Annotated in this window: 44 protein-coding genes (1 of these 44 running past the window's edge); 17 read left to right on the plus strand and 27 right to left on the minus strand. The window is 61.6% G+C overall.

Annotated features, from left to right (window positions below; all coding sequences use genetic code 11):
- Positions 1 to 655: the 5' portion of a CPBP family intramembrane glutamic endopeptidase gene (locus AC1DX3_RS06410; RefSeq protein ID WP_476988418.1), read on the minus strand. 266 nt of this gene lie to the left of the window's left edge; the window shows 655 of its 921 coding nt (coding positions 1-655); its start codon is at positions 653 to 655; the stop codon falls past the left edge of the window.
- A gap of 240 nt (positions 656 to 895) precedes the next feature.
- Between AC1DX3_RS06410 and AC1DX3_RS06415 the strand changes: the two genes are divergently transcribed.
- A complete protein-coding gene (locus AC1DX3_RS06415; RefSeq protein WP_476988419.1) occupies positions 896 to 2,383 on the plus strand; it encodes a glycoside hydrolase family 28 protein in 1,488 nt (495 codons plus the stop codon).
- Between the two features lie 158 nt (positions 2,384 to 2,541).
- On the plus strand, positions 2,542 to 3,402 hold the full coding sequence (locus AC1DX3_RS06420) for an SDR family NAD(P)-dependent oxidoreductase (protein WP_476988420.1): 861 nt from the start codon (positions 2,542 to 2,544) through the stop codon (positions 3,400 to 3,402).
- 120 nt (positions 3,403 to 3,522) lie between these two features.
- Here the strand turns inward: AC1DX3_RS06420 and kdsA are convergent, their stop codons facing one another.
- From kdsA to AC1DX3_RS06455, 7 genes are all read right to left on the minus strand, one after another.
- The gene (kdsA, locus tag AC1DX3_RS06425) at positions 3,523 to 4,368 is read right to left on the minus strand and encodes a 3-deoxy-8-phosphooctulonate synthase (protein ID WP_476988421.1); all 846 of its coding nucleotides are present in this window, start codon (positions 4,366 to 4,368) and stop codon (positions 3,523 to 3,525) included.
- On the minus strand, positions 4,365 to 5,147 hold the full coding sequence (locus tag AC1DX3_RS06430) for a 3-deoxy-manno-octulosonate cytidylyltransferase (RefSeq protein WP_476988422.1): 783 nt from the start codon (positions 5,145 to 5,147) through the stop codon (positions 4,365 to 4,367). Before AC1DX3_RS06430 ends, kdsA begins: the two co-directional genes overlap by 4 nt.
- Position 5,148: 1 nt before the next feature.
- Positions 5,149 to 6,138 carry a KpsF/GutQ family sugar-phosphate isomerase gene (locus AC1DX3_RS06435; RefSeq protein WP_476988423.1) on the minus strand — a complete coding sequence of 330 codons (990 nt, stop codon included), beginning with the start codon at positions 6,136 to 6,138 and terminating at the stop codon, positions 5,149 to 5,151.
- 124 nt (positions 6,139 to 6,262) lie between these two features.
- On the minus strand, positions 6,263 to 7,468 hold the full coding sequence (locus AC1DX3_RS06440) for a calcium-binding protein (protein ID WP_476988424.1): 1,206 nt from the start codon (positions 7,466 to 7,468) through the stop codon (positions 6,263 to 6,265).
- Positions 7,469 to 7,624: 156 nt separating this feature from the next.
- A complete protein-coding gene (locus tag AC1DX3_RS06445; RefSeq protein ID WP_476988425.1) occupies positions 7,625 to 9,127 on the minus strand; it encodes a S41 family peptidase in 1,503 nt (500 codons plus the stop codon).
- A gap of 81 nt (positions 9,128 to 9,208) precedes the next feature.
- Entirely contained in the window at positions 9,209 to 9,964 is a 756-nt protein-coding gene (locus AC1DX3_RS06450) for a helix-turn-helix domain-containing protein (RefSeq protein ID WP_476988426.1), read from the minus strand.
- A 19-nt stretch (positions 9,965 to 9,983) separates the two neighbouring features.
- Positions 9,984 to 10,925, minus strand: a complete 942-nt coding sequence (locus AC1DX3_RS06455) for a GNAT family N-acetyltransferase (protein WP_476988427.1) — start codon at positions 10,923 to 10,925, stop codon at positions 9,984 to 9,986.
- 118 nt (positions 10,926 to 11,043) lie between these two features.
- Here AC1DX3_RS06455 and AC1DX3_RS06460 point away from each other — a divergent pair, with 118 nt between their 5' ends.
- On the plus strand, positions 11,044 to 11,466 hold the full coding sequence (locus AC1DX3_RS06460) for a hypothetical protein (protein WP_476988428.1): 423 nt from the start codon (positions 11,044 to 11,046) through the stop codon (positions 11,464 to 11,466).
- Positions 11,463 to 12,383: a DUF817 domain-containing protein gene (locus AC1DX3_RS06465; RefSeq protein ID WP_476988429.1), complete on the plus strand. Its 921-nt coding sequence runs from the start codon at positions 11,463 to 11,465 to the stop codon at positions 12,381 to 12,383. The genes AC1DX3_RS06460 and AC1DX3_RS06465 overlap by 4 nt, the downstream gene beginning before the upstream one ends.
- Here AC1DX3_RS06465 and AC1DX3_RS06470 read toward each other — a convergent pair.
- Genes AC1DX3_RS06470 through AC1DX3_RS06480 form a run of 3 tightly spaced genes read right to left on the minus strand, consistent with a single transcriptional unit; the run spans position 12,344 to position 14,511 of the window.
- Positions 12,344 to 12,643, minus strand: a complete 300-nt coding sequence (locus AC1DX3_RS06470; protein WP_476988430.1) for a winged helix-turn-helix domain-containing protein — start codon at positions 12,641 to 12,643, stop codon at positions 12,344 to 12,346. The two genes, AC1DX3_RS06465 and AC1DX3_RS06470, sit on opposite strands and share 40 nt — an antisense overlap.
- Before the next feature lie 6 nt (positions 12,644 to 12,649).
- Positions 12,650 to 13,300, minus strand: coding sequence for a hypothetical protein (locus AC1DX3_RS06475; RefSeq protein ID WP_476988431.1), 651 nt, complete (start codon positions 13,298 to 13,300; stop codon positions 12,650 to 12,652).
- The gene (locus AC1DX3_RS06480) at positions 13,297 to 14,511 is read right to left on the minus strand and encodes an acyltransferase family protein (RefSeq protein ID WP_476988432.1); all 1,215 of its coding nucleotides are present in this window, start codon (positions 14,509 to 14,511) and stop codon (positions 13,297 to 13,299) included. The genes AC1DX3_RS06475 and AC1DX3_RS06480 overlap by 4 nt, the downstream gene beginning before the upstream one ends.
- A 146-nt stretch (positions 14,512 to 14,657) precedes the next feature.
- Between AC1DX3_RS06480 and AC1DX3_RS06485 the strand changes: the two genes are divergently transcribed.
- Entirely contained in the window at positions 14,658 to 15,524 is an 867-nt protein-coding gene (locus AC1DX3_RS06485; protein WP_476988433.1) for an alpha/beta hydrolase, read from the plus strand.
- 223 nt (positions 15,525 to 15,747) lie between these two features.
- Here the strand turns inward: AC1DX3_RS06485 and AC1DX3_RS06490 are convergent, their stop codons facing one another.
- From AC1DX3_RS06490 to AC1DX3_RS06500, 3 genes are all read right to left on the minus strand, one after another.
- Positions 15,748 to 16,983, minus strand: coding sequence for a Yip1 family protein (locus AC1DX3_RS06490; RefSeq protein WP_476988434.1), 1,236 nt, complete (start codon positions 16,981 to 16,983; stop codon positions 15,748 to 15,750).
- A gap of 118 nt (positions 16,984 to 17,101) precedes the next feature.
- Positions 17,102 to 18,745 carry an MFS transporter gene (locus tag AC1DX3_RS06495; RefSeq protein ID WP_476988435.1) on the minus strand — a complete coding sequence of 548 codons (1,644 nt, stop codon included), beginning with the start codon at positions 18,743 to 18,745 and terminating at the stop codon, positions 17,102 to 17,104.
- 165 nt (positions 18,746 to 18,910) lie between these two features.
- The gene (locus AC1DX3_RS06500; protein ID WP_476988436.1) at positions 18,911 to 21,565 is read right to left on the minus strand and encodes a M1 family metallopeptidase; all 2,655 of its coding nucleotides are present in this window, start codon (positions 21,563 to 21,565) and stop codon (positions 18,911 to 18,913) included.
- 215 nt (positions 21,566 to 21,780) lie between these two features.
- Between AC1DX3_RS06500 and AC1DX3_RS06505 the strand changes: the two genes are divergently transcribed.
- Both AC1DX3_RS06505 and AC1DX3_RS06510 read left to right on the plus strand, forming a co-directional pair.
- Positions 21,781 to 22,665 (plus strand): DUF3034 family protein, encoded by an 885-nt coding sequence (locus tag AC1DX3_RS06505; RefSeq protein WP_476988437.1) that lies wholly within the window; start codon positions 21,781 to 21,783, stop codon positions 22,663 to 22,665.
- An 11-nt stretch (positions 22,666 to 22,676) separates the two neighbouring features.
- Positions 22,677 to 23,138 (plus strand): group I truncated hemoglobin, encoded by a 462-nt coding sequence (locus AC1DX3_RS06510; RefSeq protein ID WP_476988438.1) that lies wholly within the window; start codon positions 22,677 to 22,679, stop codon positions 23,136 to 23,138.
- A 2-nt stretch (positions 23,139 to 23,140) separates the two neighbouring features.
- Here the strand turns inward: AC1DX3_RS06510 and AC1DX3_RS06515 are convergent, their stop codons facing one another.
- From AC1DX3_RS06515 to moaA, 4 genes are all read right to left on the minus strand, one after another.
- A complete protein-coding gene (locus AC1DX3_RS06515; protein ID WP_476988439.1) occupies positions 23,141 to 24,925 on the minus strand; it encodes a bifunctional protein-serine/threonine kinase/phosphatase in 1,785 nt (594 codons plus the stop codon).
- A gap of 188 nt (positions 24,926 to 25,113) precedes the next feature.
- Positions 25,114 to 26,325 (minus strand): molybdopterin molybdotransferase MoeA, encoded by a 1,212-nt coding sequence (locus tag AC1DX3_RS06520; protein ID WP_476988440.1) that lies wholly within the window; start codon positions 26,323 to 26,325, stop codon positions 25,114 to 25,116.
- Positions 26,325 to 26,882 (minus strand): molybdenum cofactor biosynthesis protein B, encoded by a 558-nt coding sequence (gene moaB / locus AC1DX3_RS06525; protein WP_476988441.1) that lies wholly within the window; start codon positions 26,880 to 26,882, stop codon positions 26,325 to 26,327. The genes AC1DX3_RS06520 and moaB overlap by 1 nt, the downstream gene beginning before the upstream one ends.
- An 18-nt stretch (positions 26,883 to 26,900) precedes the next feature.
- Positions 26,901 to 27,944, minus strand: coding sequence for a GTP 3',8-cyclase MoaA (gene moaA / locus AC1DX3_RS06530; RefSeq protein WP_476988442.1), 1,044 nt, complete (start codon positions 27,942 to 27,944; stop codon positions 26,901 to 26,903).
- Positions 27,945 to 28,067: 123 nt separating this feature from the next.
- Here moaA and AC1DX3_RS06535 point away from each other — a divergent pair, with 123 nt between their 5' ends.
- On the plus strand, positions 28,068 to 29,657 hold the full coding sequence (locus tag AC1DX3_RS06535) for a carboxylesterase/lipase family protein (protein WP_476988443.1): 1,590 nt from the start codon (positions 28,068 to 28,070) through the stop codon (positions 29,655 to 29,657).
- A gap of 129 nt (positions 29,658 to 29,786) precedes the next feature.
- Here the strand turns inward: AC1DX3_RS06535 and AC1DX3_RS06540 are convergent, their stop codons facing one another.
- From AC1DX3_RS06540 to AC1DX3_RS06555, 4 genes are read right to left on the minus strand one after another with little or no spacing between them, the layout of a single operon-like run.
- Positions 29,787 to 31,145 carry a pectate lyase family protein gene (locus AC1DX3_RS06540; RefSeq protein ID WP_476988444.1) on the minus strand — a complete coding sequence of 453 codons (1,359 nt, stop codon included), beginning with the start codon at positions 31,143 to 31,145 and terminating at the stop codon, positions 29,787 to 29,789.
- A gap of 37 nt (positions 31,146 to 31,182) precedes the next feature.
- Positions 31,183 to 32,736 carry a family 43 glycosylhydrolase gene (locus tag AC1DX3_RS06545; RefSeq protein ID WP_476988445.1) on the minus strand — a complete coding sequence of 518 codons (1,554 nt, stop codon included), beginning with the start codon at positions 32,734 to 32,736 and terminating at the stop codon, positions 31,183 to 31,185.
- A 1-nt stretch (position 32,737) separates the two neighbouring features.
- Complete coding sequence (locus AC1DX3_RS06550) at positions 32,738 to 34,183, minus strand: mannitol dehydrogenase family protein (RefSeq protein ID WP_476988446.1); 1,446 nt, start codon at positions 34,181 to 34,183, stop codon at positions 32,738 to 32,740.
- The gene (locus AC1DX3_RS06555; protein WP_476988447.1) at positions 34,180 to 35,700 is read right to left on the minus strand and encodes a UxaA family hydrolase; all 1,521 of its coding nucleotides are present in this window, start codon (positions 35,698 to 35,700) and stop codon (positions 34,180 to 34,182) included. Before AC1DX3_RS06555 ends, AC1DX3_RS06550 begins: the two co-directional genes overlap by 4 nt.
- A gap of 192 nt (positions 35,701 to 35,892) precedes the next feature.
- On the opposite strand from AC1DX3_RS06555, the gene AC1DX3_RS06560 reads away from it, so the two are divergent.
- The 7 genes from AC1DX3_RS06560 to AC1DX3_RS06590 all read left to right on the plus strand — a co-directional run bounded on the left by AC1DX3_RS06560 (position 35,893) and on the right by AC1DX3_RS06590 (position 45,509).
- Positions 35,893 to 37,002 carry a LacI family DNA-binding transcriptional regulator gene (locus AC1DX3_RS06560; protein ID WP_476988448.1) on the plus strand — a complete coding sequence of 370 codons (1,110 nt, stop codon included), beginning with the start codon at positions 35,893 to 35,895 and terminating at the stop codon, positions 37,000 to 37,002.
- Between the two features lie 129 nt (positions 37,003 to 37,131).
- The gene (gene uxaC / locus AC1DX3_RS06565; RefSeq protein WP_476988449.1) at positions 37,132 to 38,544 is read left to right on the plus strand and encodes a glucuronate isomerase; all 1,413 of its coding nucleotides are present in this window, start codon (positions 37,132 to 37,134) and stop codon (positions 38,542 to 38,544) included.
- A gap of 31 nt (positions 38,545 to 38,575) precedes the next feature.
- A complete protein-coding gene (gene kduI, locus AC1DX3_RS06570) occupies positions 38,576 to 39,442 on the plus strand; it encodes a 5-dehydro-4-deoxy-D-glucuronate isomerase (RefSeq protein ID WP_476988450.1) in 867 nt (288 codons plus the stop codon).
- 15 nt (positions 39,443 to 39,457) lie between these two features.
- On the plus strand, positions 39,458 to 40,204 hold the full coding sequence (gene kduD / locus AC1DX3_RS06575) for a 2-dehydro-3-deoxy-D-gluconate 5-dehydrogenase KduD (RefSeq protein WP_476988953.1): 747 nt from the start codon (positions 39,458 to 39,460) through the stop codon (positions 40,202 to 40,204).
- Positions 40,205 to 40,271: 67 nt separating this feature from the next.
- Positions 40,272 to 41,138 carry a 2-keto-4-pentenoate hydratase gene (locus AC1DX3_RS06580; protein WP_476988451.1) on the plus strand — a complete coding sequence of 289 codons (867 nt, stop codon included), beginning with the start codon at positions 40,272 to 40,274 and terminating at the stop codon, positions 41,136 to 41,138.
- 285 nt (positions 41,139 to 41,423) lie between these two features.
- Positions 41,424 to 44,390 carry a TonB-dependent receptor gene (locus tag AC1DX3_RS06585; RefSeq protein ID WP_476988452.1) on the plus strand — a complete coding sequence of 989 codons (2,967 nt, stop codon included), beginning with the start codon at positions 41,424 to 41,426 and terminating at the stop codon, positions 44,388 to 44,390.
- A 117-nt stretch (positions 44,391 to 44,507) separates the two neighbouring features.
- The gene (locus tag AC1DX3_RS06590; protein WP_476988453.1) at positions 44,508 to 45,509 is read left to right on the plus strand and encodes a sugar kinase; all 1,002 of its coding nucleotides are present in this window, start codon (positions 44,508 to 44,510) and stop codon (positions 45,507 to 45,509) included.
- 5 nt (positions 45,510 to 45,514) lie between these two features.
- On the opposite strand, the gene AC1DX3_RS06595 is transcribed toward AC1DX3_RS06590, so the two are convergent.
- The 3 genes from AC1DX3_RS06595 to AC1DX3_RS06605 all read right to left on the minus strand — a co-directional run bounded on the left by AC1DX3_RS06595 (position 45,515) and on the right by AC1DX3_RS06605 (position 51,311).
- Positions 45,515 to 47,212 carry an ATP-binding protein gene (locus tag AC1DX3_RS06595; protein ID WP_476988454.1) on the minus strand — a complete coding sequence of 566 codons (1,698 nt, stop codon included), beginning with the start codon at positions 47,210 to 47,212 and terminating at the stop codon, positions 45,515 to 45,517.
- Between the two features lie 119 nt (positions 47,213 to 47,331).
- Positions 47,332 to 49,305, minus strand: coding sequence for a M1 family metallopeptidase (locus tag AC1DX3_RS06600; RefSeq protein ID WP_476988455.1), 1,974 nt, complete (start codon positions 49,303 to 49,305; stop codon positions 47,332 to 47,334).
- Between the two features lie 203 nt (positions 49,306 to 49,508).
- Positions 49,509 to 51,311 carry a DEAD/DEAH box helicase gene (locus tag AC1DX3_RS06605; RefSeq protein WP_476988456.1) on the minus strand — a complete coding sequence of 601 codons (1,803 nt, stop codon included), beginning with the start codon at positions 51,309 to 51,311 and terminating at the stop codon, positions 49,509 to 49,511.
- Between the two features lie 419 nt (positions 51,312 to 51,730).
- Between AC1DX3_RS06605 and AC1DX3_RS06610 the strand changes: the two genes are divergently transcribed.
- Positions 51,731 to 52,216: a hypothetical protein gene (locus tag AC1DX3_RS06610; protein WP_476988457.1), complete on the plus strand. Its 486-nt coding sequence runs from the start codon at positions 51,731 to 51,733 to the stop codon at positions 52,214 to 52,216.
- A gap of 5 nt (positions 52,217 to 52,221) precedes the next feature.
- On the opposite strand, the gene AC1DX3_RS06615 is transcribed toward AC1DX3_RS06610, so the two are convergent.
- On the minus strand, positions 52,222 to 54,525 hold the full coding sequence (locus AC1DX3_RS06615; protein ID WP_476988458.1) for a glycoside hydrolase family 88 protein: 2,304 nt from the start codon (positions 54,523 to 54,525) through the stop codon (positions 52,222 to 52,224).
- Positions 54,526 to 54,625: 100 nt separating this feature from the next.
- Positions 54,626 to 56,557 (minus strand): phosphoglycerate dehydrogenase, encoded by a 1,932-nt coding sequence (gene serA, locus AC1DX3_RS06620; RefSeq protein ID WP_476988459.1) that lies wholly within the window; start codon positions 56,555 to 56,557, stop codon positions 54,626 to 54,628.
- A gap of 150 nt (positions 56,558 to 56,707) precedes the next feature.
- On the opposite strand from serA, the gene AC1DX3_RS06625 reads away from it, so the two are divergent.
- Positions 56,708 to 57,643 carry an Hsp33 family molecular chaperone gene (locus tag AC1DX3_RS06625; protein ID WP_476988460.1) on the plus strand — a complete coding sequence of 312 codons (936 nt, stop codon included), beginning with the start codon at positions 56,708 to 56,710 and terminating at the stop codon, positions 57,641 to 57,643.
- Positions 57,644 to 57,671 lie beyond the last annotated feature (28 nt).

A 57,671-nucleotide genomic window follows, 5' to 3' on the forward strand; every position in this document is an offset into this window, starting at 1 on the left:
TGAGCGAAAGGATAACGCCGGCGGCGAAGACCCCGATGAGGCCGATCGGGGTTTCGCCGGGATTCATGCCGTGGGCGGCGGTGAACAGGATGCCCAGGAGCAGGCAAGCCCAACGGAAGTTGAGGCCGCGAGCCAGGACCTGCTGCAGAAAGCCGCGGAACATAAGTTCCTCGGCCAGGGCGACCAGGATAAAGGCCAGGCCCCACAGGCCGCCGCTGCGCCAGATGTCGACGCCGTGCAGGGCGATCGGGCCGAACTTGATCGCGCCGCAAACATAGAGCAGGCCTATAAGCGCGGACAGGGCGGCGACACCGACAAACAGGCCCTGAAGGAAGCGCGGCAGGGCGTTGGCCAGGCTGAATCCGAGTTCGCTGAGCTTGCGGCGAGTGATCAGGGCGGCAAGTACGGTGGCGATCAGCAGGATACCACCGACGAGCGCCTCCTGGAACATGGTGCTGATCGGATCCATGATCTTGGGATCGGATTTCGGGCCGTGGAAGTGGATGGCGTGCAGGCCGACATTAAGCGCGACGACGAGCGCCACGGTGATGAGGGCGAAAACAAGCATGGCCCAGCCGGCGCGCAGGCCGTCTGGGCCAACGAAAACGTATTTGAGGCCGCGTTTGGGCGCGGGTGTTATTGCGATGTCTGACATGAAGGTCCCCGATTTCTGTATCCGCCGTGATGGCGGTTATGTGTGCCTTCAGAAGACAGGAGATCGTAACGCGGGCAACTTAACGTTCGTTCATGTGCGTTAAATTATTGTCATGTTGCAAGGACTTGGCCGGTTTGACAGGGGCGTGCGGGCGAGTTAGGTTTACGAATGACACCGGTTACCAAAATCCTGTTCGCTGTCGTTTTAGCCTGGCCTGCCGTCGCGCGCGCGGAGGCGCCTGTGACGACGTCGTGGGGCACGATCGCGGAGCCGGCCTATCCGGCGCATATTTGTGCGACCTTGCCGGCCGGGTTGACCGCGCGGTATGGGTCGCTCGATGATCATGATGCCGACGGCCGCGACGCCCATCCCGATCAGGCACGTTTGCAGGCGGCGATCGATGGCTGTGTAGATGGCGCGGTCAAGCTGGTGGTGGGACCTGGGGGCGAGGACGCCTTTTTGACCGGGCCATTGACCTTGAAATCGGGCGTGATGTTGTGGATCGACAGGGGTGTGACGCTGTTTGCGTCGCGCGATCCCGCGGACTACGACAAGGGCGCCGGCGATTGCGGTACAGCCAATAGGTCGACGGTCAAGTCGTGCCGGTCCTTGATCGAGGGCCGCGATCTGGTCGATTTCGGCTTGGTCGGTGACGGCACGATCGACGGCCGCGGCGGGTCGTTATTATTGTCGGGTCCGAATGCCGGCAAGCGGTCGTGGTGGGACGTGGCGTGGCAGACCAAGCAGGGTTTGGTGCAGCACAATTTCCGGCTGGTGCAGATCGACGGCGGGCGCAATTTCACCCTGTTGCGGTTGAGGTTTGTGAACAGTCCGAACTTCCATATCGTGCCGAATGATGTGGATGGGATTACGGCCTGGGGGATCAAGATTTTGACGCCGTCACCGGTTTATGCGCCGCCGGGTTATGCCTGTATGGACGGGACAACGCCGGACGTGCGGACGCCGGCCGTCTGTTTTACGCCGGAGACGGTGAAGAATACGGACGGCTTCGATCCGGGCAATAGCCGGCACGTCTTGCTGGCCTATAGTTATATTTCGACGGGCGACGACAATGTTGCGATCAAGGCGGGCCAGGGGGCTTTGTCGCAGCACCAGGCCTATATCCACAATCATTTCTATTATGGCCACGGCATGTCGATCGGGTCGGAGACCGATGGCGGGGTGCACGATATTGTGGTGAGCGACTTGGTGCTGGACGGGATGGACAGTCCGGGCGGCAATGGCTTGCGCATCAAGTCGGATCCGTCACGTGGCGGTAAGGTGACGGGCGTGGTATTCGAAAACGTCTGTATGCGGAATGAAGTGCGGCCGATGGTGTTCGACACGGCCTATAGCGACAAGGCTGGGGTCTTGGATCCGGACTTCGCCGATGTGACGGTGCGCAATTTTCACTATGTCGGGAGTGCGAAATATGGCGGCGGGACGTTGACGTTTCGTGGCTATCCGGGGCGGCCGATTGGTCTGAAACTGGAGACGGTCGTGTTCGATGGGCCGCAGCCAGCGGTGACGGGCGGCAAGGGCCAGGACCGGCCGTTTGGCGTGCATTTTACGGTGATGCCGGGAGCGACGGGGTTTGCGGCTTTGTTGACGCCGTCGGTGGCGGATGATGTGACGGTGGAGCGTGTGGAGGCGCGGTCATCGCCTGGGTTGAGGGATTGTTCCGGGGCGTTTGAGCCGTTGGCGGCGGTGATGGAGAACGCCGAATAACCTATGGGGTTTGGGGCCCATGGCCCCAAGACTTTCCTCTTCTTCCAATCTTCCGCCCCTTCGGGGCGAGGGATTGGAAGAAAAAGACAGGCTTTGTGGGGTCGCGGACCCCACGCCCCATATGATATCGGTGCATCTCCCATCACAGGAGCCACGCCATGTCCCACCCTGCCCTCAAACCCGGCAATACAGCCCTGATCACCGGTGGCGCCTCAGGTATCGGCCTGGCCGCGGCGAAAAAGTTTCTCGCCATGGGGCTCAATGTCAGTCTGTTCGACAAGGACAAAGACCATTTGAAGGCCGCTCTTGATAGCTTGGCAGCCATGAATCTTGGGCCGGGCTTCGGCACGAGTGTTATGTGCTGGCCGGTTGATGTTTCCGATCGTGAGCGCTGGGCCTATTTCGCAGCAAATACCGACATGCTCGGCGGCGTCCCCGACGTCTTGATGAACAATGCCGCCATCGGGCCGGACAGCTCCGTCATCGATCCGGCCAATTGGCAGGCAACGCTCGACACCAATCTGTGGGGCGTCATTTACGGCACCCAGGCGTTCGTGCCGGCGATGGTGGCGAGTGGAAAACCGGGCTTGGTCATCAATACCGGTTCGAAACAGGGCATCACCACGCCGCCGGGCAATCCGGCCTATAATGTTTCCAAGGCGGGCGTGAAGGCGTTTACGGAAGCCTTGCAGCATGAGTTACGCAACGGACCGAACCCGGCGGTGACGGCACATCTGCTGATCCCGGGCTTTGTGTGGACGGGCATGACGTCGCGCGGGCGGGTGGATAAGCCTGAGGCGGCATGGACGGCCGAGCAGACGGTCGACTTCATGGTGGACAGTCTGGACCGCGGCGACTTCTATATTCTGTGTCCGGACAATGATGTGCCGCGGGCTTTGGATGAGAAGCGGATCGCGTGGGCGGCTTTGGATATTATCGAAAACCGGCCGCCGCTGTCGCGCTGGCATCCGGAGTATGCGGAAGCGTTCAAGGCGTTCGTGGACACGGGAGAAAACTAATGGGGCGTGGGGTCCGCGACCCCACATCTTTCTTCTTCCTGTTTTGGCCTTGGCCCATAAGGGCCAGGCTAAAACAGGAAAAGGGAAGGCTTGGGGGCCTCAGGCCCCAAACCCCATTCGTTATTTGCCCTTGGCCAGGTCGTCGAACTGCCGCAGCACCCCGATCAGCTCCTGCATCTGGTCGATATAGATCATGTTCGGACCGTCCGAAGGCGCATGATCCGGATCCTGGTGCGTCTCGATAAACACCGCCGACACCCCAATCGCACACGCTGCCCGCGCCAATATCGGCGCATATTCCCGCTGGCCGCCCGAGGTCGTCCCCTGCCCGCCCGGCTGCTGCACACTGTGCGTGGCGTCGAACATGATCGGATAACCCGTCTGCGCCATGATCGGCAAACCGCGGAAATCCGTCACCAAAGTATTATAACCAAACGACGTACCGCGATCGCACAGGATGATGCGCTCATTGCCCGTCGACGCAATCTTGGCAGCGACATTCTTCATGTCCCACGGCGCCAGGAACTGCCCCTTCTTGACATTGATCGCCCGGCCCGTCGCGCCCGCCGCCAGCAACAGGTCCGTCTGACGGCACAGGAAGGCCGGAATCTGGATGACATCGACGACCTTGCCGACCGGCTCGCACTGATGCGTATCGTGCACATCCGTCAACACCGGGCAGCCGAATTTCTCCCGCACCGCCGCCAGGATATCCAGACCCTCTTCCATGCCGATGCCGCGCGCCGTCCCGATGCTCGACCGGTTGGCCTTGTCGTAACTCGACTTGTAAATAAACTTTGTCCCCGTTGGCGCGCAGGCCTCGGCAATCTTTTCTGCCATCATCAGGGCATGCTCGAGGCTCTCGATCTGGCACGGACCGGCCACCAGGGCGAACGGCTCATCGCCGCCGATCTTGATGTCGCCGACCTCGATGACCTTGGTCTTCACATGCTGAGCTTTAATCATAATACACTCTCAATTCTGGCGACATCGACCGGGTTGTTCAGCTCCCAGAACACCCGCCCGCGGCCATCGACCTCGACACAACGTACCGCCATGCCGTTTTCCATAAACCTCAACTGCTCCAGCCCCTCGTAACGCTCGAGCGGCCCGACCGGCCAGCTGCCATAGGCGTTCAGGGCCTCGCCGCGATAGGCGTAAACGCCGACATGGTGGAAGACCGGAATGACATCTTCGGGCCCGAAGGTCTTGCCGGTATAGGGCACGACCTCTTTGGAGAAATACATGGCGTTCATATGCTTGTCGAACACCGCCGTCGTGCCGCCGACGCGGCCATGCAGACGGTCCTCGACGAAATTGGCGTGGGTCTGGGCGTCGCAACGCAAGACCGGCGTCGCCATCTCCAACTCCGGGTTCGCCTTCATCTCGTCGATCAGGGCCTCGACGAACCATGGCGGAGTCAGCGGCGCGTCGCCCTGCAGATTGACATAGACATCGGCCGATTCCTTCAACTGCTTCACGGCGTCGGCGCAGCGCTCGGTGCCATTGGCGCAGTCTTCCGAGGTCATGATAACCTCGGCGCCGAACGCCCTGGCGGCGTCGCGGATGCGCGCATCGTCGGTCGCGACATAGACGCTGGCGACATGGCGCACCGACTTGGCGGCTTCCCAGGAACGCTGGATCAGCGACTTGGCCACACCGTCCTTGCCGGTCAGCATGACGAGCGGCTTGCCGGGATAACGGCTGGAGGCATAACGCGCCGGAATGATGATGATAGTCTTCAACTCAGGCTACTCCCGCACGCAAACAGTCATGGATATGGATCAGGCCGACCGGCTTCTTGGCCTCGTCGACAGCGAACAGACAGGTAATCGACTTGTCGTTCATAATGCCGAGCGCCTCGGCTGCCAGGGCCTCCGGGCGGATGGTGCGCGGCGAACGATAGGCGACCTGGCCGGCCGTCTTGTCCATCAGGCCCGTCATGTTGCGGCGGAGGTCGCCGTCGGTGATGATGCCGGCCAAGGTGCCGTCGGGCGCGGTGACGCCAACGACGCCAAAGCTCTTGGCCGTCATGACCAGCAGGGCATCGCTCATCGGGGTGTTTTCAGCGCACAAAGGCAGGGCGTCGCCGCCATGCATCAGCTGGCTGACCGTCAGAAGCTGGGCGCCCAGCTTGCCACCAGGGTGGAAGGTGCGGAAATCGGTCGGCTGGAAGCCGCGCTTTTCCATGATGGCGACGGCCAGGGCATCGCCGAGCGCCAGGGTCATGGTGGTCGATGTCGTCGGCGCCATGCCGATGGCGCAGGCTTCGGGCGCATTGGGCAGGACCAGGGCCACGTCGGCGGCCTTCAGCAGGGTCGAGTCCGGACGCGACGCGACGCCGATCAGCGGGATACCGAAGCGGCGGGTATGGGCGATGATGTCCGACAGCTCCGATGTCTCGCCGGAATTGCTGAGCACGACGCAGACATCGTCGGCGGTGATCATGCCGAGATCGCCGTGCGAGGCTTCAGCCGGGTGGACGAATTGCGCGGGGGTGCCGGTGGAGGCCAGGGTCGCGGCGATCTTGGCGGCGATATGGCCCGACTTGCCCATGCCCGACATGATGATGCGGCCGCGCACGGCATACATGATCTCGACGGCGCGGATAAAGGCGTCATCGAGCGAGCCGGCGAACAACAGCAGGGCCTCGCCTTCGGTACGCAGGACGCGCGCGCCGGTGGCCAGGATGCTGGTCTGGACGTTGATATCGGATGGGACGGCGAGTTCGGTCATAGATTGAGACATGGGGGCTTGGGCATGGGCACCATATGGAAGCGGCCGCCCGTCTTAGCAAGGTTGTCCGCGCGCCACAATCAGGGAAGCACGCGGAACCCTTCCGTCTACAACATAATTCCGGCTACCACATGATATGGCTGAGGAAGTCGGCATTGGTCGCCGACATGTTCAGCACGGTGAGCACATTGCCACCGCCGAGATCGATCTGGGTATTCTCCCCGACCTGGGTGATCACGGCCGTATCGTGGGCGTGGTAGTCACGCAGCGAAATGCTATCGCCTTGGCGCGCGGAAAAATCGGTGATGGTGTCATGGCCCATACCGCCGCCGAAACCGAAGATATCAGCGCCGGCGCCGCCGGTCAGGGTGTCGTTGCCGTGACCGCCGTTGATGATGTTATTGCCGGCATTGCCGACGATCGTATTGGCGCCGTCATTGCCGTAGCCGCGCAGATTGGTCACGCCGGTCAGGGTCAGGTTGTCGACAAAGGCGCCCAGCATATAGTCGATCGACGAACGCACCGTATCCACGCCGCCGCCGTCGGTTTCGGTGACCTTGTCACCGGCCATGTCAACGACATAGGTATCGTTGCCGGCGCCGCCGGTCAGGATATCTGCGCCGATGCCGCCGTCCAAAGTGTCGTTGCCGTTGTCACCGAACAGGGTGTCGCTGCCGGCGCCGCCGCTCAGGGCGTCATTGCCGCCGCCGCCATGCAGTTCGTCATTATTGCCTTCGCCGTTTTCGCTGTCGGAGCCGTCGCCGCCGAAGAAGGTATCGCAGCCGGCGCCGCCGTGCATGTGATCTTCGCCGCGGCCACCGACGATTCGGTTGCCGGCCACGGACGAGGTAATGTCGACACCCGCCAGCAGATTGTCCGACAGGTCGAGCGTACCGCCGTCGCGCAGATGGAGATGGCCGCCCGAAGTCGTATTGCCGATGGTCTTGAAGCTGTTGAACTGCGCCACCGAGCCGGTGATATTGGCGCCATGCAGAACCTCGACATTGACGAAGGTGCTGCCGCGCAGATCGCCGACCGCTTCGAAGGTGTCGATACCGACACCGCCATCGACCGTGTCATTGCCGCCGTCGGCATCGTCGACGATCAGGTCATCACCACCGCCACCACGCAAGACGTCATTGCCATGACCGCCGTGCAGGGTGTCGTTGCCGTCGCCGCCTTCCAGCGTATCGGCGCCGTCGTCGCCATACAGCGTGTCGTCGCCCTTGCCGCCGCTTTCATGGTCGCCGCCGCCGCCGCCATGAATCTCGTCGTGCTCCGTGGTGCCTTCCAGATTGTCGTTACCGTCGCCGCCGTGCTTGTTTGACATCGATTGTAGCTCCCCGAATGATATCGGCGTTTTTTCGCCGCCATGACATCGAGGAAGCCTGAAAAAAATTGATCGGGCATTACCGATTATAGCTAACATCCCGTTTAGGTTAAGTTTTTTCCCACCATGGTAAATCATGATTCATCATGATAGCCATTACGGCTTCATGTCGCCGGCAAGGGTATCGAGCAAACGCACGGCGCGTTGGCGATCATCTTCACCCGTAGTGGGCAGGACCGGCAGGTCGGGCGTAATACCGGCAACTTCATTGCTGCCGTCCCGGCGCAAACGGATACAATTCGGTATGCGCAGGCGGATGAGCGAATGATAGAGGACCGGCGGATCGCCGCCGCCCATGAAGCCGCACCCGTCACCGCCCGTCTTCACGCCGACAATCTTGCCGATGTGGTTGTCCTGAACCACCGCGGTGAACATTTCGGCCGAGGAGAAGGTATTGGCATCGGTCAGGACGTAAAGCGGTCCGGTCCACAGGCCCCAGATATCGTCTGCGCCCGAGGCAAAGGACAATTGCGAGGATACGTTCTGGTCGTCATAGGCGCCGCGCGGCAGGCTGGCGGCGTAACCACCGGCATAGCCCACCGCCACCAGGCGTTTGCAGCCGCCATCCGCCCACGGGCGCTGCTCGCGCCATACCCAGGACAAGTCGCAAGGCGCCGTCGCCGCCGCTTTTGCCTTGAGAAAATAGTCCCGTGCCGTTCGCAGCGCCGTCTCGCCGTCCGGCGCCGGTTTGGCGGCCAGCACGCCGTCTATGTCTTCAATCTGTTCGTCGGCAAAGCCGGCCCCGGTTGCAGACGCGACCACGAGAAGCCGCGCCGACTCCACCCGCTTGTCGGTCAACAGGCGCGGGAACAGGTCCCCGCTATCGTCGCCGCCGGAATTATTGCCGACATCGATCAAAAGCGCCTGGGCGCCGGCTGCGCGCAGGGCAGCAATCTCGTCGCCGAAGGCGGTGTACCACATGATATAGGCGGCATCGCGAAGACTGCCCGAATCGATGAGCGTGTGGTCTGCCGCCAGCTTCGCCCAGGCCATGGTACAGGCCGCCGGAAAGGCGCGCATACGAAAGTTCTGGATACGGATGATGCCGATCTTGACGCCGCCGGCCGTGGTCGCCAAGCCGCTGCGGTAGACCGAGCTCATGCCGTCACCGCGCAAGGTGAAGCCCGGCAGACTTTCGAACGGCGCGGAAAAGGCGATGGCGCTGCTGGGGTTGAAACCGAGTGAAGCACAGGTGCCGGCGGCGTTACCGGCGTCGAAGGCCGGCCGGTCGACCGCCGACGGTGCAACTGTCGCAGCCGGCGCCAGCGTTGGCAGGATGGAAAAATGGCCGCCGTGAAAGGCGGCGACAAATTGCGTTATGGCGCGCCGCGCGTCTTCGTCGGATCGCGCCACCGCCAGGGCGGCCTGCGTCTGGTGATCGAGCCTAGGCAGGTCGACGCCACCCTCGGGAGAACCGAACCAGGCCAGGTTGGCATAGTCCCTTTCCAGGATGGTTTTGAGTTCGGCATAGTCCGAATTCCAGGCGGCGGCGTCATAGGCAGGCGCGGCGGCGCCAGCGCCTCCCGCTGCCGAGGCAAGCGGCAAGCCGGTCAATAGACCGGCCAGTCCGATAGTTTTGATATGTGATCTCGCGCGCATGGCATCTTCCCTCCTGGACGACGGCATGGTTCTACGGCAGGCCGATACCGCTGTCTTGAACGGTGGCGGATTTTTGAACGATCAGCGCAGATTTCGCCGGTAGGCGGCGGGCGTGGTACCGATTTGTGCCTTGAATACCCGGTTGAGGTGGGGTTGATCGGCGAAACCGCAGCTATGCGCAATGTCGCTGATCGACATGCGGCTGCCGGCCAACATGGCCGCGGCCCGTTCGACGCGTAGCCGGCGCTGATAGTCGCCCAACGTACAGCCGAGATAGCGGCGAAAGGCCTGAGATAGTCGTTCACCGTCGCAGCCAATATCGGCAGCGACCTGGGCCAGGCTCAAGGTGGCTGTATCCGCTGCGCGGACATAGTCGACAGCCTTGGTCAGGTAGCCGGGCAGACGTCCACCGGTCGCGTGACCCCGTGCAAACAGTCCGACCAGTTCATGGGACAGCCCCTCGATGACCATGGCCGAAAACGGATCGTCACGGCGTAATTCGGTCACCAGGCGACGGCCGACATCGGCCACGGCCCGTGAATGCAAGGCCGGTGCTTCGCTGAGGCGGATGACATCACCCAACCGCGCGAGGGTATCGCCGGTGGGCTGGAAGACCAGTTTATAGAGACCGCCGGCGCCGAAACGCTGGGCATGGGGTTCGTGGGCCGGGCAGACCAGCAAGGCTCCCGCTTCGTGCACCGTGCTGCCGCCGCGGATCGTTTCCTGGTAACTGCCGGCCAGCACCAGGCAGAAACTCGTCGTGTCGTGGACATGCTCATGCATGACGACGCCGGAAGTGTAATGCGAAATCCGGATGGACGAAAAAACCTGGTTCACCCGACCGACTATACCCACATTACGGCTGTCGTCCAGCGGCGGTTTCTTCCAGATCCATACCCCATACCTGGCTGACCAGATCGACGCCGAAGGCATGGTTCGGCTGTTCGGAGACCAGTTCGAAGCCTGCCGCCTGATAGATGCGCCGCGCCGACACCAGCGAATTCTGCGTCCACAGCACCATGCGTGTATATCCACGTTGGCGTGCCGCCGCGATGCAGGCGGCGACCAGGGCGCGGCCGATACCCAATCCGCGCGCCTCAGGCTCGACATAGAGGAGACGCAGCTTGGCGACACCGGGTTCGTCACCGCGAAACAGAAAGACCGAACCCAGGATATCGTCACCGTCGACGGCGATAAAACTGGCCTCTTTGGCCGGGTCGAACGTCTTGACGAAGTCGGCGAACAAACCGGCGACCAGGGCTTCATAGGTTATGTCGAACCTGTATTCGCGCTGGTACAACAGGGCCTGGCGCGAGGTGATATGGCCGATATCGCCGACCTGCATATCACGCAGCGTGAAGCCGCGCGGCGTGTCAGACAGCAGGGTTTCGATGCGGCCGGCTGCCTGGATCAGCGCGTCCTGACGACCCTGATCGAGGTGCTCGATCATAGCGGTCAAGCCTTCGCGCGAGGCAAGATTCAGCGGCGCGAAAGCCTCGCGGCCACGCGGCGTCAGGGCCATGATGGCGCCCCGGCCGTCATCGGGATCGCGCGTGCGTTCGACCAGGCCGAGCGCCGTGAAGCGCTTCAGGATACGGCTGACATAGGCCGGATCGAGGCCGAGATGGCTGACCAGCCACGAGGGTTTGAGCGGCCCGTCGTGCGCCAGGTCGAACAGGACGCGCACCTCGGTCAGGGTGAAGTCGCCGCCATAGGGCCGCTCGCTGAGCAGGCCGATCTTGCGAGTGTAGAAACGGTTGAAGCGGCGCAGGCGCTCGATCATGTCTGTCTGGGTCATGTCAGAATGAAAACATGAGATAATGGACTGAGTCAACTATATTTAAGCGCCCATCGCCTTTCGCTCATCATGGCCACATGATATAAAATTATGGGTGAGCGAGCGTTACGAGGCGAGAATGGACGATCAGAACGACGACGCTCAAAGCCTGACTGGCGTTTGGCATGGTCGCTACAGTTACCCCGGGACGCGCATGCCGGAAAACAGTTTCGTAGCTGTCTTGTATGGCAGCACCTCGCTAACCGGCACCGTGCACGAGGTCATGCGCCATGGTGACGGTTCGGAATCGCCGGCAAATGCCACGGTAGTAGGCGCGTGTCACGGTCACGACGTCACCTTTCTCAAAAGCTATGACGGAACCAGTCATATCCGCCATAACGTCATGTATGCCGGCCTTCTGAGCCAGGACCGCTTGGAAATCGAAGGCGTGTGGCGCATCCAGCACCCGGGTGGCGTGTTCTCCGGCCGTTTTTTGATGATCCGCAAACGCGGTGACGATGAAGCGGTAACGCGTGAAGTAGCGGAGACTGTCAGCGCATGAGCGAAACCCCAACCCATCCCTTGGCGCCCTTTCTGCAGCCGGCGCGGCGGCTGATCCGCGCCACTGTCCATCGCATGCCGGCGCCGGTCGCCGAGTTCGCCTTGTTCGGTTTGAAAATGGCGTGGTCGTGCCTGTTCGGAGCCGGCATGCTGGCCCTGATGATCGCCACCCACCTGTGGTGGCCGGCGAACAGCCCGGTCCACCGCTATGACTTCCTGCTGGCCATGGCGATCCTCATTCAGGCCGTGATGTTATGGACGCGGCTGGAGACCTTCGACGAGCTCAAGGTCATCTTCCTCTATCACGTCACCGGTACGATCATGGAGATCTTCAAGACCTATGTCGGCAGCTGGATCTATCCCGAGCCGTCCATCTTCCATATCGGCGGCGTGCCCTTGTTCACCGGCTTCATGTACGGCAGCGTCGGCAGTTTTATCGCCCGGGCGGTGCGCGTTTTCGACATGCGCTTTTCGCACTATCCGAAGCCCTGGGTGACCTGGTTGCTGGCGATCGCCATCTATATCAACTTCTTCAGCCATCACTATATCTGGGACCTGCGCAACCTGTTGTTTGTGGCGATTGCCGCCATCTATTTCCGCTGCTTCGTCTATTTCCGCATCGATGAAAAGGTCCACGCCATGCCGTTCGTCCTGGCCGGCACCCTGACCTCTTTCTTCCTGTGGCTGGCTGAAAATGTCGGCACCTTTACCCACACCTGGGCTTACCCCGGCCAGGGCTGGCACCTGGTGTCGATCCAGAAGATGGGCGCGTGGGGCTTGCTGCTGGTGATCAGCTTCGTCACGGTATCGCTTGTCATACGTCCGAAACTACCCGATGGTGAAGACGAACGCGTCGGCGGCTATCGCTTCTGGTTCAACTATTTGCGCTCGACCAGCTTGGACAGGGCTTCGAGATAACCGGCAAAGGCCGTGCGGCCGGCGGGTGTAATATGGGCTCTGGTCAACGGCTTGCGGCCGGAGAAGCTCTTGACGATCTCGACATAACCGGCGTCCTCGAGCTTGCGCAGATGGACCGACAGATTGCCCTGGGTGGCATCGAGGACCGCTTTCAGCTCGTTAAAGTCCGCGGCTTCCGCGTCCATCAGATAGGCCATGATCCCCAGACGCAGGCGTCCGTGGATGGCATCGTCCAGCCGGTTGACATCGAAGCCGCTCATAATGGGTTATGCCTGCTTTTTCGCCAGATACATCATGGTGTAGCCGGACCCGCCCATCAGGAAGAGCAGGGCAAAACCGATGACCAGGACATAGTAGGGGCTGTGGATCAGCAAACCCAGGGCCACGGTCGTCAGGAACCAGCCGGCCGAGACGAAGGCCAACCACAGCTTGCGGCGGATCATATAGGCAATGTACCAGACGGCCCCCTGGAAGGCGCACACCACTGCGGGGTAGTAGAACCAGATGGTGATGTTCTTTTCGGCGATGGCATTATAGCCAAAGACAAAAACCATAAAGAGATTGGCCAGGCCGGCGCTGCCAAAGGCGGCATTCAGCGCCCGCGTCGCCACGCCCTTCTGGCCTTCCTTGCGTTCGCGCCACAGGATGACTCCGAGCACGATCATGAAGATCACCGTTGGCAGGATAGCCGCCAGCAAATTGCCGAGCGGCCCGAGCGGATACCAGCCCAGGACACCGCCGGCCTGGACCAGGCATTGCAGCCCGTAACAAACCCCGGCGGTGAAGAAGGCCGCGCCGCCCGACATCTGGGCTTTGGGACCTTCCGTCACCAGGGACCTCATGAAGGCCAGGTTAGCGTGCACATCGGTGGAATCGGCGTCATCCACAGGCTGGCCTTCATGATGTGGGTCTGTCACGCTAAAACCTCCTGAGTTGGAGCCTTGGCCTTGCGGCGGCGGCCGTTGAGAATCGCTCCGATGAACGTATAGCGTACCACAATCTGATAGGTCAGAAGCGCAATCGTCACCGTGCCCAGCAGGATGGCGGTAAACTTGGCCTCGGCCGGCCAGTCCACGTCCTTGATCAGATATTGCAACGTCATCAGCACCGGGATGTGGATGATATAGACCCAGTAGGAGGCGTCCGCGATGTAGCGCAGGCCCGGGCTATCGGCACGCAGGAAGGCGTGGGCGAAACCCAGGAGGGCCAGGGTCCACGACCAGCCACCCAGGGCATAGACGAGGATATAGAGCGGGTGATCGTGACCATTGACCGGCGTCAGCATGGGCTGGCCGCCGACAGTGTACAGGCACCACCAGGTCGCGACCGCAGCGCCGAAAGCGTAAAGCCACCAGCGCTGGGCCAGAACGGCCATCAGGTCGCTGCGGCGATGCAGCAGCCAGCCGAAACCGAACGCTGTGCCAAAGCCCGCCAAGGCGGCGGCGTTGGGCACAAGGCCGGTATCGGGCGACATGATGCCAAACCACATCATCCATTGCGGGTTGAGATAGAAGGCGATGGCGACCGGCGCGATCAGGACGATCTTGATCGTATGGCTGCGCATCAGGAAGCCCATGGCGCTGTCCGCCAGCTTGCCCAGAATGCCGCCGATGTGCAGGACATCGGTCACGACTTTCACCACTATGGCGCCGGCATAGAGGATCAGCAGCATGTAGAGGAACCACAAATGGGTCAGCGGGAAGGTCTGCGCCGAAAGGCCGGGTGGCGGCGGTGGCGGGGCCGACGCGGCGGCCGAACCGGGCGCCGGCATATTGGCCAGTATGACGATGGCGACGATGCTGGCGAAGATCAACGGCCAGAAAGCGACCAGGGGTAAGGCGACGTGCTTCAAGCGGTTGACGACGAAACCGCCGACGCCGCGTTTTTGCATCAGCAGCCGCGCGAAGAAGCCGGCCAGGACGAAGAAGGTTATCATGCGGAACATGTGAATGACGTAAAACAATACGCCAAGGCCCTGTTCGTGGCTGACGTCCTTGACGATCCAAATCCGCGGTTCGATGAACGACATGGTGGCGTGCAAGGCCACCCCCAGCAGCAGGGCCAGGGCCCGCACCGCGTCGAGATCGTGCCAGCGCTGGCCGGTCTCCTTTTCCATACTCTCAGCCATAGTCCCTCTCCTTATCCAGACGCGGACCGTTCCGCTCCATATTTCGCGTATATACGAACTAGTTTGTTTTGTAAACTGGTTTAACAAAACTGCGACTTGCCTGGCGAATTGGAGCCGTGGATAATAGGGGATCTGAGGGGGGCGACATGGCCGGCAAACGTACGATATGGGGTTATTTGCGCCTGGCCGTGACGGTCGTGCTGACGGTTGCGATCGTGGCCTATCTCGGCGTGCTGGGCTATCTCTATGCCAATCAGCGCCACATGCTTTATTACAATAAACATGAGGTCGAGACGCCGGCGATTCACGGTCTGGCCATTCAGGATTCGCGCCTGAAAACGCCCGATGGCGAGACCCTGCAGGCCTGGTACGAGCCGCCCCAGCCCGGCATGCCGGTCATCCTGTATTTCCACGGCCAGGCAGCGTCCTTGTCGCTCGGCAAGTGGCGCTATATCCGTATGCACAAGGAGGGGGTGGGCTATCTCGCCCTCGCCTATCGCGGCTTCTCCGAATCGACGGGCGCGCCGACGGAGAAAGGCCTGCTGATCGACGGTTTGACCGCCTATGACTGGCTGCGCACCCAAGGGTACCGCGATTCCGACATCATCATCCACGGCCACAGCCTGGGGACGGGCGTCGCCACCTATGTCGCCAGCCAGCGGCCGGCGCGCGCCCTGATCCTGGAGGCGCCGTTCACCGCCGCCAGCGATGTCGGCGCCGAGCGCTATCCCTATATTCCGGTGGCGTTGTTGATGCACGACAAGTTCCTCAGCCGCGAGCGCATCAGGGACGTCCATATGCCGGTGCTGATCGCCCACGGCGACCGCGACAGCGTCGTGCCCTATGCCGAGGGCCAGCGTTTGTTCGCCCTTGCCAATCAACCCAAGACCTTCGTTCGGGTTCCGGGCGGCGAGCACAATACCCTGGTCCGCGACGGCGTCTATCACGACTATTGGCGCTTTCTCGGCCTGCCGGAAGTCGATCTGGATCCGTCCCTGGTCATCAAGCCATAGAATAATACCAACGGCGAACGAGTTTGACTCATTTGCCGTTGGGAGCGGGCGACTGCCCGCCGCCGCTTGTGCGGCGAGCCATGAGGCGCTTGAGCTGAAAAAAGGGCCTTCCGCGAACGGAAGGCCCCTATTGACTATGAGTCGATGCATTCGGAGCGCCGGTTTTCCTTGAATAAGGCCACATCTACTCCGATTTCGCCGGCGGCATTTCGAAGTGTCCGGCTTATTGTGCCAGGGATTGCGCCTTGCCGATGTCGACGGACGCCACCAGTTGCTTCAGAGTGTTGATATCGACGCCATTGCCCTCGGCCGTGACCGAAATACGGCCGTTATTGACGATAGCGTACTCGCCGGACTTGTTTTGGGTGTCATACTTTTCAGAGGTCATCACGCCGTTATTGGTCGTGATCTTCTCATAGCCGGTAGCGCTGCTGCTGGAGGTATTGACGTTCATCGCCGCCGCCATGGCGCCCAGTCCACCCATGGTGCCGATATCGCTGACGGTCAGCGTCACTGAGCCGTCGCCGATGACATAGGTCGCCTTCGCCGTCGACGCCGAGACCGTGCCCATGCCGCCGGAACCGGTGCTGACGTCACTGCGGGCGGCGCCCATGAAGTTTTCCGGCGTCAGGGCCAGCAGGGCCTGCGCATCCGCCAGTTTGACAGTGCTGGTGCCGTTCTGTTGCGCCGAGGCTTCGGCCGCCATCTGCTCGGTGGCTTGTTGCAGCTTGCCGAGGTCGACGCCGGCGACCTTGCCGCTGATGCGGTCGCCGTTCGCCGTCAGGCCACCGACCGAGGCGACCGGCCCCAGGTGCCCCCCGCCGCTGCCGAGGAAGGCCAGACCGGTCACCGCGCCGCCGATCGCGCCGATGATCAGCATCATGACGAAGGTCACGACCGCGATGACGATCATATAGACGATGGTCTTTTCCGGCGGCGATTTCATCAGACGCGGCAGACCGGTGTACATGAGATAGAGGCCGTACAAGGCCGCAATGAAAATGAGAGCGCCCAAGCTGGGCAGAATGCCGACAATACCCGCGACCCAGGTGGCCGTCGAAGAATAGGCAGCGACCTTGAAGGCGGCCAGGAAATTCTTTTGACCGTCAAAACTGGGCGCCAGGCCGTCAATGACCAAGGCAACGATATAGACACCAATGAGAGCGAGCACATAGCTGACGATCGCGCCGACGATCGCCGCGACGATAGGCGTATGGTAGCTGATGCCGAAGGCGCCGACGCCGATGACGCTCATGCCAATGGCATGGGCGATCGGCGTGATGGCGGCCAGTGGCAATACGTAGCTCATATAGATCGATTTGACGTCGCCGGTTTCGGTGGCGATGACATCCCATGTCGGAATGGGCTTGAGCAGGATGGCCTGGACGCGGGCGATCAAACCTTGCGAGCTGGAGACGGTGGATGGCGCCGGCGGTGGCGGCGTATCGAAATCGGACATGGGAAACCCCTGAAAAAACTGATGAAATACGCGAATACAAATACTTACCGGCAGGATTAGCACGAAACAGCCCCCGGTCAATGTGACCGGGGGCTGTTCGTTTCACAATATCGCGATCTTAGGCCGCGAAATCGTCTTCTTTCTTTTCCTTGAACAGGAAGAAGCCGATGACGAAGGTCATGCCGGCGATGATGACCGGGTACCACAGGCCGTCATACATACCGCCGGTCGTGGCGATGATGGTGAAGGCGATCGCCGGCAGCAGGCCGCCGAACCAGCCATTGCCGATATGGTAGGGCAGGCTCATGGCGCTGTAGCGGATGCGCGCCGGGAACATTTCGACCAGGACGGCCGCCATCGGGGCGTAGACCATGGTGACCAGCAGGACCAGCAGGGTCAGGATGCCGATGGCCATGGGGAAGTTGATGGCGGCGGTGTCGGCCTTGTCGGGATAGCCGGCCGTTTTCAGGGCGCCGCCGACGCGCTTCTTGAAGTCATCGGCCGCGGCCTTGGCGGCATCGGCGTCGAGGCCCTTGCCTTCATAGGACGGTACCGAGACGTCGCCGATCTTGATGACGGCGACGCTGCCGGCCGGCGCCGCGGCATTGCTGTAGCTGACGCCACCCTTGGCCAGGTAGGATTTGGCGATATCGCAGGATTGCAGGAATTTCGTCTTGCCGACCGGGTCGAACTGCAGGGCGCAGGCAGCGGGGTCGGCAATCACCGTGACCGGGGCCGAGGCTTGCGCGTGCTGCAGGGACGGATTGACCGCTGTCGTCAKGGCCTGGAACAGCGGGAAGTAGCCGCCGGCCGCCAGCAACAGGCCGGCCAGGATGATCGGCTTGCGGCCGACCTTGTCCGACAGCCAGCCGAAAAAGACGAAGAAGGGCGTGGCGATGACCAGGGCCGTGCCGATCAAAAGATAGGCGGTATTCGGGTCGACGTGCAGCAGATTCTGCAGGAAGAACAAGGCGTAGAATTGCCCGCCGTACCACACGACGCCCTGGCCGGCGACCAGGCCGAACAAAGCGATCAGCACGATCTTCAGGTTTTTCCAGCGCAGGAAGGCTTCGGTGAACGGCGCCTTGGAAATACGGTCCTCGTCCTTCATGGCCTGGAAAACCGGGCTTTCGCTGAGCTTCATGCGGATCCACACCGAGACCAGGAGCAGAACAAGGGAGCACAGGAAGGGCACGCGCCAGCCCCATTCGGCAAAGGCCTCCGGGCCGACGAGGTAACGCGTCAGGCCGATCAGGGCGAGCGACAGCAGAAGCCCCAACGTCGCCGTCGTCTGGATCCACGAGGTCATGCGGCCACGTTGGTCATGTTTGGCATGTTCGGCGACATAGGTGGCGGCGCCGCCGTATTCGCCGCCAAGCGCCAGGCCTTGCAGCAGGCGAAGGGCGATCAGGATGCCCGGCGCCCACAGTCCAATCTGCTGGTAGGTCGGCAGGATGCCCACCAGGAAGGTCGCCAGGCCCATAATGATCATGGTCATAAGGAAGGTGGTCTTGCGCCCGACGCGATCACCGATGCGACCGAAGATAATGGCGCCGAACGGCCGGACGATAAAGCCGGCGGCAAAGGCCAGCAGGGCGAAGATGAAGGCGGTCGTCGGGTTGATGCCCTTGACCTCGAAAAAGTGCGCCCCGATCACCGACGCCAGGGTGGCGAAAATATAGAAGTCGAACCACTCGAAAATAGTCCCGAGCGATGACGCCCCAATGACCAATATCATGCTTTGTTTGGCTTTTTCCGCCATCGTCTCAACCCTTCTTATAACTCTCTTTGAAAGAAGAAATGGCACAGGACGGAGGTGGCGGCAAGCCGATTCAAGCCTTTGACGAAGAAGAAGATTGTTACAGAATTGCGACACGAAAAAAGCCCTCCGCGAACGGAGGGCTTTGAAGTCTAGGTAGCAATAATCCTATTGAGCGGCTTTGAGGGCCGTGGTGAAGGCGCCGGATTCGGCGGTCTTCAAGGCGGCGCAGTCGTTCATGTTTTCCAGCATGCGGTTAAACGCCAGGTCGCCATGGCCGGCGGCATTGACCTTCGGGCGCATGACGGCGTCGATTTCAGCAGCCTTCTCAGCCGAGCAATAGGCGCCCGGCAGCGAGGCGAGACGACCGGCGGTAAAGATGCCGGTACCCGCAGTCATGGTGTCGAAATGCGCTTTCAACCAGTCATAGGCCATGTCGCGGGTGGCGTCCCACACGAACAGGCCGCCCAGGAGTTGGGCCTTGTCAGGCTGACGCATACGTGTGTCGGTCAGCAGGATGCTGAACAGCCAATTAGCGGTGTCGGGCGTAGCGCCGGCTGTCACCGCACGCATGGCATCCGAGCGGAAGCCTTCGTCCTGGGTCGTCATGGCGCGCTCGTACATATCCTTGGCCGCGGCCAGGCCGCCGTCCTCGACATGGACGCGCAGGGCGCGGCTGAGGAAGGCCTGGTCGACGGCTGTCTTGTCGCCGGCGAGGTAGGCGGTGGCGGCATCGTTCAGTGTCTTGCGCAGGGCCGGATCGCGGGCGTCGCGGGCAACCAGATCGACCAGTTCCTGACGCAACTTTTGCTGGTCGGGATCCTGTTGCAGGTAGAGACCGGCCTTCGGGTCGAAGCCCAGGGCGGCGAGGCGCGGGGCGTAGATTTCGCCCATGACGCGACGATAGTCGGCCAGGGCGGCGTCGCCGATGATGCCGCGTTGCTGCATCAGAACCAGATTGTCGCCGCCCTCTGTGGCGACATTGGAATCCTTGCTGTTGACCATGATGCGGGCCGCATCGATCAGCTTGGCCGGATCGAGCTTGCCGGCATAGAATTGTCCCCACAGGCTGTCGATGGTCGCCAGGCCCTCGGCCGACGGCAGGGTGTCGCTGGTCTTGATCAGGGCATCCCAATCTTCCGGTGTCAGGGTGAAGCGATAATAGCCGGTGCCGCCGGCGTTCGGCATCAATACGGTGCCGGGCTTGTCGACGCCCAATGTGCCCTGGGTCTGGCCCATCAGGAAGCAGTTGCGCTCATCGCCCTGGCGGATGCACAGGGGGATGGTCCAGGTCTGCGGGTCGAGCGTCGTGCCCAGACGGGCGTAGCGCGATTGGGTAGCCACCAGCCAGCCGCCGTTGTGGGTAAAGTCGACGGTCGGGAAGCCTTGCTGGTTGACGAAACTCTTCATGGCGTCGAGCACGCCGGGGCTTTGGGCGGCATCGGCAAGGGCGCCGAAGAACTGTTCCGAGTCGGCATTGCCGTAAGGATGACGCGACATATGCAGGCGGACGCCGGCCTTGAAGCGTTCGTCACCGAGATAGCCCGCAACCATGGCGACGACCTGGCCGCCCTTGCCGTACGTCACTTGGTCGAAGGCGCTGTCGACATCGGCGCTTTTGGCAATCGCCTGATGGATCGGACGGCCGACCTTGAGCGCGTCGGCGCTCATGGCGTCGAAACCTTCAGCGACGGCGCCGACACCGATATTCAGTTCCGGACGCCATTCGTTGCCGATGCGATAGCCCATCCAGTTGGCGAAGCTCTCATTCAGCCAGATATCGTCCCACCAGGCGGGGGTGACATAGTCGCCGAACCATTGGTGCGACAGCTCGTGTGACACGACCATGCCGAATTCCTGCTTCTGCTGGGTATCGGCGCCCGCATCCAGCATGATGATATTGTCGCCATAGATGTCGGCGCCGGCGTTTTCCATAGCGCCCGGCATGACCGGCGAAGCAATCTGATCCAGTTTCGGATAGGGGAAGGCCTGGCCGAAATAGTTTTCGAGATGGGCGACGATCGACGGCGTTTCCTGCAGGGCGTATTGCAGCTTGTCCTTGTTCGGCTTGGTGGCGATGATGCGGATCGGCAGGTCGTAATTGCGTTGCGGCGTCGGCGGCGCCACGCCTTCGGCGGTGACGAACGGCCCGGCGACCAGGGCGACCAGATAGGTCGGCAAAGGCTTGGTCGGATAGAAGCTGTGCGACATCAGCGGGCCAGCCGTGGTGTGGCCGCTTTCCGGCGAATTGCTGGCCACGACATAGCCGGGCTTGGTGATCATGGTGACGGTAAAGGGCGTCTTGAAGCCGGGTTCGTCGAACGACGGGAAGGCGGCGCGGGCATCGATCGATTCGAACTGGCTCCAGGCATACCAGTCGTCGCCGACCTTGATATGATAGAGGCCGGCGGGCCCGTCGCCGAACGGCGCGTCATAATCGAAATTCAAAGTCGCATCGCCCGACAAGGGCTTGGGCAGGTCGATACGGACGACACCGAGGGCATCGACCTGGGTATATTTAACGTTGGTGACCTTGGCGTTTTGCGTGATGGTGGCCTTGGTGACCTTCAGGTCGCGGCCATGCATGTAGAAGGACCTGGTTTCGCCGTTCAGCGTAATATCGATGTCGGTATGGCCGGTGAAGCGCGGCTTGTCCGGCAAAATGGTGAAGTTGAGGCGATAGGCGCGCGGCTTGACGACGCCGTTGAGCTTGCCCTGGGGCGCCGCGGCGTCGGGCACGATGCTGGGGGCGGGAGCGGCCAGTGCCAGGGTCGGCATAAGGAGGGCAGCTGAGGCGCAGGTGGCGAGAAGGAATGAGCGCATGGGGTGAGGTCCGGGTTGCATTTGAAACTTGGTCACAGGGTTAGCACAGGGTCTGGAGGATGAACATTAAGTTTTTGTAACGCCCGGCAAGGGCTTTAATTTTGCCAAAATGGCTCAGGGAGTGAACTGGCAAGATCCTGGAGCGTATATCAAGAATTAAGCAAAACGGGGTTATGGACGATCGTCACCCCTCCCCGCCTTATGTCTGAGGATCCATGCGCAAACGCACCCTTCCCAGCCTTGTCGTCGCCACGGCCGCTGTTTTGGCCTGCGGCGGTGCGGCCCATGCCCAGTCCCTCCTCAGCTTCGGCAGCGGTAAGCTGCTTTTGACCGGCGGCGTGTCGCAGATCGAAGGCTCGGCCGGCGGTGGACTGACGCCATGGGCTGTTATCGGCGGCTACGAATCGACCGGCCAAATCGGCGGCAATGCCTATGTCACCGATGTCCAGACCCAGGATTATGACGTCAAATCCTACGGCGTCCTGGCCGGCTTTTACGACCGTGTCGAGCTGTCCTGGTCCCGCCAGGCATTCGATACCCAAAAAATCGGCGCGGCCCTGGGTCTCGGCTATGGCTACACCATCAAGCAGGACACCCTGGGCATCAAGGTCAAGGTGCTGGGTGACGTTGTCCTGGAACAGGATAGCTGGCTGCCGCAGATCGCCGTCGGCGCCCAGTTCAAGAGCAATAAGAACGGCGGCCTGGTCAAGGCCCTGGGCGCCAGCGACGACGAGAGCACGGACTATTACGTTTCGGCCACCAAACTCTATCTCAGCCACAGCCTGCTGCTCAACGCCACCATCCGCCAAACCAAGGCCAACCAGTACGGCATCCTCGGTTTCGGCAGTGCGTCCAAGGGTTATTCGACACAATTCGAAGGCTCCGCCGCCTATCTGCTGACCCGCAAGCTAGCCGTCGGCGCCGAGGTGCGCACCAAACCCGACAATCTAGCCGTCGCGCGTGAGGGCTCGGCCTATGACGTCTTTGTCGCCTATGCACCGTGCAAGAACCTGTCGCTGACCCTGGCCTATGTCGATCTCGGCAATATCGTCACGCGCAAACAGACCGGCACCTATCTGTCGCTGCAAGTCGGCTTCTGAGGATTATCAAGATGTTCAAAACCTTTACGCTGTGTGGCGCCCTGCTCCTCTCCGGTTTCACCGTCCAGGCTCACGCTCAGGATTCCGCAGATGTGGCGCCGGTGATCGCCAGCGACGACAAGCTGTTCAACGATTTCGGCGGTCATGATGGCCTGGTCCACATCATGGACGACCTGATGGTCAACCTGTTGGCCGATGAACGCACCCACGACTTCTTCGTCGCCGCCAAGCAGGACCATATCAAGGCCATGCTGGTCGAGCAGTCCTGCCATATCCTGGGCGGCGGTTGTGCCTATACCGGCAAGGACATGAAGACGGCGCATAAGGATCTCGGCGTCGATCAGGCCGCCATGTTCGCCCTGGTCGAAGACCTGCAAAAGGCGATGGACAAGAACCATGTGCCGTTCTCGTCGCAGAACAAGCTGCTGGCGGCCCTGGCGCCACAGCACCGCGATATCGTGACGGCGCCTTAAGCCTATCCGAACGGTTTCGAAACCTTGTCGAGGATGTTCTGCATCTCCGGCGTTATGTGCAGATGCAGGGCCGGACCGGCGAGGGATAGTGCCAGGGCCAGGGCCAGCAACAGGCTGATCGTACGCCAGATAAGGACCTGGTTGCGGCCCAGCCACGAATGCTTGCGCGAGAAATCGGGCTCGGCGCCATAGGCCCCGGTTTCAAGCTTGAACGCCATTTCAAACCCGTCCTGGAAGCGATCGGCCGGATTGGGCGCCAGGGCCTGCAGGATCAGGCTTTCCAGCCAGGCTGGCAGGTCGGTGCGCTTGGCCGTCAGACGCCCGGGCTGCTTGAAGCGCGGCGGTTCGCCCGGCGATATCTCGCCGAACGGATAGGACCCGCCGGTAAACATGCGATAAAGCGTCACGCCGAGCGCGAAGATGTCCGAACGCTCGTCACCCGGCTTGCCGGTAAACAATTCCGGCGCCTTGTAGCTGGGCGTGCCGGGCACGAAGACGTCGTCCTTCACCAGGTTCGGGATGCGCGCGACACCGAGATCGACCAGTTTCAGCCCGCCGTCGGGCATCAGGATGATGTTTTCCGGCTTGACGTCGCGATGGATGATGCCGGCGCGGTGCAGCGAGCCCAAGGCCTTGGCCAGCTTGGTGGCGATCGACACGCCCTCACGCAACCGGACGCGCGGAAGGCGCAACAGGCGGTGCTCCAGGGTCTCGCCGACATAGAAGGGCTGAGCGACATAGAGGCAGGTTTGGCGGCCGGGCGCCAGGTTCAGGACCGAGCCGATCCACATGTGCTGAACGCGGCTGGCCACCCAGGCCTCGCGCATGAAGGCCGAGCGCGCCGAGGATTCGGCGCCGATGGTGTGGGGCTTGGGGAATTTCAGCAGCACCGTAAAGTGGGCTGGCCGCGTTTCGCGCAGGTCGCGGGCGCGGAAGACCCGGCTATATTCGCCGTCGGCCAGGACCTTTTCGAGGCGGAATCCGTCGATGACGGCGCCGACATCGGGCGTGTCGACGATCGGCAGTTTGGCAATGGCCGAATCGAGGTCTTCGACGGTGGCGGGCGCCAGGTCGATAATGTCGATGACCAGGGCGGTGGCGTTGTCGTCACCGCCGTGTTCGATCGCGCCGGCGACCAGCTTTTGCGCCGTTTCCTCCGGCGAGGCGCGCTGGTCCAGCAGGGTCAGTATCTGGGCATTGGACATCATGCCATGAACGCCGTCGCTGCACAGCATCAGCCGGTCATGCGGGGCGATGTCGTGGGCGCCGTAGTCGATCCGGATCGCTTCTTCGGCCCCGACGGCCCGGGTAATAAAGGGGCTATGGTCGGCGCCTTCGGGCTTGTGATCCTGGGTCAGCAGTTCCATCTGGCCCAAGCGCAGGCGGTAGAGACGCGTGTCGCCGGCGTGGAAGCTGTGCAGGCGGCGGCCGCGGATGACGATGCCGGTAAAGGCGCAGCACATGCCTTTGAGGTTTTCGTTCTTCTGGCCTTCGCGGAAAAGCCAGTAATTGATGCTTTCCAAAGCACGCGCGGCCGTCTTGCGCGGCGACAGCAATTCCGACTGGCCGAGATAGTCGTCGATAAAGGTACGCACGGCCAGTTCGGCGGCGACCCGCCCACCCTTGCGGCCGCCGACGCCATCGGCCAGGGCCGCGACGGCGCCATGATGGCTCTGGGCTTCTTCCAGGCAAAGGGCGGCGAAATCCTGGTTCTCGTCGCGCTTGCCGATATCGCTGGCGAAACCGGCGGCGACGATCAGGCGCTGGTTGGTGGGAAGGGGAGTCATGGTTTATTTGTGCCTGACCTTCAGGCGTACGTCCAGATTTAGTTAATCCCTTGACGAACAAGCTACAAAAGCCGTTGCCATAATGCTGCTTTTGGTTGCGCGGGAAACTTTCGTGATCTTCGTGCGATGGCGCCGTGAAGGACAGAAAGGAAGTGGAACCGGAGGTTTACTTCTCTTCCTATAAAGTACTACAGGCGGTCGAGCGGCAAGACGTCGACGATATGGCCGGCCTTCATCGCCTTGGCCCCGGCGGGCAGGCGGATCAGGCCGCCGGCACGGGCGAAAACGCTCATCAAGGACGAATCCTGGTCGTCGAACGCCGAGGCCTGCATCTGGCCGTTGTCCGAACAGGTCAGGACGGCGCGCAGATAGGTTTCGCGCGGACCGTTGGCGGCAAGGGGCTTAAGGAGCGCAGCCTGAATGACCGGATCGCGCGCCGGCAGGCCAAGCGAGGCTTCGATCCACGGTTTCAAGAGCAGTTGCGCGACAACAAAGGCCGAGGCCGGATTGCCGGGCAGGCCGAGGACGCGTGTTCCGGTATCGAGGCGGCCGAACGAGGACGGTTTGCCCGGCCGCACCTTGACGCCGTCGAAATCGAGCTTAAGGCCCAGCTTGGCGAGGGCCGGCTTGACCAGGTCGTAATCGCCGACGCTGGCGCCGCCGATGGTAACGATCATATCGGCCTTTAGCCCCTTGAAGGCTTTCAGTATGGCCTTTTCGCTGTCGCCCCTGGCGCCGAGATAGGCGGGTTTTCCACCCCACTGCTTGATCAGCGCCATGACGGCGTGCGAACCCGATTCGTAGATTTGATCCGTGTTCGGAGTCTCGCCCGGCAGCACCAATTCATCGCCGGTCGAAAGGACAGCGATGCGCGGACGCCGGGCAGCGGAAACCACGGGCAGGCCCGCGGCGGCAACGAGGGAGAGCCGCCAGGGATCGAGCCGCAAACCGGCATCAAGCAGGGTGTCGCCCGTCTTGAAGTCCTGACCGCGGTGGCGGATATGGCCCTGCTCAACCTTCAAACCATCGGGCAGGATGTCGATGCCGCCGTCGGCCGGCCGGGTGTTTTCCTGGGTCAGAATGGCATCGCAATCCGCCGGCACAGGCGCGCCGGTGAAGATGCGCACGGCCTCCCCCGCCCCGACCTGGCCGCTAAAACGCCGGCCGGCCGTGCTTTCGCCAACGACTTTCAGGCTTGCGCCTGCCTTGAGGCTGTCGCGCTGCACCGCGTAGCCGTCCATGGCGGAGGCATTGAACGGCGGTTGGTCGCGTGTCGCGATGACCGGAACAGCGAGAACACGGCCTAGGGCCTTGGCGAGCTTGATGTCCTCAGGCTGCAGGGTCAGGGCGCCGGCGCGCACTTTCGCAATGGCGTCGGCAACAGGGATCGGTGCGCCCATCAGCGCTCTTTCAGCCGCGGCATCAGCTCGACCATGTTGCAGGGACCGTGGCGGCTATCGAGCTGCCAACGGATGACCTTGTCCCAGCCGTCTTTCACCGCCCCGTTGGAGCCTGGCAGGCAGAAGATGAAGACGCCGTCGATCAGGCCGGCGAGGGCCCGCGATTGCAGGGTCGACAGGCCGACCGTCTGATAGCTCAGCATATGAAATATGGTCGAAAAGCCTTCGATGCGCTTGTCGAGGATCGGCTCGATGGCTTCGGGCGTGACATCGCGGCCGGTAATGCCGGTGCCGCCCGTGGTGACGATGGCATCGACCAGACCGGAGGTCACCCAATTCTTGACCACGGTGCGGATGTGCTGGATGTCATCGCGGACGATCTCGCGCGCCGCCACATGGTGGCCGGCCTCGGTAATGCGCTTGGCCAGGATATCGCCGGAGGTGTCGCTCTCTTCGTCGCGCGTGTCCGACACCGTCAGGACGGCGATATTGACCGTCTTGAACGGCCTGTCGGCGTCGATCCGCCCACCGCCAAGAAACGGCATGTCGGTGCTCATATTATCCTCCGGTCTATTCTATCCGCCAGTATGGGACATGGTCCGCGCCGGCCGATGGCCCTGCGCGGGGCCAGCCAAGCCGGGTGTCGCAATAAAAAAGTCGTGGGCCCGGGGCTTGTGCGCCAGGGCCGTTTGAAGTGCTGCGTCGAGACCGGCATCGGTCGCATCGTCCCGCAAGGCCGCGCGCAGGTCGACATTGTCGTCCTGACCCAGGCACATATAGAGCTGGCCGGTGCAGGTGATGCGCACGCGATTGCAAGTGTCGCAGAAATTATGGCTGAGCGGCGTAATCAGCCCCAAGCGCCCGCCGGTCTCCGTAATGCGATAATAGCGCGCCGGCCCGCCGGTCGTATCGCCGACTCCATCGATGGTCCAGAAGGCGCGCAAATCGGTCATGAGGTCGGCCAGTGAAACGAACTGGTCTTCGCGGCCGCCGATCTCGTCGCCCAGTGGCATGGTTTCGATCAGGGAGACATCGATGCCGCGGGCGTGGGCGAAGGCGATAATGTCGGGGATTTCCTGGCGATTATCCTGTTCCAGGGCGACGACATTGAGCTTGACGCGGATGCCGGCGTCTTGCGCCGTTTCGATGCCGGTCAGCACCCGGGCCAAATCACCGCCGCGCGTGATACGGCGATAAACGTCCGGTCGCAGGCTGTCGCACGAGACATTGATGCGCCGGATGCCGGCCTCGACAAGGGCCGGCACGGCGCCCTCAAGCAAGGTGCCGTTGGTCGTCAAGGTCAGCTCTTTCAGGCGGCCGTTATGGACCTGTTCGCCCAGGCGGCGCAGGAAGTCGAGCACGCCCTTGCGCACCAGGGGCTCACCGCCGGTAATGCGCAGGCGTTCGACGCCGCGGTCGATGAGAAACAGGCTGAGGCGTTCCATTTCCTCGAAGGACAGCAGGTCCTTGCGCGGCAGGAAGGTCTGCTGCTCGCTCATGCAGTAGGTGCAGCGCAGGTCGCAACGGTCCGTCACCGACAGCCGGACATAGCTGATGCGGCGGCCGAAACCATCGATAAGGGACGCTGGAAAACTCATGGCGTAAAGGTAGTCGTTCAAGGCAGCATTCTCAAGACACTTTCTTGGGCTAATTCTTGCGGCAAATCATTGAACGGACTTTACTTTCACCGCAGCCGGTATCATTTTGAACGAAAATCCCGGGAAACGCCCCAAGAGCCACCCATGAACAGACGTGACGCCCTTTTGGGCCTTTCCTCCGCCGGAATGGTCGCGGCCATGACACCGGTATCATCGCAGGCAAAAACACCAGCTGTCATGACGGATGGCGGCCCCGTCTCGGGCCAGGTTACAGGCGGCGGCAGCGTCTTTCTCGGCCTGCGTTACGGCACGGCCAGACGCTTCCAGCCGCCGGTCAAACCTGCCGCCTGGAGCGAGCCCTATGCGGCCGACCATTACGGCAAGGCGTCACCGCAAACCGATACGCCCGATGCCTACGGCCAGGACGAGGATTGCCTGTTCCTCAACATCTGGACGCCGGAAGCCAGTTCGCGCAAGCCGCGGCCGGTCATGTTTTACATCCATGGCGGCGCCTATAATAACGGTTCAGGTGGCAGTCCGCTCTATGACGGCACGAACCTGGCGCTGCGCGGCGATGTCGTGGTGGTGACGATCAATCACCGGCTCAATGCTTTCGGCTATCTCTATCTCGCCCGGCTGGAACGCGAGATCACCGGCGCGCCCGGGCCTCTGCAGTGGTCGGGTAATGCGGGGCAGATGGACATTCACCTGGCGCTGGCGTGGGTGCGCGACAATATCCGCCAATTCGGCGGCGATCCCAACTGCGTCATGGTGTTCGGGCAATCGGGCGGAGGCGCCAAGATCGCCACCATGATGGCGACGCCGGCGGCCAACGGCCTGTTTCACCGCGCCGCCACCATGAGCGGCCAGCAGGTGACAGCCTCGGGCCCCGACCATGCGACCCAGCGCGCCATCGCCTTCCTCACCGCCCTGGGATTGAAAGGGGATGCCGACGGTTTGGCCGAGGTACAGACCCTGCCGGTGGCAGACCTGGTCGGCGCTCTGCATGCCACCGATCCCATTATCGCCAAGGGCGGGCTCTATTTCGGCCCGGTCGTCGACCAGACCGTTCTGTTCCGGCATCCCTTCTGGCCGGAAGCGCCGGAACAATCGCACGACATCCCGATGATGATCGGCAATACGCACGACGAGACGCGCGGCTTTCTGGCCGGAGATGCGCATAATTTCGCGCTGGCCTGGGACGAGTTGCCGGGCAAGCTGCTGCCGCAGATGCGCGTCGATATCGATCCGTATCTGGTCGTCGATACCTATCGCAAACTCTATCCAGCCATGTCGCCGTCGGACGTGTTCTTTGCCGCAACGACGGCGGCACGGTCATGGCGCGGCGCCATCGAGGAAGACGAAGCGCGGGCGCGATCGGGTGCGGTCACCTATGCCTACCAGGTCAATTGGGCGACGCCGAAAGACGGTGGCCGCTTGGGCGCGCCGCACACGATCGACATTCCGCTGGTCTTCCGCACTACCGGAGTGCCCGACAGTATTTCGACCGATAGTGCCGAGGCTCGGGCCATGGCCGATCTGTTTTCCGATGCCTTTATCACCTTTGCGCGGACCGGCTCGCCGCAGACACCCGCCCTGCCCGCCTGGACGCCCTATAGCCTGCCCGGCCGCGAGACCATGGTGATGGATATCAAGCCTAAGCTGGCGCTGGATCCACGTGGCGAAGAACGCAAACTCTTCGCCACCGTGCCGTTTATTCAGCAAGGGACGTAGGAAGGCTTGATCCACGGATAAGCCAGATAAGCACAGATGGCGCTTCGCGCCTAAAGACCATGGCCTGCGGCGCCGTGGATTAGCCTGAAATCTGTGCTTATCTGGCTTATCTGTGGATCACTTTCCTACCTAATGCTTCGGATAGGACTTGGCGTAGAGCGAATCCCAGCCGGCCTTTGGGCTCATGTCTGCGAGGTTCCAATCGGCTTCGACAAACGGCGCGGCCGTCGGCTTGTAGCTCGGATAGCCGTAATAGTTCTGGGTCTGTGAATCGATGATTTCACCCCGGCCTTCGGCGACGTCCGAGAGAATCTTGAAGTCGACATCGTCGCGGTCCCAGGCACGCGCCCCGACCGATTCGTAGATTTCGTCCTCGATCTTGTTGGCCGGGATGGTGCGGATATCGGCCGGCACATAGGGCGTCTTGGCAGTCAAAATCTGCGCCGATCCGGTGGTGTAACGGCCGGTCTGGGCAACCGGGTGGCCATACTGATCGACGGCGATATTGTCCTTCAGATAGAGCGACACGCTGCCGTCGCCGCCCAGGGCGAACAAGGGCGTCGCTGGCACCGTATCGGGTCCCTGACGATAGACATTGCCGATCAGGGTAATGATGCCGGTTTCAAAGGGATGGGTCTCCCATTCATGGCCGATCAGGTTGTAATGGATCGCCTTTTGGCCGGGATTATAGATCATGTTGTTGATTTCGGCGGCATGGACGCCGCCCTTGAACAGGCCGTTACGCTCTTCGTTCGAGGCGTAGAGGTTGCCGTAGATCAGGATGCCCGTCGTGTTGTCGTGGTAAAGCCCGCCCTTGGAATGTTCACCCTTGGCGTGGGTCGAGTTGCGCAGGCCTTCGTAGACCAGGTTATGGCTGTAGGTGATGTTATGCGACGTGTTTTGCCGCCATTCATCGATATTGGCGCCGTTGAAACGTGGCCCCGAGGCCGACAGGTTTTCATCCGTGCCCCACGACATCGAGCAGTGGTCGACAATGATATTGTAGCTGGCATTGGCCGAAAAGGCGTCGACCTCCCAGCCGCTTTTCCGCGGTTTGCCGTCATCGCCCGGGCGGAACATCATATGCTGGATGATGATGTCGTGCGCCTTGTCCATATGGGTTTCACCGCGGATCAGGGTGATACCGGGCGACGGCGCCGTCTGTCCGGCGATCGTCATATAGGGGTTTTTGATATTCAGGGCGTGCCCGTCGAGATCGATGACGCCGCCGACTTCGAAAACAACGATGCGCGGGCCTTCGGATTCGACGGCCTCGCGCAGGGAACCACGCCCGGATTCGTTGAGGTTTGTGACTCGGATGATGCGGCCACCCTGGCCGCCTTTGGTGTCCTTGGCCCAACCGACTATGTCATAGGTCGAGCGGTTGAGATGATAGGCCGGCGCGGCGGTCGAGGCTGTTTTGGCGATAGCTGTGGGCGCGATGACGAGCGCCGCCAGCATGAGGGCGGCATTGAGGCGAAGTTTCATTTCCTGGTCTCCCGTTTTTAGTTGAACCGGCCCGCTCTTACGGCAAGGCGCGATATGTCCAGTAGGCGAAGGTCGCGGCCCCCGTTCCGGCGACATAGATGCCGGGCTTGAGGCTCAGGAACCCGCCGCCGACATTGTGGTTATAGCCCGACACCTCCATCTCGACGCCGTACTTGGTCCAGGTCTGGCCGTCGGGGCTGGTGTAAAAGCTGACGATATTGTGATTGTTCCGCATGCGGATATAGATGTGGTCGCTGATGCCGGCAGGTTTATTGCCCGGCCGTTCGGTGCCGTAGCGATGCATAATCAGCTTGTCTTGGGACAAACCCAGGCCGACATAGAGGTTGTCGCTGTAATAGAGAACGACGCCCGCCGTGGCGCCCGCTGTCAGGGTCAGTTCGGTCTCGACTTCATAGGCCTGGTCCGGGGCGACTTCGAGCAGGGGCGAACTGGTACGCGGCGTATCACCCTTGGCGGTAAGCGTCAAACCCTTGCCGAATTGCGCTCGGCGGCCTTCGTCGCTGGCGCCCTTATAGAAACTCCAGCGCAGGCCGAGATCATTGCTGGCGAAATCGTCCGACTGGGCGATGCCCGATGGCACATGATACGGATCGTACGAAAAGGGCGCTTTGATCGGTTTGGCCAGATCGCGCGGCTCGACCTTGAACCAACCGTCGTCGGTCCAGACGACCGGTTCCATCAGCATCTGTCGCCCGAGCGTCATATAGCCGTTTTCATAGCCGTGATAGACCATGAACCAGCCGTCCGGCGTCTCGACAAGAGAACCGTGGCCCTTCGACCACCATGGTTCATCCTTGCTTTGGGTGCGGATGATCGGATTGTGCGGATCCAGTTGCCACGGCCCGTTGATGGAATGCGAGCGCGCCACCACGACCATATGGCCTGTCGGCGGTCCGGCCGTGCCGCCTTCTGCCCAGATTATGTAGAAATAATCGCCGTGACGGGTGATCTTGGGGCCTTCGACCGACTGGCTTTCGACGTCCCAGTCTTCAGGATAGACGAAGGGCTCGGCGACATGCTGGACGTCGCCCCGGGTAGCCAGGCCGTCATCGCTGAGGGCAATGCGGTCGCCGCCGGACAGGAAGAGGTAGGGCTTGCCGTCCTCGCCGACAGCAAAACCGGGGTCGATATGTTTCGGCAGATTCAGGTCGATCGGCGCCGACCACGGCCCTTCGATATGGTCGGCCCAGACGACATAGTTGCTGCGCTTGGCATCCGACCGTGCCGGGAAATAGATAAGATAGCGGCCTTTGTACTTGACCAGGCACGGGGCCCACACGGAGCCGAGATATTGCGTCAGGGCCGGCGCGATCGGTTGCCAGTTGATCAGATCCTTCGATGACCAGACCAGCAGACCGGGATAGGATTCGAAAGTCGAAAAGGTGGCGTAATAGGTGTCGCCGTCTTTGAGGATGGTGGGATCGGGATGGTCGCCGGCCAGGATCGGATTGAGGTAGGTGCCATTGTTCTGATCGGCCTGGCGTTGCCCCTCCAGTTTAGGACTTTGGGCATGGACGCCGCCGGCCAGTATGGCAATCGCCAGAACCAGACCTGCGGCCAGCCCACGCATCCTAAGCGGTTTCTCTGGCTTGACGGGATTCCGCCTGCAGCAGGCCGGTATAGGCCGCTGTAATCCCGGCAATAACCTTAGGATCGCTGGCGAGATCTTCGGGGAAAACGGCGCGCAGGCCGAGGAAAAGCGCGACATCGCTGGAATCGTCCGCGGCGCGCGCGCCCAGAGCCAGAAGTTCGGCCGCCATGGGATCGGTGATGGCTTCGCCCGCCACCGCCTTGGCGCGGATAAAGCGCATCCACGCCGCTAGCGGTACGCACAGACGGCTGATATCGCGGCCGCGTTCCAGGGCTTCTCGCAGACTGCTCAGTATACGGATCGGCAGCTTTTGCGAACCGTCCCAGGCGATCTGGGCCAGCAGGTGGCGGATGGCCGGATTGCGGAAACGTTGGAGGATGGCTTCGCTATAGGCGACGAGATCGAGGCCCTTGGGCGCCTCCAGCAGGGGCACGACATCCTCGATCATCAGATCGCGCGCCAGCTTGGCCAGTTCCGGGTCGCCCATGGCTTCCGACACACTGGTATAGCCCTTGTGCAGGCCGGCATAGGCCAGGGTCGAGTGCGGGCCGTTGAGCAGGCGCAGCTTGGCGCGTTCATAGGCCGGTACATTATCGGTCAGGATGACGCCGGCCTTTTGCCAGTCGGGGCCATCGACCGCGGCATGGTCTTCGATCACCCACTGGGTGAAGGCTTCGCGCTGGATCGGCCAGGCGTCTTCGAGGCCGGCAACAGCCGCGACGCGATCGCGCAGGGCGTCGTCGGTCGCAGGGGTGATCGAATCGACCATGGTGCGCGGGCAGCTGAGTTCGGCGGCGATCCAGTCGGCCAAATTCCGATCGGCCTGCGACGCCAAAGCGATGACGGCGGCCTTCAGGCGATGGCCGTTATTGGGCAGGTTGTCGCACGGGATCAGGGTAAAGGGCGCGAGGCCGGCGGCGCGGCGCAGACGCAAGCCTTCGACCACATAGCCGATGAAGGATTTCGGTGTCTGCGGGTGAGAGATATCGTGAAGGATGTCGGGATGGACCAGGTCGAGCGTACCGTCGGGCGCCAGGCAATAGCCTTTTTCCGTGACGGTCGAGGTGACGATGCGCGCTTTGACCATGCGGTCGAGGACGGCGCCGATATCGTCCGTCGCCACCAGGATTTCCCGGACGGCGCCGATGATCTGATAGCTGATGACCTCGTCGAGAATGGCCAGGGTATAGAGGCCGTCCTGGGGCATCAGGGCGTCGCGAACGCCGGCCGAATGCAGGGAGACACCGCAAATGCCCCAACGCGGATCGGTCGCTGCCAGGGCGTCGAAACAGGCGGCCTGATGGGCACGGTGAAAGGCGCCCGGACCGAAGTGAACAATACCGACAGCGACCGTCGCCGGGTCATAGTTGGGACGGACGACGGCGGGATTCAAGTCCGAAAGGGTGGCAAGCGAAAGGCGGGTCATAAGGTCACTCCATTTTTCCAGATGGCGATCTCACGCTCGTCGTTCTTTTCGTTGCAAGTCAACTGCCCCGAGGCGGTTTTCAGGATCAAATCCATCAAATCCTGTGCAATATCAGTCATGGTCCGGCCCGAAAGCAGTTGGCCGGCGTCAAAATCGATCCAGTGCGGCTTTTTTTCCGCCAAGGCAGAATTGGTGGCGATTTTCAGGGTCGGCGCCGGAAAACCCAGGGGTGTGCCGCGACCGGTCGTGAACAGGACGATGACTGCACCGGCCGCCGTCAGGGCCGTCGACGATACGGCGTCGTTGCCGGGGGCTTCGAGGAGGGTTAGGCCGGACTCGGTGACGCGTTGGCCATAGCGCAAGACGCCATTGAGCGGGCTTTGACCGCCTTTCTGAACGGCGCCGAGCGACTTTTCTTCCAGGGTGGTGATGCCGCCGGCCTTGTTGCCGGGCGACGGGTTCTCAAACACCGGCTGATTGTGCGACAGGAAATAGTTTTTGAAGTCGTTGACGATATCGACGACACCATGAAACACGGTCTCGTCTTTTGCCCGCGCCATCAATTGGCGTTCGGCGCCGAAGACTTCGGGAATCTCGGTCATGATCGAACGGCCACCGGCGCCGGCGACACGATCGGAGATATTCCCGACCAGGGGGTTGGCGGTCAGGCCGGAAAAGGCGTCGGAGCCACCGCATTTGACGCCGATCGTCAGGTCACGGACGAAACAGGTTTCACGCTGGTCCTGTTCGACCGCGGCGACCAGCTCTTCGAGCGCCGAAAGGCCGGTTTCGGTCTCATCTTCGACCATCTGTGCGGCGAAATACTTCAGCCGGTCGTCCGGACGGTCGATGTCCTTGAGCAGGGCCGACAGCTGATTGTTTTCGCAGCCCAGGCCAACAACCAGCACCCCGCCGGCATTGGGATGCATGGCAAGCGACGCCAGCAGTTGGCGCGTGTGATCGAGATCGTCGCCCAATTGCGAACAGCCGAGCGGATGGGTCAGGGCGTGGACGCCGTCGATACGGTCCTTGAATCGGTCATTGGCCGTCCGCGCCAGGCGTTCGGCGGTCCGGGCGACGCAGCCGACCGTGCATAATATCCAGATCTCATTGCGGATGCCGACACGGCCGTCGCTGCGGCGATAGCCCATAAAGGTGGCATCGTTAGAGATTGTGTGCGCCGCGGCCGCGGGCGCCGGTTCATAGACATAGTCTTCAGTACCACTGAGCGCCGTGACCATATTGTGCGAATGGACGTGATCGCCGGCGGCGATGTCGGCTGACGCCTTGCCGATCACGAAGCCGTATTTGACGACCGGCTGGCCGGCGGCGATAGGACCAAGGGCAAATTTGTGCCCCTTGGCGACGGCATCGTGCAGGAGAATCCGCAGGGCGTCGACATCGATCCTTCTGCCGGCATCCAGGTCTTCCAGGGCCACGGCAACATTGTCCGCGGCGTGGACGCGCATGGCTGAAGTCCGATGCGGCGAGATGGACGCGGCCTGGTCGTCGGCCATGGTTGGGTTCCTTAAAAGTACGTGCAAATGGCGAGGGCTTGGGCTATGGTAACCGGTGTCATACGTCCAACAGGCGGTGTTTTGCAAGTTGAACTTGGCGGAATCGCCAAAAAATGACACGTGGCGGCTCTATGCCAAACGCACGAACCTCGTTACCTTCCGCTGACATCCAGGGCACGATAAAACATATCCATGGCCAAACCGACCTTTCCGAAGCCTGTCGCCTCCGCTCGCGAGCCGGCCGAACGCAGTGCGTTGATCGAGGACTTTATCAAGCGCCGCAAGAAGGCGACGATCAATGACGTCGCCCGTCTGGCCCAGGTGTCGAAAAAGACGGTGTCGCGCGTCATCAACAAATCACCGTCGGTGCGCGGGGAGACGCGCGATCAAGTCAATGACATCATCGCCCGCATCGGCTTCCGGCCCGACCCGCAGGCGCGCGGCCTGGCTTTCCGCAAGTCGTTCCTGCTGGGCTTGGTCTACGACAACCCCAATGCGCAATATATCGTCAATATGCAGATGGGGGCGCTCGACGGCCTGCGCGGTACCGGCACGGAACTGGTCGTCCACCCATGCAACCGCCACAGCGACAGCTTTCTCGACGATATCCGCGACTTCGTCGAATTGCAGCGCCTGGCCGGTGTCATCATCCTGCCGCCCATCGCCGAAGACCTGCGCCTGCTGGCCCTGATGGACGAACTGGATGTCCCCTATATCCGCGTCACCGCCCGAACCGGCGGCGACAACGATCCGCCGATCCAGTCGCTCGAAATCGTGTCGCGCGATCGCGAAGGCTGTCAGCAGGCCGGCGACCATGTCGGCCAACTCGGCCACAAACGCGTCGGCTATGTCGGCGGCAACCTGGCCTATCCGTCGGCGCACGAACGCCGCGCCGGCTTCGAAGCCGGTCTGGCCTTGCACGGCGTCACGATTGCAGCGGATATCGATATGCCGGGCGATTATAGCTTCGATTCCGGCTATGACGCCGCCATGGACATTCTGGGACGCGCCGACCAGCCGACGGCCATTATCTGCGCCAATGACGAAATGGCCGCCGGTGCCTACAAGGCCGCCTATGAACGCGGCATCCGCATTCCCGACGACCTGACCGTCGTCGGCTTCGACGACGCCCCCATCGCGACGCGCATGAATCCTGCGCTGACGACCGTCCGCCTGCCGACACGCGACATGGCGCGGACCGCCGCGGAGATGTTGGTGCAGGGAGAACGTGTGACCAAGGCGACCATCGTTGTCGAGGCCACCTTGATGGTGCGCGGCTCATCCGGGCCTGTACGGTCATGAGTTTTGCCGCGACAAGCACCATATCCGCTTGCGAATAACTGTTGTCAAAACTTATGACACCGGTTACCTATAAACCCAGCGAGGCCGGGAAACCGGCGGAAAACTCGCGCTTTTCTACGGTCGTTGACAATGCCAAAGCCACTTTTCCTCAATGATAACCGCCTGTTCCCCAGCGATCCGGTGCAACGCGCCATCGCTCGCGAACTCTATGACATCGTCAAGGCCTACCCCATCCTGTCGCCGCACGGCCATACCGATCCGCAGTGGTTCGCCGACAATGCGGCGTTCGAAAACGCCACGGCGCTGTTCCTCAGTCCCGACCATTACATCTACCGCATGCTCTACAGCCAGGGCATCGATATGGGCGCGGTCGGCGTCGGCTCGAAAGCCGGCCCCTCTTCAGCCGATGCGCGTACGGCCTGGCGTATCTTCGCCGCCAACCAGCATCTGTTCCGCGGCACGCCGACATCCTTGTGGATGAGCTATGTCTTCGGCGAAATCATGGGTTTCGAAGTCGCCCTGGAGCCCGACACCGCCGACATGTATTTCGACCGTATCGGGGAACTTCTGGCCTCGGACGACTATCGCCCGCGCGCCCTGTTCGACCGTTTCAATATCGAGCTCCTGGCCACCACCGAGGGGCCGACCGACACGTTGGAACATCATCAGAAGATTAAGGATTCCGGTTGGAAGGGCCGCGTCGTCACCGCCTACCGGCCCGATCCGGTCGTCGATCCCGAGCATGAGGACTTCGCCGCCAAGCTGAAACTGTTCGGCGAGCTGAGCGGCGAGGACGTCTATAACTGGCAGGGCTATCTCCGCGCCCACCGCGTCCGCCGCGAGGTCTTCAAGACCTACGGCGCCACCTCCAGCGACCACGGCCACCCGACGGCTCAGACCGCCAACCTGTCGCACGCCGAGGCGGAAGCGTTGTTCCGCCGCGTCCTGGGGCCCGAGGTCAGCCCGGCCGACGCCGAATTGTTCCGTGCACAGATCTTGACGGAAATGGCGCGGATGAGCCTTGACGACGGCCTGACCATGCAGATCCATCCGGGCTCTTATCGCAATCACAATGCCCGCGTTTTCGACACCTTCGGACGCGACAAGGGCGCGGATATTCCGCTGCCGACCAATTATGTCCACGCTCTCAAGCCACTGCTGGACGCCTTCGGCAATGAAAACGACCTGACGGTCATCCTGTTCACGCTGGACGAGACCAATTACAGCCGCGAACTGGCGCCTCTGGCCGGGCACTACCCGATCCTGAAGCTCGGCCCGTCGTGGTGGTTCCACGATAGCCCCGAGGGCATGATGCGCTTCCGCGAGCAGGTCACCGAGACGGCGGGCTTCTACAACACGGTTGGCTTCAATGACGACACGCGCGCCTTCCTGTCGATCCCGGCGCGGCATGATGTCGCCCGCCGCGTCGACAGCGCCTTCCTGGCCCGCCTGGTCGCCGAACATCGCCTGCCGATCGAGGACGCGGCCGAGGTCATCAAGGATCTGACCTACAACCTGCCCAAGGCAGCCTACAAACTGTAACGACAATAAAGTAAACGGGGACTATTTCGATATGTGCGAAAACACATCCATCTTCAAGCGGACCTATCACGCCACCCATCCCGACATGATGGCCGGCGCCGCCAATCAGGACCTGCGCGACAAGTACCAGATGAGCGGACTGTTCGACCCAGATCGCGTCGTGCTGAACTATACCCATTTCGAACGCTTCGTTGTCGGTGGCGCCGCGCCTGTCAATGAGACCCTGAAACTGCCCGACCAGACCGAGCCGGCCTCGGCGGCCGGTCATCCGTTCCTGGAACGGCGCGAACTGGGCGTCATCAATGTCGGATCCGGCAATGGCACGGTGACGGTCGACGGCACGGAGTACCGGCTGGGCCAGAAGGACGGCCTCTATATACCGATGGGTTCGGCCGAAGTCCTGTTCTCCAGCGACGACGCCGATCTGCCCGCCCTGTTCTACCTGACCTCGACGCCGGCGCACGCGCGCTATGAGACGGTCAAGATTTCCATCGACCAGGCCGTGCCGCTGGAACGCGGTGCGCTCGAGACCTCCAACCAGCGCGTTATCTACCAGTATATCGTACCCAGCACTGCCCAGTCCTGCCAGCTCTTGCTGGGCCTGACCATATTGGCGCCCGGCAGCGTGTGGAACACCATGCCGCCGCACCTGCACGACCGCCGCTCCGAAGTCTATTTTTACTTCGGCCTGGGGGAAAACGACCGGGTCTTCCACTTCATGGGTGAGCCGGACAATGCCCGCCATATCGTCATGAAGAATAACGAGGCCGTGGTGTCGCCGCCGTGGTCGATCCACATGGGCGCCGGCACGTCCAACTATGCTTTCATCTGGGCCATGGGCGGGGAAAACCTCGACTATACCGACATGAAGGTCCTCGATATCTGTCAGCTGGCATAGGGGCCCTCCATGTCCATGTTCGATCTCAGCGGCAAGGTGGCCCTGGTCACCGGCGCCAACAAGGGTCTGGGCCAAGGCATCGCGCTGGCCCTGGCTGAAGCCGGCGCCGATATCGCCGCCGTCGGCACCAACGGCATCGCCGAAACCCAGGCACGCGTCGAAGCGCTCGGCCGCCGCTTCACCTTCGTCAAGGCCGACCTGTCGTCGATCGAGCCTATCGAGCGCATTGTCACGACCGTCGTTGAGGCGTTGGGCGGGGTGGATATCCTGGTCAATAATTCCGGCATTATCCGCCGTAACGACGCCGTCGATTTCAGCGAAAGCGACTGGGACGCCGTCATGAGCGTCAATCTGAAGTCGGCCTTCTTCCTGTCCCAGGCCGCCGGCAAACACATGATCGCCAAGGGTTACGGCAAGATCATCAATATCGCGTCCATGCTGTCCTTCCAGGGCGGGGTGCGCGTGCCGGCCTATACGGCGTCGAAGTCGGGCATAGCCGGCGTCACCAAGGCGCTGGCCAATGAATGGGCGGCGGCGGGCATCAATGTCAACGCCATCGCGCCAGGTTATATGGCGACGGACAATACCGCCCAGCTCCAGGCCGATGAACAGCGCAATGCCGATATTTTGAGCCGCATCCCCGCCGGCCGCTGGGGGCATCCGGGCGATCTCGGCGGCGCGGCGGTCTTCCTGGCCTCGCACGCCTCGGACTATGTCCACGGCGCCATCATTCCCGTGGACGGCGGTTGGCTGGCGCGCTGATCTCATTTTCAGATTTGATCTTGACACCGGTTACCATTAGGTTGCCGGCTTCAAAAGGATCGCATTTATGACCGTCGACAAGATCGCCCAGAAGATTGCCCAAAAGATCGCGCAGGACTTTGTTCATGCCCGCCGCGGCGCCACCGCCCTGCCCGACTATCCGGGCACAGTACCGGCGTCGCTAGATGAGTCCTACGCTATTCAGGATCGCGCGATCACCCTGTGGGATAAGCCGGTCGTCGGCTGGAAGATCGGCCGGCTGGCGCCCGACAAACATGCCGAACACGGTACGGAACGCCTGGCCGGGCCGGTGTTTGCGCCGATGCTCAAGACCTATGGCGGCGAGACGCTCAACCTGCCGGTATTCGGTGGTGGTTTTGCCGCGGTTGAGGCCGAGTTCGTCTTCCGGGTCGATCACGATGCCGATCCGGACAAGCTGAGCTATTCCGAGGAAGAGGCGCTGCGGCTGGTCGACGCCGTCTTTGCCGGTGTCGAGATGGCCGGCTCGCCCCTGCCCACGATCAACAGCCTGGGGCCGACCGTTACCGCGTCCGATTTCGGCAATAATTTCGGCCTGATCCTAGGAGACAAACTGGCCGGCTTCGATTCCGACGTTACGACGGATGCCTTGAGGTCCGAGGTGCTCAAGGCCTTTACGACGCGCACCGAAATCGACGGCAAGCTGGCGGGCGAAGGCGGGCTGTTCTCCATACCCGGCGGACCGCTCAAGGCGATCGCCTGGCTGGCTGGACACCTGGCCGGCCGCGGGCGGCCCCTGCGCAAGGGCCAGCTTATTTCCTCCGGTGCCACAACCGGCATACACCAGGTCAGCGACGGCCAGTCCGCGATCGTGACCTTTGGCGGACCTCACGCCGGGACCATTATCCAGCTGCGGACCGTGCCGCTGGTTACCGGAGCGCCCGAGCTGGATTAGTCGCGCCGAGCCATGCGTGTTTTTACCCATGGAAACACGCGGACTGCGGGTATGGCAAAAATAACGCAGGTTTAACGACAAATTGCCACCGGTGTCATTCGTGTGCTTGTCAGTCGTGAAAAACTGTGTCTAACTTATGTCTCATTGGTGGCGGCGCCTTTCTATGGCGCAATGACACCGGTGTCAAATTATAGCCGGCCTCCATAAACGGGCGCCAACCAGATCACGCAAACGGACTGAGAAAACTCAGCCGAATTGCTGACCAAACGGGGAGTAGAAAAAGTTATGTTGAAGTCACCCGACGCCCGAGTTGCGTCCACCTTGTCCCATCGCACCGCCTTCCGCCTCGGCGTCTCTTTAACGGCCATGGTCATGGCCGGCTTTAGCGCGCCGGTCTTCGCCCAGGATACGGCAACGGACGCGGCACCACCCGCCGCCAGCGACGATACCGTCGTCGTCATCACCGGCTTCCGCAATTCTTTGCAAAGCGCCATCAGCGCCAAGAAGAAGGAAGACTCGATCGTCGATGTCATCAAGTCCGAAGACATCTCCCAGTTTCCCGACCTCAATCTGGCGGAATCTCTGCAGCGCATCCCGGGTGTCGCCATCGATCGCGACGGCGGCGAAGGCCGCTCCATCACGGTGCGCGGGCTGAATTCCGACTTTACCCGTGTCCGGCTGAACGGGCTGGAAGCCCTGGCCACCACGGGCGGCAAAGATTCGTCCGGCGGCGCCAATCGCGGCCGCGGCTTCGATTTCAACGTCTTCGCCGCCGATCTGTTCAACCAGATCACAGTGCGCAAGTCGATGGCGGCCGAAACCGAAGAAGGCTCTTTGGGCGCCACGGTCGATCTGCAAACCGCGCGGCCCTTCGACTACAAGGGTTTCACCATGGCCGCTTCGGGGCAGGTCGGTTATAACGACCTGTCGAAAGACACCGGTCCGCGCGGTTCCTTCCTGATTTCCAACCGCTGGGCCGACGGCAAGCTGGGCGCCTTGTTCTCGATCGCCTACGGCGCCCGCGAAGCCTGGGAAGAAGGCCCCAACACGACGCGTTGGGAAAATGCATCGTCGCCGGCGACCGTCGGACGCTTCGCCTCGTATTCGACCGATGGCGGTACGACCTTCACGCCCATTGCGCCGGGGACCGGTAATACCGGCCTGAGCGGCGAAGCCCTGACCGTGTCGAATGCGCTGCATCCGCGCATCCCGCGTTATTCGCGCTTCATCACCGATCAGAAACGTCTCGGCATGACGGGTTCGTTCCAGATGCGGCCCAATCCCGATACCCTGCTTACCCTGGACGGCATGTATGCCAGCTACGGCGCCAATCGCGACGAGTATGAAGTCGAAGCGATTTCCTTCAGCCGCGCCGGCCAGGGCCTGCCGCAGACCAGCGTCTATAATTACGCCATCGACGGCGAAGGCAACATGTACAAGGGGTCATTCAACAAGGTCGATATCCGTGCCGAGCACCGCTTCGACGAGACCACCACGACCTTCCAGCAACTGAACCTGACTTGGGACCAGAATATCGGCGAACGCCTGACCTTCAAGGGCTTGGTCGGCGCCTCCAAATCGTTCCAGGACACACCGGAACAAACGACCTTCACCATCGATTCCTATGACGTCAACGGCTATAGCTACGACTATACCGACAGCCGCCATCCGGTCTTCGACTTCGGCACCAGCGCCACCGGCTGTTCGCTCGACCAGGCATGCTACTGGTCCTATACCCCCAACACCACCAACCCGCCGACCGCCGCGGCCGCCAAGGGCGACGCCTCGCTGATCCGTCTGCGGCCACAAAGCGTTGAGAACAACTTCGCCACCATCAAGGGCGACTTCAAATGGGAGCTCAACGACGCCCTCAACCTCAAATTCGGTGTGTCGTCGAAAGCCTACGATTTCAACAGCATCGAGCGCGGCCGTTATACGCTCAATCCGAACACCCGCGACGAAGCGGCCAGCACGGCGGCGGCCGGCGGCATCACGACGGAGCTCAACGGCAATCTGGCGCAATATACCGAGACGGTGTCGGTGGCGGGTAACACCTTCCTGATCCCGGATCTGGATGCCATCCGCAATGCCTTCCACTATGATTGCAATTGCACCAATGCCTTCGGCACCTTCACGACCAACACGACCAATTCTTCGTCGCGCGCCAATGTCAGCGACACCCATGAGCGCGATGCCACCAGTTATGTGCAGCTGGACTTCCACTCGAACCTGCTCAACATGCCGGTGCGCGGTAATGTCGGCGTTCGCCAGGTCGAAACCCGCCAGACCGTCAACGGTCTGATCGGCAAGGGCACCAACGCCGTCGTCACCACGATCAAGCGCAGCTACGAGGACACCCTGCCGGCCCTGAACCTGACGATCGAGCCGATGGATAATGTCCTGATCCGCTTCGCCGCGGCCAAGACCATGGCCCGTCCGACCCTGCAAAGCCTGGCGCCGGGCGGTTCGATCACCACCGGCGGCACACCGACGATCAAGATCGGCAACCCCTATCTCGATCCGGTGCGCGCCAATACCACGGACCTGAGCTTCGAATGGTATCCCGACAAGGACAGCCTGTTCACGGTCAGCCTGTTCCAGAAGGACATCAAGAGCTACATCCAGTCCCTGACGCGGACCGTCAAATTCAGCGACCTCGGCTATGACGACAGCCTGCTGGACGGCACGACCAACACGCCGGCCGACGTTTTCACCGTCACCCAGCCGGTCAACACGCCGGGTGGCAAGCTGAAAGGCTACGAAATCAGCCTGCAGAAGCCGTTCACCTTCCTGCCGGGCTTCCTCAGCCATTTCGGCGGTATCCTGAACTACACCCACGTCGAATCGAAGATCAAATATGTCACCGCCTCGACCGCGACCTCGGTAACCTATACCACCGCGGACCTGCTGGGCCTGTCACCGGAATCCTATAACGCCACCCTGTATTACGAAGACGGTCCCCTGGCCGCCCGCGTCGCCCTGTCGCATCGCGCCGGTTACCTGTCCCTGCTCAATCCCGGCTCCGGGGTCGATTTCCAGGGCAAGAACGAGACGACCAATATCGACGCGCAGGCGACGTGGAAGCTCAACGACCACTTCACCCTGGTGTTCGAAGGCATCAACCTAACGGACGAATATGACGACCGTTACGATGCCTACAACACGCCCCAGGGCAATACCGGCCAGAACCTGCTGCTCGACTACTCACATCCGGGTCGGCAGTACTATATGGGCTTCCGTTACAAGTATTGATGTCTTCTTGAGCGTAACTTCCTCCTGACTTGGGGCGCCGGATCATTTCGGCGCCCTTTTTATGTCGACCATAGCCGTGGATGCGGTTAGAAGCGGCTGTCCACAAGGAGCACAGGTATGACGAAGGCGAACGTTGTTGGTTTCGGCGAGTTGTTGATACGTCTGACCACGACGGGCGGTCATCTGCTGGATTCCTTGCCGCCCCTGTCGCTGTGCGTGGGCGGCGCCGAGGCCAATGTCCTGGTCGGATTGGCGCGCCTCGGCCACGCGACGAAGATGGTTTCGGTCGTGCCGGACAACGGTCTGGGCACGGCAGCCGCCAATGAGCTGCGGCGTTGGGGTGTCGATGTAACGGGTGTCAAGACAGGGCCCGGGCGAATGGGGCTGTATTTCCTGACGCCGGGCGCCATTCAGCGGCCGTCGGACATTCTCTACGACCGGGCGGACTCGGCTTTTGCCGGGGCCGATTTCGGCACGATCGACTGGGGCGGCGTGTTGGCCGGCGCCGAGTGGCTGCATGTCTCGGGTGTCACGGCGGCTCTGGGCGCCAACTGCGTAACCGCGGCGCTGGCAGCCATGACGGCGGCGCGGGCGGGCGGCATCAAGGTGTCCTATGACTGCAATTTCCGTCCCAAGCTGTGGCAGGCCTGGGGCGGCGATGCCCCGAAACTGATCACCCAGTTGATGGCTCAGGCCGATCTGGTCTTTGGTGGCCAACGCGATATCGAATTGATCAGTGGGCGGACGTTCGCCGACGAACGCGCTGCCGTCGATCATGCCTTCCTGACATTCCCTCTGTTGCAGCGCCTGGTCACCACCCGGCGCGGTCAGGTCAATGTCGATCATAACCGTCTGGCCGGCCTGATGTTTACCCGCGATGAGACGCTCGAAACGCGAACCTACGACATAGAACGCATTGTCGATCGCATCGGCGGCGGCGACGCCTTTGCCGCCGGCGTATTCCACGGCCTGCTGACGGGCGCAACGGATGCGAAGGCCTTGGATTACGGCATAGCCTGCGCCTGTCTGAAACACGCGCAACCGGGCGACGCCAGCCTGGCGACGGTCGCCGATCTCGATGGCTTTCTCGGCGATGACGGCTTCGACGTGCGGCGGTAAGAGGCCTACGCCGAGCGCGCCGGCAAGACCTGTTCGGCCTTGTCATACAGTGTGGCAATCAGGCGGCCGGGATCGATCGGCTTGGTCAGGACGTCATGAACGCCGACCTCTGCCCAGGCATTGACGTGGAATTCCAGGGCATTGGCTGTCAAAGCGACGATCGGCGTGTGCTGGTTCGGACCGGCTTCGGCGCGGATTTGGCGTGTCGCCGTGATGCCGTCCATGACCGGCATCTGCATGTCCATCAGGATGACGTCGAAGCGCTGGCTGCGGCACAAATCGAGCGCCTCGGCGCCGGTTTCGGCCATGCTGTGGGTCCATCCCTGAGGCTGGATGAACAACGATACGATGCGGCGATTGACCTCGTGGTCGTCGACGATCAAGACATGCAGCGGCGCTTCGGTGGGCTCGGCCTTGACAGGAACGGCTTCGAACACGACAGCGGCGCCGGCAGGTTCGTAAGGCAGGGTCAGGGTGAAACGCGAGCCCTCACCGAGGGTCGACACCACGGTGATGTCACCGCCCATCAAGCGTGCCAGCTGACGCGAAATGGCCAGACCCAAGCCCGTACCGCCATAGCGCCGGGTAATGGCCGCCTCGGCCTGTTCGAAGCTGCTGAAAATGCGTTCCTGATGCTCGGACGCGATGCCGATGCCCTGGTCGACGACCTCGAACAGCAGATTGCCGCCCGAACGGCGCAGATGAAGCCCGATATCGCCGCGGTCGGTGAACTTGATGGCATTGGACAAAAGGTTGAACAGGATCTGCTGCAGACGCAACGGATCACCGACGATCGCCGGCGCAATATCCGCAGCAAGACGGGTGTCGAAGCGCAGGTGTTTTTCGCGCAGTTGCGGGCGAAACAGCTGATGGAGATGGTCGAGCGAGGTACGCAGGTCGATATCGGCGCGCTCGAAACGCATCTTGCCAGCTTCGATCTTGGACAGGTCGAGGACGTCGTTGAGCAGTCCCAGCAGGACCTCGCTGGCATTGTGGAGCATGTCGAGGTGGGCCGTCTGGGTGGTATCGAGCGGCGTCGCCTTGAGCAGGTTGACGGCCGACACGACGGCGTTCATCGGTGTGCGGATCTCATGGCTGATGACGGCGAGGAAGTTCGATTTGGCGGCATTGGCCTTTTGCGCGTCGTCGCGCGCGGTTTGGAGGGCAGCCATACTGCCGTTCAACTTGCGCGCCGCCACCATGAGATAGATGATGTAGGTGACAATGCTGACCATGACGATCGCCCATGGCGTCGGATTGCCGACATGCGAGGTCAAGGCAATCACCGGCAGTGAGATCAGATAAAGGGCGTGCGGCACCAGGGTGGTAAAAAGGTAGCGCTTTTTTGGGTACATGGTGACGGTGACGCTGATCAGCGAGCAGCAAATGGTAATGGCACCGAAAATCTTGCCTTCGACGCCGCCCATGCACCAATTGTACAGAGCCAGGCTGGAAAAGAAGGTGGCGTTCAGGCAGACGCTGACCAAAAGGGGCGCATGTCGTGGCGCCGGGCGGGCCAGGGCGGCCGTGAACAGATGACGATCGACCGCCTGCATAAGGGTGTAGGTCAGGAGCCAGGCTATCGGCCACCACGACGGGTGGAGCAGGTAGGCGGTGACAGCGGCCAGGACAGACAGGCCGAGACGCGTCGTCATGCCCTTGACGCGACCATTCGCCACCAACTCGAAACCGCTATCGGTCATTATCCTGTCTTGGCCTGTCTTTGTCGGACCGCCAACACGCGCAGTCATGAGACAGCATTTATCTGACAAATGTTAAAATTTGCCGACAATCCAATCCAGAGTTGTGATGCCTGATTCCTTTACGATTTCACTACTTTATCGACGGCGGCGCGGGTAATCTCATGATAGCCCGGACGGGCCTCGGCATAGATCTTTTTCGCCATGTCGACACCCCAGCCCGGCTGCTTCATCAGGGCGGCGTAGAGCGGCTGGCAGAACTTGCCGCGCCCCTGGCTGGTCAGGAAGTCGTGCACGGCCGGAAGGGCCGGCGTGTAGCGGTGTTTGACCGCCTGCATCAGCCAGGCGAACAGGACCTCATCGTTTGTCGATTTGGTAAAGCTGAACTGGGTATCCAGAGCCGCCATCTGCTCGACCGTCAGGGTATCGGGCAGGTTGCTGATGAAATAGACCCACTGCGGGTAGGCATAGTCGGCGACATTGAGCGTCGCCGGATCGGCGCCGCCGTCGAAAGCCTTGATATCGGCCTGGACGTCGTCGAGCAGGTGCGAGGTCGGCGCCACGGCGTTCGACGGCAGACCCTTCTCGTACAGCCATTCGTGGATCTTGAGCGATTTTTCCAGATTGGCGTCGTTGTGCAGCAGGTATTCGCGCAGGTCGACGACGAAGGCCTCGGTCGTCATGCTCTTGAAGGCGTAACGGGTGAAATAGCCCTTGAGATAGGCATCGAGCTTCTTACGGCCGAAATGGTCTTCCAACATACGCAGGAAGGCATTGCCCTTTTCGTAGGGGATGTCGGAGAAATAATCGTCCGGATTGATGTCCTTGAGATTGGGACGCAATTTGGTGAATTCGGGATTACCGCCTTCGGAAACCGGCTTGTTGAGGTCGGCCAGGGTCTGTTGCAGGCCCTGATAGCCCAGCACCTTCAACATGTCGGCGCGGTCCTTGCCATAGACCTCTTCCATGATACGGTTCTCGAAATAGTCGGTGAAACCTTCATTGAGCCAGAAGTCTTCCCAGGTCGCGTTGGTCACCAGGTTGCCGGACCAGCTGTGGGCCAGTTCGTGGGCCACCAGCGAGACCAGCGAACGGTCGCCGGCGATGACGGTCGGCGTAGCGAAGGTCAGGGTCGGATTTTCCATGCCGCCATAAGGGAAGCTGGGCGGCAGGACCAGGACGTCGTAGCGACCCCACTGATACGGGCCGTAAAGCTTTTCGGCGGCGGCCAGCATGGATTGCATATCGGCGAATTCGTAGGCGACCTTATCCAGCATGACCTTTTCGGCATAGACGCCGGTACGGGTGCCTTCGGCCCGGAAACCGAGATCGCCGACGGCGAGCGCGATCAGATAGGGGGCGATCGGCTTGTCCATATTGAAGCGGTAGACGCGCTGGCTGGCATGACCGGGTACCGGCTCGCCCTGAGGCGTCAATTTGTCGGCGCTCATCACCGCCATCAGGCCCTTAGGCACTGTGATGCGGGCGGTATAGGTCTGGCGGATGGCCGGACTGTCCTGGGTCGGGATCCAGGTGCGCGTGTTGATTTCTTCGCCCTGGCTGAACAGGAAAGGCTGCTTCTTGCCGGCGGTCTGGTCCGGATCGAGCCATTGCAGGGCGGTGCCGCCCTTGGTGGTAGCATAGTGGACGACGACACTTTGCACACCCTGGGGCAGATCGATGGTGAGCGGCTTACCCATCATCTCGTTGCCCTTGCCAAGCGTATAGTGCAACTGCGCGCCGGCTGCGTTCGTGACTTCGCTGATGTCCAGGTCCTTGGTGTCGAGGATAACCTGTTTGGCATTGGCCTCTGTCGTCAGCACTAGGGTCGCCGTGCCCTTCAAGGTCTTGGTGGTGAAATCGGCGGTCAGGTCGAGATCGACATGGTAGACGCGGGCTTCTTGCGGCCGGGCATAGGAATGGTCGTCGATGGTGCGATCGACCATGGCCTGCGGTGTCGAGTCCTGCGGCTCCTGAGGGGTACATGCCGTCATGGCGATCAATCCGCCGGCGGCCAGGGCGGCGCACAGGCCTGTCACGGCGATCGACAAAACACGAAAACGCGCCTTCAAACCCCTGTGTGCGATCGCTGGCATCAACTCGTAACCCCTTTGCCGGCCGTGGCCTTGCCGGATAGTTTTGTCGGTAAATCTATGTAACGGAAAACTACACCTTCACACAACTGTGAAAGTGAAAAGGGATTGGTGTGAAGGTGAAAAAGGATGACAGTGACCATGCAAAAGGGCTTGCCGATCCTGGATCGGCAAGCCCTTGCGGTATTTAGAGAAATCCGGAGACCTTAGCTGCGGCTGCGGCGCTTGAATTGTTCGCCTTCGCTGCGCGGCTTCGGGGCCTCGCTGTAGTGCGAAGCGTTGGGCTTACCCTTGAAACCACCCGGCTTTTGACCCGGACGGCCGGCAGGACGCGGCTTGCCACGGAATTCGCTGGCCGGACGGGCTTCGCCACGTGGTGCGTCCGAACGGGCCCCTTCATGACGGGGGGCATCGCCACGGGCACTTTCATGCCGGGGCGTATATTCACGCTTTTCGCCACGGGGGGCGAAATCGCGCTTGTCACCACGCGGCGCATCCGAGCGCGGACCATCCTTGTTCCAGGCCTTCTTGAAGGGCTTGGCGGCGGCAGCCGGAGCGGCCGGACGTTCGGCGGCCATCGGATCGTAATTCACGGCGCGCGGTTCGGCATTGTAGGGCTTCTTGTCGCCGAAAGGCTTCTTGGCAAAGCTGCCACGATCGCCGGCCGGCTTGCGGTCGCCGTAACCACCGCGGTCTTCACGACCCCGGCCTTCACCACCGCGTCCGCCGGAACCCGAGCGGTTGCGGCTGCGCTTGTGGACGAATTCGGCGTCCTTGTCGAAGTGACGAGCTTCGCGCTTTTCGGGGATCCGATCCGGAGTCGTTGGCTTTTCAGCAACGCCCGAAGCCAGCATGGCTTCGTCGAGCAGCTTCAGGGCCTGGTCCTTGCGGCGGTCGAAGGACGGGATACGCTGACGCGTGACGCGTTCGATATCTTTCAACATCTTGCGTTCGTCATCCGAACACAGGCTGATCGAGATACCCGTCTTGCCGGCGCGGGCCGTACGGCCGATACGGTGGACATAGGCTTCCGAAACGTTCGGCAGTTCATAGTTGATGACGTGCGAGACGTTGTCGACGTCGATACCGCGGGCGGCGATGTCGGTGGCGACCAGGGCGCGGACCTTGCCGGCCTTGAAGGCCTGCAGGGCGCGTTCGCGTTGACCTTGCGACTTGTCGCCGTGGATAGCGGCGGCTTCGATGCCACCGGCTTGCAGATAGGCGGCGACCTTATCGGCGCTGCGCTTGGTGCGCGTGAAGACCAGGGTACGAGCGAGATTGTCTTCGGCGTACATTTCGGTCAGCAGGGCGCGCTTGCGCACGGCTTCGATGAAGATGACGCTTTGTTCGACGCGCTCGGCGGTCGTGGCTTCCGGGGTGACTTCGACCTTCTTCGGGTTAACCAGCAGTTCCGAAGCCAGGATGCCGATTTCCTTCGGCATGGTGGCTGAGAAGAACAGGTTCTGACGCGGGCCGCGCATGCGCGAGGCGATCTGGCGGATCGGCTTGACGAAGCCGAGGTCGAGCATCTGGTCGGCTTCATCGAGGACGAAGCATTCGACGGTCGACAGGTCGACGGTCTTTTGTTCGATATGGTCGATCAGGCGGCCCGGCGTCGCGACCAGGATGTCGAGGCCGTTGGCCAGGGCCTTGAATTGCGGACCATACTTGACGCCGCCGTAAATGGTGGCGATTTGCAGGCCCATGCCGCGCGAATAGGTCTTGAAGCTTTCGGCGATCTGCGAAGCCAGTTCGCGGGTCGGCGACAGGACGAGGACGCGAGTCTGGCGCGGCGCCGGCATCTTGCGGTCGGACAGGATCTTTTGCAGGATCGGCAGGGCGAAGGCCGCCGTCTTGCCGGTGCCGGTCTGGGCGATGCCCAGCAGGTCGTGGCCGGCCAGCAGGTGCGGAATGGCCTGCGCCTGGATCGGCGTCGGAATGGTATAACCTTCTTTTTCCAGCGTCAGCAGGAGGGTCGAGGAGAGGCCGAGGTCGGTAAACTTAATCACGTAAAACGCGCTTTCATGCATCAGGGCAGTTACACAACGGCCCTTACCCGCACTTGGCCTTGCCAAGTCGGGAGTTTCTGGGTCGAAGCGTTCGCGTGTGACGGACTTCGGTTATTTTTATAGATGGCAGGCTGCTGGAAAGCGGCCTTGGATCACTGGCGATATGTACTTCCGAAGAAGCATACCTCACGCGGCCAGAGCAGCGCATTCATTCGGCGAGATCGCCGGCAAACGCGCATAGGCGTAAAAATTGTTCTATTCGCAGGTGCGAACGAGGCCTAAATGACGGTTATGACGCCAAATGTCAAGCCTGATTAGATTTTTCAAAAATTGGTAATCTGGCACAGGAGAAGAACGCTTTATAAACCAAAGAGGCGTACGCTTGAAACTATCGCAATATTGTCACCGGATGATCCTTCATGTCTTCGCCGAACCGCTTTGCTGTCCGACCGAACGCGGCCCCTGCCGCGCCGGCGAACACACGGCCGGACATGAACAATAGGGTCGAGATCATCATGCCGGCGCAATACACTGACCGCCGCGCCGAACCCCGGCTGGAATGCGACGACCGCGGCGCCCTGCTGCTGATGCCCGGTCTTCAGGTTGTGCTGTGCCGCATCCTCGATCAATCGGCCTCCGGCGCGCGCATCGCCTTCGACAGTATCGGCGATATTCCCGCTGAAATGTGGTTGTTCGATCTGAACGAAAATACCGCAAAGCGTGGGTCATCCGCCTGGTCGACGGCCAGCCGCATGGGCTTGAAGTTCCACTTCATGCTGACCTTGGTGCCCGGCGAGCCGCGCCCGGTGAAAATACCGCAAAACGTCTATGACGTTTGGTTGAAACTGACCGGGACCCAGGCCGGCCCCGAAGAAGACGACGGCGACGTTCTGTACTTCGATTAGACTCGTCAGCGATTAATGCTGATAATGGGCTGATGCTCGAGATAGTCCACGGTGACATTCAGCCAGTGCTGGAAATCGGCCTGGGTTTTCACCCCGCTTAAATCCTGCGCCCACGTTGCCCCGAACACATAGGCGATGTTTCCTGGGTTCTTGAAAGTGACGAACAGGGTTTGTCCGTCATCGGACGGTCCGGATGTCTCCGACGCCCGATAGAACAGCGCAATGCCCAGATCGTCGCCGGCCAGACTTTGCCGGCCCCAGGTAGCGACATAATGCCAGTCACCGGCATTCGCGGACGAGGTTAACACCGTCATGTCCTTATGATGCACCAGACCCGCCGCCATGGCCGGTGCCTGACCTGTGGCCTGCGCGTTAACCCAGGTCAGCGGCGAACCAGCAAGAATTTGATACACCGTCCGCAAGGACGCCTTTCCGTCGTCAAAGCCCAGGGATTCAACGATGGCTGCAGCACTTGCTGCACTGTTTACAACTTCGGCGACGATAGTCGACGGACCAATCTGCACCGCCTTGCCGTCCACGACCTTGCCCAATCCCCCCATGCCGAGGCTCTGGTCGACCTGGAAGATGTCTTGGCCCCAGTCATTCATGCTGTGATAATCGCCGACATTCTGGCCGATCGATTGGAGGATCGGCCCTGGCAGTTTTTTGCCATATATGTCGATGACGTTGCGTTGGTCGAGATAAAGGCGGTAGGCGACGGCACTGGATTCCCAGCCGATGCCTTCAAAGGCGATGACGCCATCGTGGATAAAATGATCGGCGGGCACGCCATAATGGCTGCGCAGGTGAAAGGTGCCGCCCTTAACGATACCACCCTGACCGGCGATACCTTCCAGCGTGCCGCCCTCCTGGACATTGAGGATGGCTTGAACCTGTCTTGGCAGGACGGACGCCTGGGGGACGATTTGGACCGTCACCCGTTGGTGGGCCTTCAACGGCACGGCGAACTCCAGATTGTCGAAGAGCTCATACCCGTTAGTCTCGGCGGGATAGGTGCGGCCATCGACGACAATCGACCATCCGCCGGCCGGCCAAACCTGCTCCAACGCGGCGCCCGCGGCCTCAAGTTCCTGTGCGCGCACGGAGGCCGCCACCGCGGGTTGGTCGTAGTCTGAGGTGTTCTCGATCGTCACAGTAGGTTTCAGTGGCTCGACCGGCGCCAGGTCGAGATCTGCGACGGCGGTGGCTGCCAGCAGGAAAGCGCCTGTGCCGTAGAACTGCGTGTCCTCGTAACCTACATTGTCGGGACGGTCGCTGACCGGTTGGACATAGCCGACCTTGCCATCGGGATGAACGGAGCGGACCAAGGCCACCCAGCCGCTGCGCACCACCGGCTCATAGTCCGTGCGCTCGAGCACACCTGCCTTGATACCCCAGGCGAAACCATAGGTGTAGAAACCGGTGCCGCTTTCCTCTGGCAGGCTGGTTTCCGGGTCGCCCAGTAGCGACGGCGACCAGAAGCCGTCGGGCTTCTGGATCGATTTCAGTTCGGCCGCCATCTGCTGGAACAAGGCGATGAATTTTGGGCGATCGGGGTCGTTAGCGGGCAGCAGCGGGATGATACGCGCCAGCCCGGCGAACACCCAGCCATTGCCGCGGCTCCAGAATAATTTTTCACCGTTGATGTCGCTGCGCTCGAAGAAGCGGCTGTCGCGATAAAACAGGTGATGGTCGCTGTCGTAGAGATAGTCGGCGGTGGCCCAGAACTCGGACTTGGCATAATCGGCATATTTCGCGTCGCCGGTCAGGCGCGACATCTCGAACCAGACGGGCGGGGCCATGAAGAGAGCGTCGGCCCAGCACCAGCGCGCCTGACAATCGGGTTTGGTGTCGAAATTCAGGTCATTAGTCGGCTTAGCGGCCAGGATGGCGTCGAGGCGAGCGCGCGTCGGGGCGAGAGCCGCATCGCCTGCGCCGTGGCGGCTGTCCCACAGATAGGACGAGGCAATGACATAGTCGTCGGCATGGTAGGCGCGCGCGCCCGGCTGCCATTGCATGTCCTGGCCGCGTTTCAGCACGGCGGCGGCAAATTCAGGCTTTTGGCTGTGGTCGGCCAGGGCGGTCAAGCCGGTGAACAGGGCGCCTTGCTCCCAGCTCTGCGGTTTGACGGATTCGGAGCCCCACTGGGTGACCGGGATGTCGCCGATATGCGTCAGTTGATAATCGCCGGCTTTTTCGGCCAGGGCCATGACATCGGCCGGACGCCAGGGAATCGTTTGGGTGGTCTGGGCGCTGACGGGGATGGCGGTCAGCAGGCTTGCAGCCAGCGCGAGCGACAGGATCTTCATGGCGTCCTCCTCTTCATTGCGAGGATTGGCGCCAATTTTGGAAGCGCTGTCAAGTTATGGGGTCGAGGGGCCAAGTAACGTTTCTTGGGGCCCCTCGCCTTTACACCAGCGACCTGAACTTCAGCGTCCCGTTGACCTGCTTGAGATCTTCCAGGGCTTCCTTCGGATATCCCCTATCGACGTCGACAATCACATAACCAAGCGTCTCATTGGTCTTGAGGTGCTGGGCCAGGACGTTCAGGCCGTGCTTGGCCATGATGGCGTTGATAGCGGCCAGGACGCCCGGGACGTTCTTGTGCAGGTGGAGGAAGCGGTGGCGGCCTTCGACTTCGGACAGCTGGACATGGGGCATGTTGACGGAGAAGGTGGTGTCCCCACGATTGAGGAAGTTGAGCAGGCGTTCCGAGGCGAATTCGGCGATAGCTTCCTGGGCTTCCTCGGTCGAGCCGCCGATATGCGGCGTCAGGACGAGGTTGGACAGGCCCATCAGCGGGCTTTCGAACGGATCATCATTGGTGCGCGGCTCTTCGGGGAAGACGTCGACGGCGGCACCGTAGATCTTCTTCGTTTTGAGGGCGTTGGCCAGGGCGGCGATATCGACGACGTGGCCGCGCGATAGGTTGATGAAGATGGCGCCGTCCTTCATGCGGGCGAATTGCGCCGCGCCGAACAGGTTTTTGTTCTCGCCGCGGCCGTCGACATGCAGCGAGATGACATCGGCTTCGGCCAGCAGGGCGTCGAGCGAGCGGTAGCGTTTGGCATTGCCGAGCGTCAGCTTTTCGGCGAGGTCGAAATAGATGACGCGCATGCCGAAGCCTTCGGCCAGGATCGACAGCTGGGAACCAATGGCGCCGTAGCCGATGATGCCGAGCGTCTTGCCGCGGACTTCGTGGGCGCCAGTCGCCGACTTGTCCCACTTGCCGACGTGCATGGCCTGGGATTTGTCCGGGATATTGCGGGTCAGCATGACGATCAGCCCGATGACCATTTCGACGACCGAGCGCGTGTTGGAATAGGGCGCGTTGAAGACGGCGATGCCCTTTTGCGAACAGGCCTTCAGGTCGATCTGGTTGGTGCCGATGCAGAAGGCGCCGACGGCCAGCAGCTTGTCAGCGGCCGCGATGGCCTTGGCGGTCAGGTTGGTCTTCGAGCGCAGGCCGAGGATATGAACGCCCTGGATCGCCTGGATCAGGTCGTCTTCGTCAAGCGCGCCCTTGACGGTCGACACGTCGTAACCTTCTTCGCGGAAGGCACGGACGGCGTCGGGGTGGATGTTTTCGAGCAGCAGGACCTTCAGCTTGGAGCGCGGGAAGGAGTAACGGCCCTGATAGCCTTCACTGTGCAGGACTTCATCGAACGAGGCCGCGGTCTTGGTGGTGTCGCCATTGAGGGCGGCGATGACCTTGGGACGCGTGACGTTTTCGGTGAAGGCGTAGAAGCGTTCGGCGGCGCCGCCCTTATAGACTTCGTAATCGGTCCAGCCGTCGCCGACCATGACGACATCGCCCGCCAGGTTGAGGCCTTGCACCGCGACGATCTTGCCACCGTCCTGGGACAGCGGATTGGTCAGGTCGATGCCGATGGCGATGCCGTCGGCATCGAAAATCAGACGGTTGGCCAGGACATATTCAGCCTCGATGCCATAGTCGGCGACGACGGGATCGATGAAATCGTGGAAGCCACCGGAAATGATGCGGATCTTGCCGGCGTGTTCAGCGAACACCGCACGGTTGCGGGCGATCGAGGGGCTGACCTTGTCCTTCAGGACCTCGACCAGGGAGGCGATATCGTCTCGTGTCGGCTTGAGGATCTGGATGCGGCGTTGCAAGGCGTCGGCGAAGGATATCTCGCCCGACATGGCCTGATCGGTCAGGGTCTTGATATGTGCGACATCGGCGCCACGAGCTGGATCGGCGGCCGACAGCAGTTCGGCCAGGATGTCGAGCGCTTCGACCGTGGTGAAGGTCGAATCGAAGTCGAGAACCAGGGTGGCGAGGTTCGGCTGTGCAAAACTTGCATTCATCGCGGTCATGCCTATTTACAAGCGTCCGACCGGCGGGGGCCGTTCGCCCTATATGATTGTATGGGCGTGCGATAAGATAAAAGCGCCCTCCGCACAACCGCTTTGTCCTTTCTTGTGGCGATAGCGCCGCTAATTCATTAAATAGTTCGAAAGTATCCTATGTCCGAAGATTCTGAGCAGCGCCGCGATTTCATGCCCGACACGTTCGACACCACCGAAGACTATTCCGCCCGTTTCGTCATCGAAACCCATCCGGTGCATGGGCGGCTGGTACGCCTGGGCGAAACCCTGGACCAGATTCTGAAGTCTCACGACTATCCCGACGTCATCGCCAACCTGTTGGGCGAGGCCTGCGTGCTGGCGACCATCGTCGGCGCGTCGTTGAAGTTCGAGGGGCGCTTGATCCTGCAGGCCCAGGGCGACGGCGCCGTGCGCTATGTCGTCGCCGACTATGACACACGCGGCGGCTTGCGCGGCTTCTGCCGTTACGACGAGGAGGCCGTGGCCCAACTGGTAGCCGAAAATGAGGGCAAGTTCGTCAGCCTGGGGGCGCAGTCCCTGCTCGGCAAGGGCACCTTTATCATGACGCTGGACGCGGAAAACCACGCTGAACGCTATCAGGGTATCACCCCGATCGAAGGCGAGAGCCTGGCCCTGTGCGCCGAGCACTATTTCGCCCAATCCGAACAGGTGCCGACCCATATCAAGCTGGCCGTGYCCCATGAACCTGGTCCGGACGGCAAGCGCTGGCGCGCCGCCGGCGCCATGATCCAGGCCATCGCCGGCGACGAGACGCGCGGCGACACCAAGGAATCGTTCCAGCATATCCGCGCCCTGTTCGAGACGCTTGGCGAAGAAGAGCTGACCGATTTCGAGCTTCCGGCCGACCGGCTGCTGTACCGGCTGTTCCACGAGGACGGCGTGCGGCTGAGCGCACTGAAAGGCGTGTTCAAGCTGTGCCGCTGTTCGCAGGAACGCGTCGAAGGCCTGGTGCAGTCGTTCTCCGCTGAGGAACAGCGCGAAATGCTGGAGGACGACGGCAAGGTCCACATCACCTGTGAATACTGCTCGAAGACATTTCTGGTCGGTCTGTAACCGGTAAGGGGTGGCCGATTGTGAGCCA

Source organism: Asticcacaulis sp. P2_B1, assembly GCF_056404915.1.

What these genes read in the sequence shown, in the direction of transcription:
- uxaC (WP_476988449.1), top strand. Translation starts at nt 37,132, where the DNA reads ATGCCAAAGCCACTTTTCCTCAATGATAACCGCCTGTTCCCCAGCGAT.
- AC1DX3_RS06445 (WP_476988425.1), bottom strand. Translation starts at nt 9,127, where the DNA reads ATGCGCGCGAGATCACATATCAAAACTATCGGACTGGCCGGTCTATTG.
- AC1DX3_RS06545 (WP_476988445.1), bottom strand. Translation starts at nt 32,736, where the DNA reads ATGCGTGGGCTGGCCGCAGGTCTGGTTCTGGCGATTGCCATACTGGCC.
- AC1DX3_RS06480 (WP_476988432.1), bottom strand. Translation starts at nt 14,511, where the DNA reads ATGGCTGAGAGTATGGAAAAGGAGACCGGCCAGCGCTGGCACGATCTC.
- AC1DX3_RS06470 (WP_476988430.1), bottom strand. Translation starts at nt 12,643, where the DNA reads ATGAGCGGCTTCGATGTCAACCGGCTGGACGATGCCATCCACGGACGC.
- AC1DX3_RS06490 (WP_476988434.1), bottom strand. Translation starts at nt 16,983, where the DNA reads ATGTCCGATTTCGATACGCCGCCACCGCCGGCGCCATCCACCGTCTCC.
- AC1DX3_RS06585 (WP_476988452.1), top strand. Translation starts at nt 41,424, where the DNA reads ATGTTGAAGTCACCCGACGCCCGAGTTGCGTCCACCTTGTCCCATCGC.
- AC1DX3_RS06505 (WP_476988437.1), top strand. Translation starts at nt 21,781, where the DNA reads ATGCGCAAACGCACCCTTCCCAGCCTTGTCGTCGCCACGGCCGCTGTT.
- AC1DX3_RS06535 (WP_476988443.1), top strand. Translation starts at nt 28,068, where the DNA reads ATGAACAGACGTGACGCCCTTTTGGGCCTTTCCTCCGCCGGAATGGTC.
- AC1DX3_RS06485 (WP_476988433.1), top strand. Translation starts at nt 14,658, where the DNA reads ATGGCCGGCAAACGTACGATATGGGGTTATTTGCGCCTGGCCGTGACG.
- AC1DX3_RS06540 (WP_476988444.1), bottom strand. Translation starts at nt 31,145, where the DNA reads ATGAAACTTCGCCTCAATGCCGCCCTCATGCTGGCGGCGCTCGTCATC.
- kduI (WP_476988450.1), top strand. Translation starts at nt 38,576, where the DNA reads ATGTGCGAAAACACATCCATCTTCAAGCGGACCTATCACGCCACCCAT.
- AC1DX3_RS06520 (WP_476988440.1), bottom strand. Translation starts at nt 26,325, where the DNA reads ATGGGCGCACCGATCCCTGTTGCCGACGCCATTGCGAAAGTGCGCGCC.
- AC1DX3_RS06515 (WP_476988439.1), bottom strand. Translation starts at nt 24,925, where the DNA reads ATGACTCCCCTTCCCACCAACCAGCGCCTGATCGTCGCCGCCGGTTTC.
- AC1DX3_RS06600 (WP_476988455.1), bottom strand. Translation starts at nt 49,305, where the DNA reads ATGCCAGCGATCGCACACAGGGGTTTGAAGGCGCGTTTTCGTGTTTTG.
- AC1DX3_RS06595 (WP_476988454.1), bottom strand. Translation starts at nt 47,212, where the DNA reads ATGACCGATAGCGGTTTCGAGTTGGTGGCGAATGGTCGCGTCAAGGGC.
- AC1DX3_RS06555 (WP_476988447.1), bottom strand. Translation starts at nt 35,700, where the DNA reads ATGGCCGACGACCAGGCCGCGTCCATCTCGCCGCATCGGACTTCAGCC.
- AC1DX3_RS06420 (WP_476988420.1), top strand. Translation starts at nt 2,542, where the DNA reads ATGTCCCACCCTGCCCTCAAACCCGGCAATACAGCCCTGATCACCGGT.
- AC1DX3_RS06610 (WP_476988457.1), top strand. Translation starts at nt 51,731, where the DNA reads ATGTCTTCGCCGAACCGCTTTGCTGTCCGACCGAACGCGGCCCCTGCC.
- AC1DX3_RS06435 (WP_476988423.1), bottom strand. Translation starts at nt 6,138, where the DNA reads ATGACCGAACTCGCCGTCCCATCCGATATCAACGTCCAGACCAGCATC.
- AC1DX3_RS06550 (WP_476988446.1), bottom strand. Translation starts at nt 34,183, where the DNA reads ATGACCCGCCTTTCGCTTGCCACCCTTTCGGACTTGAATCCCGCCGTC.
- AC1DX3_RS06560 (WP_476988448.1), top strand. Translation starts at nt 35,893, where the DNA reads ATGGCCAAACCGACCTTTCCGAAGCCTGTCGCCTCCGCTCGCGAGCCG.
- AC1DX3_RS06500 (WP_476988436.1), bottom strand. Translation starts at nt 21,565, where the DNA reads ATGCGCTCATTCCTTCTCGCCACCTGCGCCTCAGCTGCCCTCCTTATG.
- AC1DX3_RS06460 (WP_476988428.1), top strand. Translation starts at nt 11,044, where the DNA reads ATGGACGATCAGAACGACGACGCTCAAAGCCTGACTGGCGTTTGGCAT.
- AC1DX3_RS06465 (WP_476988429.1), top strand. Translation starts at nt 11,463, where the DNA reads ATGAGCGAAACCCCAACCCATCCCTTGGCGCCCTTTCTGCAGCCGGCG.
- kduD (WP_476988953.1), top strand. Translation starts at nt 39,458, where the DNA reads ATGTTCGATCTCAGCGGCAAGGTGGCCCTGGTCACCGGCGCCAACAAG.
- AC1DX3_RS06510 (WP_476988438.1), top strand. Translation starts at nt 22,677, where the DNA reads ATGTTCAAAACCTTTACGCTGTGTGGCGCCCTGCTCCTCTCCGGTTTC.
- AC1DX3_RS06580 (WP_476988451.1), top strand. Translation starts at nt 40,272, where the DNA reads ATGACCGTCGACAAGATCGCCCAGAAGATTGCCCAAAAGATCGCGCAG.
- AC1DX3_RS06590 (WP_476988453.1), top strand. Translation starts at nt 44,508, where the DNA reads ATGACGAAGGCGAACGTTGTTGGTTTCGGCGAGTTGTTGATACGTCTG.
- AC1DX3_RS06440 (WP_476988424.1), bottom strand. Translation starts at nt 7,468, where the DNA reads ATGTCAAACAAGCACGGCGGCGACGGTAACGACAATCTGGAAGGCACC.
- kdsA (WP_476988421.1), bottom strand. Translation starts at nt 4,368, where the DNA reads ATGATTAAAGCTCAGCATGTGAAGACCAAGGTCATCGAGGTCGGCGAC.
- moaB (WP_476988441.1), bottom strand. Translation starts at nt 26,882, where the DNA reads ATGAGCACCGACATGCCGTTTCTTGGCGGTGGGCGGATCGACGCCGAC.
- serA (WP_476988459.1), bottom strand. Translation starts at nt 56,557, where the DNA reads ATGACCGCGATGAATGCAAGTTTTGCACAGCCGAACCTCGCCACCCTG.
- AC1DX3_RS06455 (WP_476988427.1), bottom strand. Translation starts at nt 10,925, where the DNA reads ATGACCCAGACAGACATGATCGAGCGCCTGCGCCGCTTCAACCGTTTC.
- AC1DX3_RS06615 (WP_476988458.1), bottom strand. Translation starts at nt 54,525, where the DNA reads ATGAAGATCCTGTCGCTCGCGCTGGCTGCAAGCCTGCTGACCGCCATC.